The 57,671-nt window shown below is 57.3% G+C and carries 47 protein-coding genes and 3 pseudogenes (1 of these 50 running past the window's edge); 30 read left to right on the forward strand and 20 right to left on the reverse strand.

Annotated features, from left to right (window positions below):
- Positions 1-94: 94 nt before the first annotated feature.
- The 6 genes and pseudogenes from DIE22_RS30330 to DIE22_RS30355 all read right to left on the reverse strand — a co-directional run.
- Positions 95-1,135 (reverse strand): 3-oxoacyl-ACP synthase, encoded by a 1,041-nt coding sequence (locus DIE22_RS30330; protein WP_124606721.1) that lies wholly within the window; start codon positions 1,133-1,135, stop codon positions 95-97.
- On the reverse strand, positions 1,132-1,725 hold the full coding sequence (locus DIE22_RS30335) for a GNAT family N-acetyltransferase (protein ID WP_124606722.1): 594 nt from the start codon (positions 1,723-1,725) through the stop codon (positions 1,132-1,134). Before DIE22_RS30335 ends, DIE22_RS30330 begins: the two co-directional genes overlap by 4 nt.
- Complete coding sequence (locus tag DIE22_RS30340; RefSeq protein WP_124606723.1) at positions 1,722-2,831, reverse strand: acyl-CoA dehydrogenase family protein; 1,110 nt, start codon at positions 2,829-2,831, stop codon at positions 1,722-1,724. The genes DIE22_RS30335 and DIE22_RS30340 overlap by 4 nt, the downstream gene beginning before the upstream one ends.
- Positions 2,832-2,859: 28 nt before the next feature.
- Complete coding sequence (locus tag DIE22_RS30345) at positions 2,860-4,068, reverse strand: pyridoxal-dependent decarboxylase, exosortase A system-associated (RefSeq protein ID WP_124606724.1); 1,209 nt, start codon at positions 4,066-4,068, stop codon at positions 2,860-2,862.
- A pseudogene (locus DIE22_RS30350) lies at positions 4,065-4,520 on the reverse strand (AMP-binding enzyme); the annotation flags it as partial. The gene DIE22_RS30345 and the pseudogene DIE22_RS30350, both read right to left, overlap by 4 nt.
- Positions 4,514-5,053: pseudogene (locus DIE22_RS30355) on the reverse strand (type IV secretory system conjugative DNA transfer family protein); the annotation flags it as partial. The pseudogenes DIE22_RS30350 and DIE22_RS30355, both read right to left, overlap by 7 nt.
- Here DIE22_RS30355 and DIE22_RS30360 point away from each other — a divergent pair.
- The 3 genes from DIE22_RS30360 (at position 4,996) to DIE22_RS30370 (ending at position 7,094) form a co-directional block, all read left to right on the forward strand.
- A complete protein-coding gene (locus DIE22_RS30360; protein ID WP_221623908.1) occupies positions 4,996-5,421 on the forward strand; it encodes a hypothetical protein in 426 nt (141 codons plus the stop codon). The pseudogene DIE22_RS30355 and the gene DIE22_RS30360 overlap by 58 nt on opposite strands.
- Before the next feature lie 261 nt (positions 5,422-5,682).
- Entirely contained in the window at positions 5,683-6,264 is a 582-nt protein-coding gene (locus DIE22_RS30365) for a TIR domain-containing protein (RefSeq protein ID WP_124606725.1), read from the forward strand.
- Between the two features lie 176 nt (positions 6,265-6,440).
- A complete protein-coding gene (locus tag DIE22_RS30370; RefSeq protein WP_124606726.1) occupies positions 6,441-7,094 on the forward strand; it encodes a hypothetical protein in 654 nt (217 codons plus the stop codon).
- Between the two features lie 49 nt (positions 7,095-7,143).
- On the opposite strand, the gene DIE22_RS30375 is transcribed toward DIE22_RS30370, so the two are convergent.
- On the reverse strand, positions 7,144-7,773 hold the full coding sequence (locus DIE22_RS30375) for a hypothetical protein (RefSeq protein WP_260426797.1): 630 nt from the start codon (positions 7,771-7,773) through the stop codon (positions 7,144-7,146).
- 871 nt (positions 7,774-8,644) lie between these two features.
- Between DIE22_RS30375 and DIE22_RS30380 the strand changes: the two genes are divergently transcribed.
- The 9 genes from DIE22_RS30380 to DIE22_RS30415 all read left to right on the forward strand — a co-directional run bounded on the left by DIE22_RS30380 (position 8,645) and on the right by DIE22_RS30415 (position 17,456).
- On the forward strand, positions 8,645-9,919 hold the full coding sequence (locus DIE22_RS30380) for a tyrosine-type recombinase/integrase (protein ID WP_124606728.1): 1,275 nt from the start codon (positions 8,645-8,647) through the stop codon (positions 9,917-9,919).
- A gap of 565 nt (positions 9,920-10,484) precedes the next feature.
- A complete protein-coding gene (locus DIE22_RS30385) occupies positions 10,485-10,835 on the forward strand; it encodes a helix-turn-helix transcriptional regulator (RefSeq protein WP_124606729.1) in 351 nt (116 codons plus the stop codon).
- Between the two features lie 340 nt (positions 10,836-11,175).
- Positions 11,176-11,481, forward strand: a complete 306-nt coding sequence (locus DIE22_RS39355) for a hypothetical protein (protein WP_409410203.1) — start codon at positions 11,176-11,178, stop codon at positions 11,479-11,481.
- A 251-nt stretch (positions 11,482-11,732) separates the two neighbouring features.
- Positions 11,733-12,365, forward strand: a complete 633-nt coding sequence (locus DIE22_RS30390) for an FMN-dependent NADH-azoreductase (RefSeq protein WP_124606730.1) — start codon at positions 11,733-11,735, stop codon at positions 12,363-12,365.
- Positions 12,362-13,321, forward strand: coding sequence for a pirin family protein (locus tag DIE22_RS30395; RefSeq protein ID WP_124606731.1), 960 nt, complete (start codon positions 12,362-12,364; stop codon positions 13,319-13,321). Before DIE22_RS30390 ends, DIE22_RS30395 begins: the two co-directional genes overlap by 4 nt.
- Positions 13,318-14,196 carry a pirin family protein gene (locus DIE22_RS30400; protein ID WP_124606732.1) on the forward strand — a complete coding sequence of 293 codons (879 nt, stop codon included), beginning with the start codon at positions 13,318-13,320 and terminating at the stop codon, positions 14,194-14,196. The genes DIE22_RS30395 and DIE22_RS30400 overlap by 4 nt, the downstream gene beginning before the upstream one ends.
- Positions 14,197-14,449: 253 nt before the next feature.
- Positions 14,450-14,806 carry a hypothetical protein gene (locus tag DIE22_RS30405; RefSeq protein WP_124606733.1) on the forward strand — a complete coding sequence of 119 codons (357 nt, stop codon included), beginning with the start codon at positions 14,450-14,452 and terminating at the stop codon, positions 14,804-14,806.
- Positions 14,803-16,380 carry an alpha/beta hydrolase gene (locus DIE22_RS30410; protein ID WP_124606734.1) on the forward strand — a complete coding sequence of 526 codons (1,578 nt, stop codon included), beginning with the start codon at positions 14,803-14,805 and terminating at the stop codon, positions 16,378-16,380. The genes DIE22_RS30405 and DIE22_RS30410 overlap by 4 nt, the downstream gene beginning before the upstream one ends.
- Complete coding sequence (locus DIE22_RS30415) at positions 16,377-17,456, forward strand: alpha/beta hydrolase (RefSeq protein WP_185640716.1); 1,080 nt, start codon at positions 16,377-16,379, stop codon at positions 17,454-17,456. Before DIE22_RS30410 ends, DIE22_RS30415 begins: the two co-directional genes overlap by 4 nt.
- A gap of 454 nt (positions 17,457-17,910) precedes the next feature.
- Here the strand turns inward: DIE22_RS30415 and DIE22_RS30420 are convergent, their stop codons facing one another.
- The 10 genes from DIE22_RS30420 to DIE22_RS30465 all read right to left on the reverse strand — a co-directional run bounded on the left by DIE22_RS30420 (position 17,911) and on the right by DIE22_RS30465 (position 28,389).
- On the reverse strand, positions 17,911-18,597 hold the full coding sequence (locus DIE22_RS30420) for a TetR/AcrR family transcriptional regulator (protein ID WP_124606736.1): 687 nt from the start codon (positions 18,595-18,597) through the stop codon (positions 17,911-17,913).
- Between the two features lie 137 nt (positions 18,598-18,734).
- Positions 18,735-19,589, reverse strand: a complete 855-nt coding sequence (locus DIE22_RS30425) for an enoyl-CoA hydratase/isomerase family protein (protein WP_124606737.1) — start codon at positions 19,587-19,589, stop codon at positions 18,735-18,737.
- Between the two features lie 167 nt (positions 19,590-19,756).
- On the reverse strand, positions 19,757-21,004 hold the full coding sequence (locus tag DIE22_RS30430; RefSeq protein WP_124606738.1) for an acyl-CoA dehydrogenase family protein: 1,248 nt from the start codon (positions 21,002-21,004) through the stop codon (positions 19,757-19,759).
- Between the two features lie 13 nt (positions 21,005-21,017).
- The gene (locus tag DIE22_RS30435) at positions 21,018-22,058 is read right to left on the reverse strand and encodes a phosphotransferase family protein (protein WP_124606739.1); all 1,041 of its coding nucleotides are present in this window, start codon (positions 22,056-22,058) and stop codon (positions 21,018-21,020) included.
- Positions 22,059-22,167: 109 nt separating this feature from the next.
- Complete coding sequence (locus DIE22_RS30440) at positions 22,168-22,611, reverse strand: nuclear transport factor 2 family protein (RefSeq protein WP_185640717.1); 444 nt, start codon at positions 22,609-22,611, stop codon at positions 22,168-22,170.
- 10 nt (positions 22,612-22,621) lie between these two features.
- Positions 22,622-23,548, reverse strand: a complete 927-nt coding sequence (locus DIE22_RS30445) for a 3-keto-5-aminohexanoate cleavage protein (protein ID WP_124606741.1) — start codon at positions 23,546-23,548, stop codon at positions 22,622-22,624.
- Positions 23,549-23,552: 4 nt separating this feature from the next.
- Positions 23,553-24,566, reverse strand: a complete 1,014-nt coding sequence (locus DIE22_RS30450) for an NADP-dependent oxidoreductase (protein WP_124606742.1) — start codon at positions 24,564-24,566, stop codon at positions 23,553-23,555.
- Positions 24,563-25,576, reverse strand: coding sequence for a fumarylacetoacetate hydrolase family protein (locus DIE22_RS30455; RefSeq protein WP_124606743.1), 1,014 nt, complete (start codon positions 25,574-25,576; stop codon positions 24,563-24,565). The genes DIE22_RS30450 and DIE22_RS30455 overlap by 4 nt, the downstream gene beginning before the upstream one ends.
- Before the next feature lie 57 nt (positions 25,577-25,633).
- Positions 25,634-26,710 carry a VOC family protein gene (locus tag DIE22_RS30460; protein ID WP_185640718.1) on the reverse strand — a complete coding sequence of 359 codons (1,077 nt, stop codon included), beginning with the start codon at positions 26,708-26,710 and terminating at the stop codon, positions 25,634-25,636.
- Between the two features lie 2 nt (positions 26,711-26,712).
- Positions 26,713-28,389 carry an FAD-dependent monooxygenase gene (locus tag DIE22_RS30465; protein ID WP_260426798.1) on the reverse strand — a complete coding sequence of 559 codons (1,677 nt, stop codon included), beginning with the start codon at positions 28,387-28,389 and terminating at the stop codon, positions 26,713-26,715.
- Positions 28,390-29,272: 883 nt separating this feature from the next.
- Here DIE22_RS30465 and DIE22_RS30470 point away from each other — a divergent pair.
- The 11 genes from DIE22_RS30470 (at position 29,273) to DIE22_RS30520 (ending at position 43,315) form a co-directional block, all read left to right on the forward strand.
- Entirely contained in the window at positions 29,273-29,998 is a 726-nt protein-coding gene (locus DIE22_RS30470) for an SDR family NAD(P)-dependent oxidoreductase (protein ID WP_124606746.1), read from the forward strand.
- A gap of 100 nt (positions 29,999-30,098) precedes the next feature.
- On the forward strand, positions 30,099-31,322 hold the full coding sequence (locus DIE22_RS30475) for an MFS transporter (RefSeq protein ID WP_124606747.1): 1,224 nt from the start codon (positions 30,099-30,101) through the stop codon (positions 31,320-31,322).
- A gap of 81 nt (positions 31,323-31,403) precedes the next feature.
- Complete coding sequence (locus tag DIE22_RS30480; RefSeq protein ID WP_185640719.1) at positions 31,404-32,363, forward strand: WD40/YVTN/BNR-like repeat-containing protein; 960 nt, start codon at positions 31,404-31,406, stop codon at positions 32,361-32,363.
- 49 nt (positions 32,364-32,412) lie between these two features.
- Positions 32,413-34,842 (forward strand): efflux RND transporter permease subunit, encoded by a 2,430-nt coding sequence (locus DIE22_RS30485; protein ID WP_124606749.1) that lies wholly within the window; start codon positions 32,413-32,415, stop codon positions 34,840-34,842.
- 46 nt (positions 34,843-34,888) lie between these two features.
- Positions 34,889-36,442 (forward strand): DUF1302 domain-containing protein, encoded by a 1,554-nt coding sequence (locus tag DIE22_RS30490; protein WP_260426799.1) that lies wholly within the window; start codon positions 34,889-34,891, stop codon positions 36,440-36,442.
- 21 nt (positions 36,443-36,463) lie between these two features.
- Entirely contained in the window at positions 36,464-37,720 is a 1,257-nt protein-coding gene (locus DIE22_RS30495) for a DUF1329 domain-containing protein (protein ID WP_124606750.1), read from the forward strand.
- Positions 37,721-37,898: 178 nt separating this feature from the next.
- A complete protein-coding gene (locus DIE22_RS30500; RefSeq protein WP_124606751.1) occupies positions 37,899-38,606 on the forward strand; it encodes an SDR family NAD(P)-dependent oxidoreductase in 708 nt (235 codons plus the stop codon).
- A 40-nt stretch (positions 38,607-38,646) separates the two neighbouring features.
- Positions 38,647-40,398 carry an FAD-dependent oxidoreductase gene (locus DIE22_RS30505; protein WP_124606752.1) on the forward strand — a complete coding sequence of 584 codons (1,752 nt, stop codon included), beginning with the start codon at positions 38,647-38,649 and terminating at the stop codon, positions 40,396-40,398.
- 1 nt (position 40,399) lies between these two features.
- Positions 40,400-40,798 carry a hypothetical protein gene (locus DIE22_RS30510; RefSeq protein WP_124606753.1) on the forward strand — a complete coding sequence of 133 codons (399 nt, stop codon included), beginning with the start codon at positions 40,400-40,402 and terminating at the stop codon, positions 40,796-40,798.
- 322 nt (positions 40,799-41,120) lie between these two features.
- On the forward strand, positions 41,121-42,305 hold the full coding sequence (locus DIE22_RS30515; protein ID WP_124606754.1) for an acetyl-CoA C-acyltransferase family protein: 1,185 nt from the start codon (positions 41,121-41,123) through the stop codon (positions 42,303-42,305).
- A 158-nt stretch (positions 42,306-42,463) separates the two neighbouring features.
- Positions 42,464-43,315 (forward strand): 3-hydroxybutyryl-CoA dehydrogenase, encoded by an 852-nt coding sequence (locus DIE22_RS30520; RefSeq protein ID WP_124606755.1) that lies wholly within the window; start codon positions 42,464-42,466, stop codon positions 43,313-43,315.
- 360 nt (positions 43,316-43,675) lie between these two features.
- Here DIE22_RS30520 and DIE22_RS30525 read toward each other — a convergent pair whose 3' ends face one another.
- Both DIE22_RS30525 and DIE22_RS30530 read right to left on the reverse strand, forming a co-directional pair.
- Positions 43,676-47,074, reverse strand: coding sequence for an adenylate/guanylate cyclase domain-containing protein (locus DIE22_RS30525; RefSeq protein WP_124606756.1), 3,399 nt, complete (start codon positions 47,072-47,074; stop codon positions 43,676-43,678).
- A gap of 440 nt (positions 47,075-47,514) precedes the next feature.
- Complete coding sequence (locus tag DIE22_RS30530; protein ID WP_124606757.1) at positions 47,515-48,513, reverse strand: GlxA family transcriptional regulator; 999 nt, start codon at positions 48,511-48,513, stop codon at positions 47,515-47,517.
- Between the two features lie 463 nt (positions 48,514-48,976).
- On the opposite strand from DIE22_RS30530, the gene DIE22_RS30535 reads away from it, so the two are divergent.
- Positions 48,977-49,696 carry an NAD(P)H-dependent oxidoreductase gene (locus DIE22_RS30535; protein WP_124606758.1) on the forward strand — a complete coding sequence of 240 codons (720 nt, stop codon included), beginning with the start codon at positions 48,977-48,979 and terminating at the stop codon, positions 49,694-49,696.
- 238 nt (positions 49,697-49,934) lie between these two features.
- Here DIE22_RS30535 and DIE22_RS30540 read toward each other — a convergent pair.
- Positions 49,935-50,295, reverse strand: a pseudogene (locus tag DIE22_RS30540) (transposase); the annotation flags it as partial.
- Positions 50,296-50,943: 648 nt separating this feature from the next.
- On the opposite strand from DIE22_RS30540, the gene DIE22_RS30545 reads away from it, so the two are divergent.
- The 6 genes from DIE22_RS30545 to DIE22_RS30570 form a co-directional block, all read left to right on the forward strand.
- Complete coding sequence (locus DIE22_RS30545) at positions 50,944-52,506, forward strand: methyl-accepting chemotaxis protein (protein WP_124606759.1); 1,563 nt, start codon at positions 50,944-50,946, stop codon at positions 52,504-52,506.
- Positions 52,507-52,860: 354 nt separating this feature from the next.
- Entirely contained in the window at positions 52,861-53,304 is a 444-nt protein-coding gene (locus DIE22_RS39360) for a tyrosine-type recombinase/integrase (protein ID WP_409410202.1), read from the forward strand.
- A 457-nt stretch (positions 53,305-53,761) separates the two neighbouring features.
- Positions 53,762-54,697 carry a sugar ABC transporter substrate-binding protein gene (locus DIE22_RS30555; protein WP_124606761.1) on the forward strand — a complete coding sequence of 312 codons (936 nt, stop codon included), beginning with the start codon at positions 53,762-53,764 and terminating at the stop codon, positions 54,695-54,697.
- Between the two features lie 357 nt (positions 54,698-55,054).
- A complete protein-coding gene (locus DIE22_RS30560; RefSeq protein WP_124606762.1) occupies positions 55,055-56,059 on the forward strand; it encodes a sterol desaturase family protein in 1,005 nt (334 codons plus the stop codon).
- Positions 56,060-56,149: 90 nt separating this feature from the next.
- A complete protein-coding gene (locus DIE22_RS30565; RefSeq protein ID WP_124606763.1) occupies positions 56,150-56,461 on the forward strand; it encodes a MocE family 2Fe-2S type ferredoxin in 312 nt (103 codons plus the stop codon).
- Positions 56,462-56,548: 87 nt separating this feature from the next.
- On the forward strand, positions 56,549-57,671 hold the 5' portion of the coding sequence (locus tag DIE22_RS30570) for an NAD(P)/FAD-dependent oxidoreductase (RefSeq protein WP_124606764.1). Its footprint extends 83 nt past the window's final position; only the first 1,123 of its 1,206 coding nucleotides appear in the window; its start codon is at positions 56,549-56,551; the stop codon falls past the right edge of the window.

Genomic DNA, 57,671 nt, shown 5'->3' on the forward strand with positions numbered 1-57,671 from the left:
TCGGCGGACTGTTTCGTTCGTTGGCCCCAGCTGCGAACGTCATCGACCGGCTCAGGCAGGTAGTAAGCGGTATGGACGATTCCGATGGATACGCTCATGGTGGGTTGAGATATACGAGCGGCCTGCCATGTGATTCGAACAATGCGCAACCGACGAAGCCGCCTAGGCCGACGCCCCACGTCAGGATCCGCTCGCACACTGGCAGGTCGTGAGATTCGAGTACATTGGCGAGCTGCACGATAGGTTCGGCTGCGCCTAGATTGGCGCGACGGTGGTCGGAAAATTCAATCAGACGGCGACCGAGATGTCGGCAAATAGCTTCATCAAGTGGCGGATCTATTCCTGCTCCTACGACGGTGCCAACGTCGTTGGGTTGAAGCGCGTGTCGGAGCAGTATCGCGTCGATTGTCGATCGCAGCGCTCGAACCCAATCTGTGCGGATATCTTGGCTTGAGAGCGGGGCTGGTGTCGCGAGCCGGTGGAGGCGGCTGGCGCGAGCGTCGATCACCATCAGTCCGCAAGACGCCGGTTCGGAGCGCTCCACCAGGATGGCGCCGGCTGCATCGCCCTGCACGATTCCCCGGTCGGTCCATCGCGAAAACGGCGAACACCACTTTTCGGCAGCGACGATCAAGATCGTGTTGATTCCGCGTTCCGCAATCAACAGATCGCTGGCCAGCTGGAGCGCCGTGAACGTGGAGGCCCCTTGCTGTTGGGAGACAGAGAATGGGAAGCAAGGCGTGCCGATTACGGCACGCAAGCGTCCGGCGGTCGTTGTGGACACATGCTCGTTAAGGCTACTGTGGCAGAACATGGCAATATCGATTGGCGCTGCATCGGCTGGCCGCGCTGCACATATTGTCTGCGCCACTTTGGCGGCGAGCCCGGATAGATTGGTATCGCGCTCAACAGGCACACATCGAAATTCGTCCGCCGCTGTGTTGACTACACCGCTTCTGGTTGCAGCCGCTTTCTTTGTGGGGTGGGGAGCGTAATCTACTTGCCATGACGCGACCCAAGCGTGCCAACCGGACCGTATCGGAGCATCATGCGTCGGCTCGATTCCGCAATCACGATGCACAGCGACTGTGCGCGGCACATAGCTGGCAAGTGCCGTGATCACGGGCGTATTCATGGTGCACGTGGTAGCGCGAGGTCCTCGGGCAGCAGGTCATAAAGGAGCCGCCCGACGCGCGTGCCATCGACGAGATGACAGTCTCGTTGCAGTCCGATCAGACGAAAACCCAAGCGCGCGAGCAGACGTTGCGACGGAACATTGCAGTCGACAGCCCATGCTGTGATACACCGCAGACGATCACGGGCGAACGCTTCATGAAGGAGGTATGTCGCGGCGTTGTAAGCCATATTGATGCAGATTGGCCGCAACCGGTCGCGAAGGATCCAGAACGAGCCCGTAGCGAAGCGGTGCGTGACGTCACTGACGGCGACCATACCACTCGGCACTGTATAGCCAGTCGAACCGAATACGCGTATTCGATGCTGTCCGCTATGGACCATCGCTTGTACCGCCAATGCGGGCAAGGCTTGGCGACCGAGCCCGAAGTCGAACCACCGACTGATGGTCGGCTGGGCGAGCCAGGCGACGATGTCGTTGATGTCATTCGGCCCTGGTTCGCGTAACCAGCAGGTGGTGGAAGTTGCATGTGATGCAGCGTTGTCCATTGAGGGCTGAAGCGTGCCATCCGTAGGGGCGCAGCCATTCATACGTCGCCCTCCTCATTCGCGTCCCGCGGCTCCGAGAGCCAGTCGAGAGCTGTGTCGATCCGCAGCAGGAGTTGGGCAAACCAATTGCTGATCTGGAAGCGGGCTGCCGGCGGGAGGCCTTCAACATAACCGTGGCCGCCGCAAAGCTGCACGAATTCACGACTGACGTTGACCGACTCGGCCGCGACGTGTCGCAGTAACTGACGGATCAGCAAGACCGGCGGCGACGGGCGGGCTGCACTAACAGCTTGCAGAAAAAGACGGATGCCATGGGCGGCGATTAGCATGTCGGATAATCGCGCCGCGACGAGTTGATGGTTTGCCAACGGCTTTCGGAACGCTTGCCGAGTTGCCGCGTAATCGAACGCGAACCGGATGCTATGTTGCATGGCGCCCGTCAAGAGCGCAGCGAGATAGAGGCCGATTTCCGTCAGGTACGTTTGCGCGGGAGGAGCGCTATCGCTGTCGGCCCGTGCAATCACAGCGAGCGGCGTTTCGGCCGCGACCTCATCAGAATGCAATTGCTCCAACACGAGCGCGCCGAGCGTGGCGATGCCTGTCGATCTCGAAGATCGCTGATCACGGGAGCGCTCGGTGAGGAGGAGTCGCCGCTTGTCATCTATCCGCATGGTGAGGGTCGCCGCGCCGCCCAGTGGACCAAGTTGCCATATTGCCCCGTTGTCGATACCGGGCACGGACAGCGCGATCGCTGTCGTGCCGTCGAAGTACGCTTGAACAGGCCGAGCCAGAACCGAACCGAGCGCATTGTGCGTCCGGAGCACCATGAGCGCGGGTGCTGTCAGCGTTAGCTCCACCGCACGCTCAAGCGGCCCGGCGGCGAGCGCTTCAATAACAAGTGCCAGACCGCGACGATCGATTCCCAATCCGCCGTGTTCCTCGGGTAAAACCATTGTTCCAAGATCAAGTGTTGCGGCTGCGAGTCTGACGGTTTCTTGCCATGCTGCTGCACGGGGTGAACCCGCAAGCAAGGGCTCCAGTCGGTCGCGCGCGAAGCGTTGGCTCGCGATATAGAGGTTGCGTTGATCGTCGGTCAGTGTCCACGACGCTGGCGCCAGTCCCGGCGGGAAGGAATCAGGGGAGAACATCACAATCCTCCACAAAGAACGAGCTTGATCAGACGAGCATCTCGATCGCATCAGGGTGGCCAAGAAAGTCCCTGGGGCTGGCCGAGCGTCCATACGCACCCGATTGGAAGACAACCACAAAATCCCCGATCCGAGCTTCGGGAAGCAGCACGTCGTCGGCGATCCGGTCGAGCGGCGTGCACAGACATCCGACGATGTGGCAACGCTCCGTAGGGGCTTGAGTCTGGCGATTCCCGATCGTGACCGGAAAATTGCGGCGCAGGATCTGCCCGAAGTTCCCCGATGCCGCCAGATGGTGGTGCAGGCCGCCATCCGTGATCAGGAACGTTCTGTCTCGGGATATCTTGCGATCGATAACACGGCACACATAGATGCCGGCTTCCCCGACCAAATATCGTCCAAATTCCAGGACCGTGCGTGTGCCCGGTAAACGACCGCGGAATACGCCGAGCCAATCGTGCATGGCGTCGGCGACCGCAGCGAGGTCCAGCGGTGTTTCCCCCGCGAAATAGGGAATACCGAAACCGCCTCCGAAGTTCACGTATTGCGGCGCGACTGGCAGGCCGCCGGCCAATCTCACGACGAGATCCGCGCTTTTCCGTTGAGCCTCGATGACGGTCGGGGCGTGCAGACACTGGGATCCCCAAAAAATGTGAAAACCGGCCAACGTTGCTTCTCTAGTATCGAGCTCGCGCAGTAGCTCGGGCACCTGCTCCGTATCGAGTCCAAAAGGGGTGGCCCCGCCACCCATGCGCATGCCGCTGTGATCGACGTGAAAGTCCGGGTTGACTCGAATGGCGACCTTCGGCTGCACACCGAGCTCCCAGCCGAGTGCTGTCACGAGGTGCAACTGGGTGATCGATTCGAGGTGAATATTGACACCGCTTGCGACGGCACGACGCAAATCGTCGCGGCTCTTGCCTGGGCCGGCGAAGCCAATCAGTTCTGCTGGCATGCCCGCATTCAGCGCAAGTGCCATCTCGTTGGCTGATGCCACGTCGAACCCGTCCATCTGTGGCGCGAGGTGATGGATGACCGCGGGCATTGGGTTGGCCTTGATCGAGTAATGTAGGTCGATACCGGCTGGCAGCGTATCGCGCAGCGTGGACACCCGCTCGTCAAGTGTTGCGCGATCATAGACGAAGAATGGCGTGCGCCCTGCGCGGTCGGCCAGGCGATTGATCTCGACGCCGCCGACGGTGAGGACGCCGCTGTGCTCCCCAAACAGCCCGTTCATGACTGCCTCACATCGGAGGCGGCGTCAGGGCTCGAGAAGGCGGCGCGCAATACGGCCCGATCGAATTTCCCGTTGGGGTTGCGGGGAACTGTCTCGCGAACCACGATGCGATGCGGCACCATGTAGCGTGGCAGATGCTCCACACACCAGACCTGAAGCGTTTGAACATCGAAGCTCGTGGCTGCAGGTACGACCAACAAGACGATCGCTTCGCCAAGTTCATCGTCAGCGATGCCGAAGGCAACCGCTTCGGTGACAAGGCCACTGTCGTGAACGACTTCTTCGACCTCTTCAGGGCTGATGCGATAACCGGAGCTCTTGATTTGCGCGTCGTTGCGCGCGACGAAGTACAGAAATCCTTCTGCATCTCTCCGTACCAGATCGCCTGACCAGACCGCACGATCTCGTGCCGCGCCACCAGGTTTCAGTTCGGGCGAAGGTCGATAGCGCTGAAATGCGCCATGTTCAGGGCAGATACGGGCGGCGCGGGTACCACGCGGGAGGCGAACTCGGGATCGCGCCAATAGCAAATCTTGTCGGCCAAAATCGGCTTGGTGTTTTCGAGCAAGATGATTTCCTTATCTCGCTCCAGTTCCTTCAACTCCTGCGGCAACAGCAACGGCCGGCGCTGTTCGGATACGCTTTCGCTGGAGCCACCCCGGCCGCCAAAGAATGCATTGGGGCGGCTCACACTGCGCGACTGACCGGTGAACGTACCGAGCATTTCCGAGTATTCGTTCGCGTCCTTCTGCTCGCGCGGCGCATAGAGGATCTGCATTGCGTGGTTCGTGATGATGGTACGGGCGTCGGATCGCCCGTAAACGGATTCGAATTGTGCGATTGATTGCACGATCGACAGCACGCGCAGGTTGAAGCCCGGCAGCCGCGCCGACCTATTTTGATGATTCGCAATGGAATGGACCGATTGTGGCCGAAGCTTTTCTGGACGGCGGTGTTTGGGCAAACAATCCAATTCTGCCTGCACTGGCCGAATCCGTGCGACATCTGAAAATTCCGATGGACCGGATCGATGTTCTGAGTATCGGTACGTTGAGTAGCGAATCCGACTTCACAGACTCGTACGGAAAAGGGAAGTTGGGTTGGGCGTCGCACGGCGCAGACCTTTTCTTCGCCGCCCAGCAGCATGGCGCATTACTCCTGGCGGAGAGCTTTCTGGGGCCGACGCGCCATCTCCGGGTTAATCAGCAAACTCCGATGGAGATCAAACTCGATGATGCCGAGGCGATCGCCGAGATGGCAGCCAGAGGAAACGAAGCAGGCAAGGACTCGTTTGCATCCGTTCGATCCCGGTTTCTGGATGGCATGCATGCGCCCGACTGGAAAAGATACTGATCAGCCCGGATTGGACAAATCGTAGTGGCCGCTGTCATGTAATTTCGTTTTTGACATTTCAGAAAAAACAAGGAGCGACGGTTGGAAGCATGAAGCAGGTGCACGCAAAAAGGGCAGGAGTGTTTTCGGCAGTGTTGATGTAGATACGGGTGACTCCACGCCGCAGAGGGTGCGTTTTTATGATGCGGGGCGCCACCGAAGCCGACCATCTTCTGGTCTTCGTTGGTGGATATGTACGTTATCCAATCTGCGGGGAAATTCATGGCAAAGAGAGTATTTTTTAGCTTTCACTATCAAGATGTAATCGACTTTCGCGCGAACGTCGTCCGTAATCATTGGGTGGCAAAGGATGACCGGGAGGACGCAGGTTTCTTCGATGCGTCGATCTGGGAGGAGAGCAAGAAGAAGGGGGCCGCTTCGCTCAAAAAGTTGATTCATGACGGCCTCGAAAACACAACGAATACCTGCATACTAATCGGGTCGCAGACGTACGCTCGTCCTTGGGTTCGCTATGAAATCTTCTATAGCATCTGGCGTGGAAATCGCGTGTTTGGTGTACACATCAACCAAATTAAAGGGAAGGATGGGAAGATCAAGGCAAACGGGCCGAATCCGTTTGACTATCTTGCGCTGAAATATAGTGCAGACGGAAAGTCCGTCGAACCGATGGAGGCGAAAGATGGCAAGTGGATCCCGTTTGCGGAGTTTGGGGCATACAAGCTCAAACAGGTAGCGCCGGAGCGGCATTGGGGCAAGACCGTATCGCTGTCTTCTCTGGGCTACAAGACCTACTGCTGGTCAGCTGACAATGGCTACGACTCTTTTGCGAATTGGGTGAAGTAGTTGCCTCATAGACCAAGGCGGCAATCGTGCCGCTAAAATTGCGCGCTAGGCTCGCATCAGAAACTTCACTGAGTCGTTACTCGTGGACGAATGAAGGATCGAGCCTTCGAGTTTTCTACGCACCGAGGATTGTCAAGAGACTGAAACTTCGACGCCAACAATATAAAGAAGGGACTATGGACTCCGGAATCGTTTATGTCAAAAGCTACAAGGAAGGTTCAGATGTTGTGGATTTTGTCAAAGAGGTCTACAGACATCCAGAGTTCTCGCATTTTCTCGTCGCGAGGTTTGATGCGATCAACGCTCGCAATTACTTTCGTGAATATATTGTTGAGAACGGGATTTTCTCGTTGTTCAATTTTTCGCTGACTTGCGATGCGGTAATGCATGGTGGGATTCATGTAGATGAAATCGCGGATATCGTTCTTGAATTTGTAAAAAAACTAAATGGCGTAAAAGATCTTTTCATTATCGATCCCTATTTTTATTCGGATGATCCTGATTGCGTCGCGCTTTTTGGGAAAATGATGTCTGCGCTCTCTGAGCAGCTTAGCTCCGTGACATTCTTCACAAACGGTAGTAAGGCGAGCAAGAGATCGCCTATGCATTCGGTTCTGAAGGTTGTTGCGCCAAAAGTTTCGATCAAGGACGTTGTTACCGATGAATTCCATGATCGTTTTTGGATAGATGCGGCAAATAACGTTGGCATAGTTATGGGCACCTCCTTGAATGGGATCGGGAAAAAGATCGCGCTTATTGATCACCTATCAAAATTCGATGCAAGCGAGATCGTCAAGCTGGCATGCCAACTAATCAAGCCTGCTGAATAGCGCGGTCCGCTGCCTCGTCGGGCACGAACACACTCACTGCGCTTTAAGGTCAACCCAGTGGTTCCGTAAGATTCCGTACGTGGCCCATCACCTTTGCGGCAAGCTTAAAGAGGTTACGTCCCGAGATTTGATTCTGTTCGGCGAGTTCGAAGACGATGTCGTGCTTTTCAATATACCGGCTTCCGGGATCAGGGTATCGTCCGGCCCACGCGACAAAGTGAGTCAACAGTTCGAGAGTTGCCAGATCCTTCACATCGAGATCGACAATGAACGTTGCGAGCTTCTTCAGATCATGGGTTAGATACTTTCGCTCTGCTTCCGAATACGCCTCAACGCCTTCTTTAACGATGATCATTGCCTTCAGGCATATCTCCAGACTGTAGCCAACCAACATGAGAGCAACGGCACAATACTGACTGTCGCAAATGCCTCGCATTTCTGCTGGTAAGTTGTCGAAGGACGGCTCGGTTCGAATTAAAACGAGTGCGGCTTGCGACATAGCTTCTGCCTGTGTCAGCCATAACAGCGGATTCTTCAAGTCGTCACTGGTTGGCTGCTTTGAAGGATCAAGCTCGGCGCCATTTATGGACGCAATCATCGCCCAACGCATCCACCCCGAACGGCTGTAGCCTCCCGGATCTTGGAAAAACTGTTCCCTGCTCGGCAACATCGGATTCATCATTTCTCGTAGCGAATTGCTAATTCGTAGATAGACGAGAATTATAAGGTTTTGGCCTACGTGGCAGTTCGACATCGGACGGCAGTAGAGCGGACCTACTTCCTGCATTTGCTGACGGCTCCAACTTCGACCCGGTCATCGCGCAAGATCAATCCTATCAAGGCCGCCGTGGGGCCGACCACTGCTTTTGCGCGAGTATAGTCGGCGTCCTGTGTGGCGGGCTAGGGCAGAATGCGCCACCACTCCGAACCGGCAGCAGCGTTGCGCACGACGGTGTCGGCGGCAAGTCTAAGCCGGACATCGAGACCGAGACGATTGCTCGAACGGCCGTACTACCGTGGAAGCCGCGATAAAGGGTACGGAGGATCGAGGGGCAGTTATGGGGCGGCTACGGTAGACCGCATCGGGCCGCCGCCCGTGATCTCGTGTCCGAACCGCTAGTGGGTATGGGAGCGCGCCGCCACAGGCTTAACTTGGTGACTGCTTCCTCGCTGAGACAGGGCCTGCGAGCACCTTCGCTCCTTTTGTTGCCGGAAAGCAACGTTAATTTACCGAAGAGTTCCTATGTGATCCGGCGTAGGTTTCAGCGTAGGTTTCGCAACGAAGTACTGTCAGGAAAGGCTTCGTCACTACTTCGAAGAGAACGAATAGTCGAAATTTCGGCTTTGTCCGAGGTGGTCTGAATTGATCCGTTGATGTCTTTAAGCCATTGAATGTTAATGGAAATTCAGGGCTTCTCGTCGCCTTCGTCGTGGCATCAACGCTTGTCTCTGCTTAGCTAAACTTGCTGCGTCGGCGTAGGTTTCTGTGGCGTTGTACAGAAAACCTACGCCGCGTATGCTTCTCTCAGGAAAAACCTACGCTGCGGAAAGTGCGCTTGGATGCACGCGTCGCGGCCAGGCTGCCGAGCGGCGAGCACATGACCTTTGAGGGGTTTCCGGGACCCTGCCTGCAGGCTTCGATGAGTCGCAAGTCGTGGAAGTATCGCTACAAGTCGCCGGTCGATGGCCGTATGCGACAAGTCAAGCTCGGCGAGTGGCCCGCGATGGCGTTCGCCTCAGCCATCTCTGCGTGGGAAAAGAGCCGTGTCGAGCGCGATTCTGGCGCTGAGCTTTCCGCGCTGCGTCGAAAGCCGATCGAGGCGACTGCTCGTCCATCGCCGGCTACCTACACCGTCAGGGAGCTGTGCCGCGACTATCTGGAAGGGTATGTAGAAGTCAATCGTAAGGCCAAGGGGGCGGTCGAGGTCGCACGCATATTCAAGGCGATGCTGGGGCCTATTGCGAATGTGAGCGCGGTGACCATCACGCGCGCACAGGCGTTCGATTTCCTCGAGTCATATCGGTCGACGCCTGTACTCGCCTCGCGTCTTCGCATGGAACTGGGTGGCGCCTGGAATTATGCGCTTGATGCCGGGCGTCTTCCCGAAAACACTGCAAATCGGTGGAAGGATGTTCTACGAGGGCGATTGAAGAGCAAAGGGCGCAAGGTCGAGGGGAAGTACACCGGGACACAGAAACGAGTGCTCTCGGCAGAGGAACTGGGCACATTGATTCGGTGGTTACCGAACTTCAGTTTGACTGTGGCTGATGCGTTGACGCTCTATCTTTGGACCGGGACGAGGGGCGGCGAGATCGTCGCCATGGAGAGCTCCGAGGTGGCGGAGGAAGCCGACGGCCTCTGGTGGACTGTCCCGAAACACAGGACCAAGGGGATGCACAACGAGAGGGCAACTGATCTGCGCGTGCCGCTCATAGGTCGTGCTGAGGTCGTTGTTCGACGGCGCCTCGATCAGGTCAAGGGAACCTTGTTATTTCCTTCGTCGCGCGGAACCTCGATGGACCAGACAGTGGTCCAGCACGGCGTTTACTATCACCAACCATATTGCAAGATTGCGCCGAAACATGATCGACCGCGTTTGCCTGTCACGCACTGGTCAGCCCACGATCTTCGACGTACGACACGGACGCTGCTCGCAATGCTGGGGTGTCCAAATGAAATTGCCGAGGCAGTCCTCGGCCATGTACAGCCTGGAATCATCGGCGTCTACAACAGACATACCTATGACAGGGAGCGGCGCGAGTGGCTCACGCAGTTGTCGCATCGCTTGGAATCGATCGCTGTAACGTACCCCGCTAAGAAGTAGACCAGCGATTCCGATTGTAGTGGTTGGTGTTCGAGGATGGGGGGGCGGCTATCGCGCGCTTGGGTCGCGCCCCGACCTCGCGCACGAGCCATGTGACGCTGGGCCTTACATAGGGGCTGGTTTTCGCGCCCAAATTTCTGATGCTGATTTCAGGCAGTAACCTCTACGGTCGGCTAGCAACCGCGCTCGGCGACATTGCGTCAAGTAAGGCGCGAAACAATGTTCATCCGCTGACATGTCGCGCGAATAGGATTTCCATCGTCCCTGAATCGAAAAGAATCAACGCCTACGAGCAGAACTGAAAGGAATTTCGGCTCCGCCTCTTTTAGCAGAGGACTACAGCAGAACTTTGAGGAAATCCATCGTCCGGTGGAAGCACCGACAAACGGAATTTTGTTTCTCTGAGTGCATTTGCCGCGCGTGACATTACCCATTAAATTTGGATGTGCGTGGTCAAGCGTAAGCATGAAGGGCTTGCCGTACTCATCGATTCTCCTGTTGTCGCGTTGACAACGCCTCCGCGCAGACAAGGAATCAACGGCAACAGACGAAAGGTGAAGTCGCAATGAAGATCTGTTTCTCGCTGAAAGAAGTGGCAGAGGCACTTTCACTATCATCGGCGACGGTACAGAAGCTTGTACGTGAGAAGACCTTCCCTGAACCGCGACTGCTATCGGGCCGGAGGGTTGGGTGGCTCGTACGTGAAGTTCGGCAGTGGGCTGAGACTCGCCCGGTTGCCGACCTGCTGCCACCAGAGAATACGGGTGCTAGGAGGCGGCAGGTCTCGCGAGCCGATCGGGTGGCGCCCGTGCAAGATCGAATTTCCCCTGGTCGATCGGGTGGTTCGTGCACCATGGCTGCTGCTGATGATAGTGCGCGAGTGCTCGATACCGCGGAGCCGAATGACGGACGGTGAAGTAACTCGCTCGAAAGCGATAAACTGCGCCGACGAACTCACCTTGCTGTCGTGCAGCTTACTGCTTTACGAGTTGATCGGCGTCGATCCTTTTAGCTGTCCGCTGGATGTCCCCGTTCCGCCACTCGACTTCGACGCGGTTCCCGGCATCAAGAGTCACTACGAATTGCTCAGAGACATAGCGCGAAGTGACGGGATGACGGCGGCAAGTCATCGAGCGCGTGGCCATCGTGGCCGGCCATGGAGCCGTCGTCGATCCGCGGCAGGTCGCCGATGAATTTATCGACTGGTTCGAAGTGGGAATCGGGGCGGCGAGGCACCCCGCTGGAGCACAGGTTCGATTCCAAGGGGCGACCGCGCCGGGCGATTCGTTCCGCTCGCCAGCGGCTATGGCGCACCGGATGCGCTGCCCATCCGAGCGAACGCTGAGGTCTATGGTGCCGTGCTTCCCGCTCGTGTCACGGCCAGAATCGACCTTAGGATTGGCCGCGGTGCCTATTTCGTGCCCGCCGTCGGTTCTGTCATCGCCAACGGGGTTCGTATTGAGGCCTGCGAGGGGGCGGCCCTGCGCAATGAACCGACGATTGAGGTCGAGGCGCTGTGTGACGCCGAACCGGTTCTCGTTGTCGCTGAGATCACTTCGTGATTCGTCGGTCGGCAGGAACGAGCGGACAGTCTAGGCCCCTCATGCGGAGACCTGTCGGTCGCTCTTGATAGTTGTCGCAATAGGTTTCGGCGATCTTTCCGTCCTACGAGTCCGGCAGCCATAACGCCCTCTGACTTTGCGCCGACATAGCCGTTCCACTTTTCGCGACACAGATTGTCTGCCCACGAGTCTACCGCATTGCGAATCGCGGAGGCATCCTGAGCTTTGTTTGGAACCTGAGGGGAATTGGCATGGCCAATATTCTGGTCCTCAACAGCAGTATTCTTGGCGATAGGTCCGTTTCGAAGATTTTGGTTGAAGATGCCGTCCAGCGCCTTATGGAGGCGAACGCAGGGGCAACCGTCATTCATCGGGACTTGGGTGCGAAGCCAATTCCCCACCTCACTACGGCCAATGTAGCGGGCGTCAGGGGTGTTGCTGCGACCGACGATGAACTGGCGGCTCGCGCCCTGTCGGACGAACTGGTTGCCGAACTGCGGGCCGCCGACATCGTCGTGCTCGGGGCGCCGGTGTACAACTTCAGCATCCCAACCGGCCTGCGAGCTTGGTTCGACTATGTCCTTCGTGCGGAGGAGACGTTCAGCTATTCGGAAGCCGGTCCGCAGGGGCTGCTCATTGGCAAGCGGGTCATCGTCATCGAGTCGCGCGGTGGTCTTTACTCCGAAGGTTCTGCCCAGGCGATGGACTTCCAGAAGCCCTATTTGCGAACCCGGCTCGGATTCATCGGACTTTCCAGTGTCACCTTGGTACATGCCGAAAAGCTCGGGTTCGGTCCCGGAGCTCGCGAGGCTGCACTGTTGTCTGCTAAACAGGCGCTTGCGGAGGCCGCCTGCCCTTGTCGTGATGCAGAGGAGGGGCAATGACCATTGCGAGCGCTACACAGAATGGGGCGGTGGAGGATGTGCTCATTCCACCAGTCCGGGATCTCGGTGACGGTTTCAAGGTTCATCGCGCATTACCGTCTGCACGGCGCCGGATGGTCGGCCCATTCATTTTCCTCGATCACTTCGGACCGGTCGTATTCCGTGCCGGAAATGGCCCGAATATCCGACCTCATCCACATATTGGCTTGGCGACACTGAGTTATCTGCTCGAAGGCGAGATGATCCATCGAGACAGCACGGGAAGCGTACAAACGATCCGCCCCGGCGACGTGAATTGGATGACGGCGGGTAGCGGCATCGTCCATTCAGAGCGGTCCCCTGCGAAGTTCCAGATCCAGGATGGATCGATGTTTGGCCAGCAAATCTGGGTCGCTCTGCCCAAAGCCCTCGAAGAGATGCAGCCAGGTTTCTCCCATCATCCCCAAGGCACGCTGCCGAGGCTGGAGGCCGATGGCGTTTCGCTCACTGTCATCGCGGGCGAAGCTTTCGGCGAACGCTCGCCAGTGCCGGTCCATTCGGACCTGATGTATGTCGATGTCGTGCTCAGGCCCGGTGCGCGACTGCAGGTGCCAGCAAACTATGTCGAGCGCGCGCTGTTCGTCATCTCAGGTGAAATCGAAATGCCCGGTCAGGCCGGAACGTTCGGCGAAGCGCAGTTGGTGGTTTTCAGACCCGGCGCGGAGATCGTTCTGCAGGCCCGCGGCTGTGCCCATGTGATGCTGGTCGGGGGCGAGCCTCTGGGCGAACCGTGCCACGTCTACTGGAACTTCGTTTCGAGTTCCTTGGACCGGATCGAGCAGGCGAAGGAGGACTGGCGGCACGGTCGCTTCCCCGGAATCGAAGGCGAAACGGAGTTCATTCCGCTGCCGCCCGATCCGCCATGCGTCACCGATTCTGACGTCACGCGCCGTCGCCACTCAGGGAGTCAATCATGAGCAACTCGACGATGCAGGCAAGGACGGTTAGATCTGTGCATACCGCCTTCCACACCTTAGAAGGCGATGGCTTTGAAGTCCGCCGCGCCATCCCCGCGAAAGAGTTCGAGGCGGTCGGCCCCTTCATTTTTCTCGATCATTTCGGGCCGATCGACGTGAAACCGGGAGAGGCGAAGGGGGCGTCCGCCCATCCCCATGCCGGCATTGAAACGCTGACATTGCTGTTGGATGGCATTTCGTGGCACAAGGACAGTCTCGGTAATGTGAGCAGCATGCGGCCCGGCGAAGTGCAGTGGTTGCGTGCTGGCCGCGGAGTGATCCATGACGAAAGCCCCGACGACGAGATGCGCCGCAACGGTGGTTGGTTTCATGGCGTCCAGCTCTGGATCAACATACCAAAGGCCAGCAAGCATGACGATCCCAGCTATCGCCATGTCAAGGCGTCGGAAATTCCCGTGCTTGAAACCCCCAATGGCAATGGGCGCACGCGTCTGGTCGCCGGTCACCTGGATCAACACGTCGGCCCGATTGTCACGACTGGTGCGCCGTTTGTCGCACACACAACGCTCTTGCCAAGCGGTGCCGTCGCGCTGGCTCCGCGCGACGTTGACGAACTCGCAGTATACGTGTTGGTCGGATCAGCTTCCGTCTCTGGGCAGACCATCCAGGCGGGACAAATTGGCCGCCTTTCCCTCGGAAGTGAGGTTCAAATCAGCTCGAGAGGAGGAGCCGAGCTCATCGTCGTGGGTGGAGATCCGCTTGATGCGCCGATCTACCGATACGGGCCGTTCGTCATGAACTCGGCCGCCGATCTGGAACGTGCTATGCGCGACTATCAGTCGGGCCGTATGGGAACCCTACGTCCGACCAATTAGCGTGACGGCTTTCGTCGTCGACAGCAATCCAAGTGCGCCTCAGTTTTTGACGATATATGAAATGTCATCTCCATACGAACGTTCTTGCCGATCCGCTGCAGTCACCGTTGCCGGCATCGGTCTCGGACACGCTATCGCACCCGCGACTCGCTCGTGAGAAATCAGACGCTGAACAGGATGCATTCCGCCTCCAAATTGTCAGCGTGAGTTAGAGCCATCCAGCTAATGCAATTCTCAGAGGAAGCAGTTAGCCATGATTGAACTCGTCGACACGAACGATAGCCGTGCCTTTCGCAACAAAGCCAATATTCTTGGCTTTTATGATCTCGAGATCAATCAGAAGAAGGCGGAAGAATACGTGGCCAAGTTCGCCAGTCTAGCGTATATCCAACACTACCCGTTGATAGTAGACGGTCCCGTCGCTTTGGGACAGTTCTTCGGCCAGATCACCAGAGAACGCGCCCAGGCGCGCGTCGTGGTCCACAAGATAATCGCCTTGTGGGTCTATGTGGGGGCGCACATGAATTTTCTGAGTCTGTTCAACGATGATCCGGACGATGCGGGGATCGCGATGTCGATACATCCGATAACGCATGAGGCAATACTATGACCCCCGAAAGCCTGCAACGCCTTTTCGACAACTGGGCGCGCGGTTGGATGAAGCCCACCGCCGATACCTCACGTTCCAACCCGCTGGCCGACGACCCACGCTTTAAGGATCCGGCCTGGACCAATACACAATATGGCCAGTTGATGTTGCAGTGGTATCAGGTGGCTGACCAGGCGGCGCAGCAGATCGGCACCCTGGGAGAGCGCCTGCCGCCGCATCAGAAGCAGGTGTGGGACTTCTACATACAGTACGCTCTCGATGCCCTGTCGCCATCTAACTTTTTGCTGACCAATCCGCAGGCGCTGATCAAGGCAGTCGATACCAATGGCCAGAGTATGTTGACCGGTGCCACCCGAATGCTGGTCGACATACTACAGCGCAACGCACTGCCGGCCTCCACCGACACGCAGGCATTCGCTGTGGGCAAGAACCTGGCCACGACCGCAGGCGCGGTCGTGTTCCAGAACGAGATATTCCAACTGATTCAGTACCAGTCGTTGGCGGACCAGGTGTACGCGGCGCCGCTGCTGATTGTGCCGCCCTGCGTCAACAAGTTTTACGCCTTCGACCTGAACGATAAGAAGTCGTTCGTGAAGTACCTGCTCGAGCAAGGGCACAACGTATTCATCATATCGTGGCGCAACCCGCATGCGGGCCGGGCAAGTCACGGCTGGGAGGACTACGTTTACGATGGCGTGCACAAGGCCGTGGAGATTGCTTGCGAGATTGCCGCTGAGCCTCAACTGAACCTCCTCGCATGGTGTATCGGTGGGGCTCTGTCCGTATCGGCGCTAGCGGTGATGACCCCTCCCGAAAAGAAGCGCGTAGCCTCTGCTAGTTTCCTCACCACGCTGGTGGACTATTCTGATCACGGTGACGTGAGCATCTTCGTCGATGCGCCGCAGATCAGTGCCTTCGAATCGCGCGTCCGCCTGAAGGGTGTGATGTCGGGGCAGGACCTGGCCAAGGCCATGGCGATGCTGCACGCCAACGATTCGATCTGGCACTTCTGGGTCAACAACTATCTTTTGGGCGAGAAGATCCCGCCTTTCGACGTTCTGTACTGGAACAGTGACACCGCCAACGTGCCGGGCGACCTGTACCAGTACTACGTGGAGAACATGTACTTGCGCAATCAGCTACGCAAGCCGGGCGCCCTGAGCTTGCGTGGGCGCGGGGTGCACGTGGGAAGCATAGATATACCGTGCTGTGTTGTCTCTGCCACGGAGGACCACATAGTTCCCTGGCAGACCACGCTGCTCACACTGGATTTGGTGGGTGGGCCGTGCGAGTTCCTGTTGACAGAAGGAGGCCATGTGTCAGGCACGGTCATTAATCACCCGGCTAAGTCGCGCAAGAGCTATTGGTTTAACGGCCCGCGCACAAGCGACCCGGAGGCTTGGAAGGCAGGCGCCGAAAAGCGGCAGGGTAGCTGGTGGCCCGAATGGTGCGGCTGGGTGGCCAAGACCAGCGGCAGGCTGGTGCCCGCGCCGGCTCAGCCAGGCAGCACTGTCTGGCCGGCACTGGAGGCTGCGCCCGGTGCGTATGTACTGGAACAGGTACCGCAGAGTTGAGGGCCATCCTGATGCCATCCCCTAATGCAATTAATGCCCACCTGCGCACTGGTACTACCTCGAGCCTGCCGGTCATCGTCGCTACTGACCACCGTATTGCCAGCGGTGCGCTAGGCGTGCAATTGCATGTGCGCAACAAGCGTCTGGCGACGCTGCACAAGCCGCACCCGGACAAGGTGGTCGTGTTTGTGCACGGCGCCACCTTTCCGGGCAGCATGGCATTCGATCACCCTATGTTCGGCGGCGGATCCTGGCTTGACTACTTGGCGTTGCACGGCTTCGACACCTACTTATTCGATGTGCGCGGCTATGGCCGTTCGTCGCGCCCCGCTGCCAGCACCTTCCCCGTGCCGCGCAACCCGCCGTATGCCCGCACGCCCGAAGCCGGCGATGACCTTTCCGCGGTGGTCGAGTTCGTGCGCGCACGCACCAGCGGAGCGCGCGTCAACCTGATCGGCTGGTCCTGGGGTACCGCCCTCGGTGGCGGCTTTACTGCGGCACGCAACGAGGCGGTACGCCATCTTGTCTTGGTCGCGCCGCTTTGGATCATCCGCAATTCGCCGGGCATAGCACTCTCGCGCTGGATGATGTCCATGCTGCCGCCGCCACTACCCAACAACGCTGACTTCCTGGGCGACTTTCGAGCTATCTCAAAGAAAGAAGCACGCCAGCGCTGGGTACGTGGGCTGGACGAGACTACCGCCGAGCAGCTGATTCCGCAGGCCGAGTTCGATACCTGGTGGCAGGCGCTGTTCGAGATTCAGGGAAGGACAGGCGATTCGGCGCAGACAGTGCAGGCGCCCAATGGCGTGATGGCCGACCTGATCGACCACTGGGCGACTAGCCGAGCGACCTACGAGCCCGAGCACATCCGGGTGCCGACCCAACTACTGTTGGGCGAATGGGACATAGACACCCCGGCGTACATGGCGCAGGAGCTGTTCTCGCGGCTCAAGCACGCGCCATACAAGCGGCTGGAGATACTGGCACGTGGCACGCATTCCATGGCGTTGGAGTTGAACCGCTTTGACCTCTTCGACCGATGCCGCGAGTTCCTGGAAACACGCTTCGTTTGATTTCACCGCGAGCCGTGCGGCTGGCGTCGCTGCGTGGTGCTGATCCAGCGACGCCGGCTCAAGCCGCACCGACGCACAATGCGCATGAGGCGAGCGACCCGTTTGCGCGGTGGCGCGTCAATTTGTGTTGCCGCTTACCTTGTAGGGCTTTGCCGCACGTCGGTCACCATTCGGCTTCGCTGAAGCTCGAAGTTCAGTTGGCTTGAGCAAGCCTCAATTCGCTACCGATTCTGACAATCTCTGCTTCTCCTCGCTCCAATGCTTGGGCGCTCGTATGTACCGAGTAATGGCCGAGCCAAAGGTCATGCGGATGCTTGATGGCCACCCCCAAGATGAATTCGACGTCGCTGTGAGCCTCAAACTCCAAGTCGCTATCCGACTCTTCGAAGATTGCCAACTCTTCCGGGAGGTTTGCTTCGGATATGGTCAGAATGACGGGGCGAATCGATCTCGTCTATCGAAATACTGCTCTCTCGATTAACTTCCAGTAACGATTAACTGCCTTCGAATCGTCAAGCGAAAAACCTATCGTGGCGCTCATCTCGCCCTTTAGGGACGAAAGCACGGAAGTCATTCCGATCAGCATGTAATAGAGTAAATCCGGATCCACTTTGATGAGGGCGCCGTCAGCCTGTGCAGCACGGATTTGAGGCAAGATTCGGTCACGCGTCTTCAACAGTACATTTTGGACCAACCATTCAAGCCTAGGGCTATTTCCCTGGTTTTCGCGCAGCATGAAATGGTGAAAGGCGGTGTGTTCTATCGTGAACTTAAGGAAGGTTCGAAATTCCTCGCGTACACGGTCTGCAGGAGACATTTTGGAGTCGATCGGAATTGCGTTATTCCATTTGACTTCTATCTGTGCGAATGCGTCTTCGGCCACCGCGCGCCAGAGCGTGTCCTTGTTTCGAAAGTGGTAAGTAATAAGCGTATACTCAAGCCCTGCTCGCTCCCCAATACGACGCATGCTGGCCCCATCAAAACCGCGCTCAGCGAATTCATCTAATGCAGCGTCCATGATCGCCCGACGGGTCTCGATGGCGCGAGTCTGCTCGCGCCGACCTTCGTTATGGCGGCGACCGAGTGCCGGCGTTCGAGGTGACGACTCGGGTTGCTCTGCAGTATTCAGTGTGCGGCTCATGCAAATTCCAAAAGGGGCGGGCTGGAGATGTTCAGGATACACGCCGGCCGTCAGCGCCTGCAAGTATCTGCCGGATCGATGCGATCGCTTTCGTCAGGTTTCTACGTCATCAAACTGCAGATCCGACACGACCTCTCTTAGCCTTTCTTGCCACCCGACTGCTGAACGAACTTTGCAATTCTCTCTCCGAATTCCTTTGTTTGGGCACACCTGATGAACGCTTGCTTTTCCTGTTCCAGATACTCCTCCAGGCCATCATCCGAAATTCGGCGTACAAGTGATTTGATCTCCGTGACCCCAGCGGAAGGGTAATGTGCCAGTTTCTCGGCAGTCTCGAGGGTGGTGGGGCATAGCGATTGTGATTCACAAACACGCTGAACAAGGCCTAGTGATAGCGCATCTTCGGCCGTTAAGTAATCTTGGAGCAGCAGTACATCGATAGCCCGCGCAGCACCCAGACGGCGTGTAAGCTGGAACGAGAGTCCGCCATCGGTCGAAGTGCCCAGTTTCGGATATCCGGTAACGAAGCGAGCGGCACTTGAGGCAACGACCACATCACAGGCGAGTGCTAATGAGAACCCGGCGCCCGCAGCCGCACCATGTACGCTAGCAATTACGGGAACGGCAAGCCGCCGAATCGCGAGAATTGTTGCATGGTACGTGGTGATCAGTTCGTCCAGATATGCGTTATCTGATCGGTCGATGGCTGCAAAAATCTGAGCGAGATCACCACCTGCGGAGAATGCCTTGCCGGTAGCTCGCAATATGACGGTACGGTGCTCGTTGCGATCTGCGATTTCATCCAAGGCACGAAGCAACCCTTGACACATCGGTATGTCGATGGTGGTTACGTGCCCACCGTTATCCATCGTCACGATGGCGATGTCGTCGACTTCGGCTAGATCAACGTTGCTTGTCATATCAAATGGTCCAACACAAATCGAATTGATTAGGCTGGAAATGGCGATACCGTTAAGGAAGTATTGCGCCACGCCCAGGTCCACCTGGTTAGTGGATGAGCCGTTGCTCGTCCTTCGAACGAGCGACGGCAACGTCACAGAAAAGCTAGTGGACGATTTCCCGCAGTTGCTGTCCCGTCAATGCCGAGTCTTCCATGAACGAGCGCTGGATGACGTGAATCAGCAACTCGGTCTTTACCTCAGTGTGTGATGAGATAGGCGTTCGTTGAACCCGAATTGGCTTTGGCTCTCGCCAGCTCAGCGCGCGCTACCGTGCGAAGATGGACCTCGTCCGGGCCATCAATAAAGCGCATGGCGCGACCCCACGTCCAGAGAAATGACAGTGGGGTGTCGGGCGTGAGCCCCATCGCGCCGAATACCTGAATCGCGCGATCCACGACACGAGTCTGTAGCTGCGCGGCAACGAGCTTGATGCCAGACACATCGACATAGGCCGCCTGGTTACCGCGCTGATCAAGAACCCAAGCCGCTTTCAGAACCAGTAACCGGGCCTGATCGATCTCGAGTCGAGAATGAGCGATCCAGTCCTGAACGTTGGAGAATTCGTTGAGATACTTGCCGAACGCGCGTCGGTCATTGGCACGGTCGCACATCATTTCTAATGCGAGTTCGCATTGACCAAGTGTGCGCATGCAATGATGCACCCGTCCAGGGCCAAGTCGAGCTTGAGCCATCGCAAAGCCTTCGCCTTCCGTGCCAAGCAAATTGGTTGCAGGGACCCGCACGTCTCTAAAGACGACTTCACAATGGCCTTCCGGTGAAACGTGATGCATGATCGGAACATTGCGTACCACTTCGACGCCCGGCGTGTTCAGCGGCACGATGACCATCGAATGACGCTGATGCCTGGCGGTTTGCGGATCGCCGCTGGAATTGCCAAGGACGATGGCGAACTTGCAATTCGGGTGAGATGCTCCAGTGACGAACCACTTGCGGCCATTGATGACGTAGTCGTCACCATCGCGTCGAATGGTCGTGCGGATATTCGTTGCATCTGACGAAGCCACGTCGGGCTCCGTCATGGCAAAGCTGGATCGGATTCGTCCATCGAGCAGCGGGACGAGCCATTGTTCGACCTGTTCGGGCGTCGCGAACAAGTGCAGGAGTTCCATATTCCCCGTGTCCGGCGCATTGCAGTTGAATACTTCCGGCGCCCAGGGGATCCGACCCATGATCTCGGCCAGCGGTGCGTATTCGAGGTTGGTCAAACGCGTCCCGGGCTCGTTGTCGCGCAGCGCGGGCAGGAAGAGGTTCCACAGACCGAGTTCCCTGGCTTCTGCCTTTAATGCGTCGACGATGTCGAGAGGGTAGGCGCCGCCGTCGGCGACGCGATTCCAGCTTGCGTTGGCCGGGAGCACTCGCTGCTCGATGAAGCTTTTCAGCTTATCCTGCAGAGCCTGAATCTTCGAAGAATATTGGAAGTCCATGAATCTTTCCTGATCAGAGGGGGCCGGGGATGACGCCGTCGAGTGCTTCCAGGCCGCGATGGGCCATAGCGCGGCCGAGCAGGCCCACTTCGACCGCGTTATCCGCGATCGCGATTCCACTCTTGGCGCGTGCAGCGATACCTTCAAATATGACCGCCCAGCGAAGGAAGGCCAGTGCGAAGTGGAATGGCGCAAGGTCAGTCCGCCGACCGGCGGCGCGGTAGTAGTGGTCGAGATATTCCGCTTCACCGGGAATCCCGAGGGCCGTGAGATCGAGCCCACGTATTCCGCCATACTCGCTCGGGAGCGTGCGCCAAGTGCAAGCGTTGAAAGCAGCGTCCGCGAGGGGGTGCCCAAGCGTCGACAGTTCCCAGTCCAATACGGCGATGACTTTGGGCTCGACGGGGTGGAACATCAGATTGCCTAGCCGGAAGTCGCCGTGACAGATCGTAACCTCGTCGTCTTCCGGAATATTGTCTTGCAACCACGACAGCAGTCGGTCGATGTCCGCATTCTCGCGGGTTTTTGACATTGCCCACTGTTTCGACCACCGATTGATTTGCCGCTCGAAATAGTTTCCTGGCCGGCCATAGTCCGAAAGACCAATGGAGGCCCAGTCGACCTTATGCAGTTGTGCCAGAGTGTCTGCCATGGACAAATAGATTGCGCGTCTCTCCTCGGGCTGCATGCCAGGCAAGTGACACGCTGAGAAAATTCGACCATCGAGCCGCTCCATCAGATAGAAGGGCGTACCGACGACGTCATTTTCAGCGTGAAAGAGGACCGTCCTGGGGACTGGGACATTTGTGCCAGAGAGTGCGTTGAGTATGCGGTACTCCCGGTCCACGGCATGTGCCGACGGAAGAACCTCTCCACCAGGCTTCTTTCGAAGCACCATTCGCCGATTAGCGAACGAGACGAAAAACGTGGGATTTGATTGTCCCCCTCCGACACGTTCCAATGTCATCGGGCCTTCCAGCCCCGCGATTTCTTTCCGGAGAAAGGCGTCGAGACGTGAAACATCAAACTCGACAAAGGGTTCGGCGGTTTGCATGCGTGTTTAGCTTAAAGCGTCGGAACATTCTCAACATGAAGACCGGCGGCACGCTGAGCGCGCGCACGCCGGACACTGTTGCTGAGTGGCGATATCGTGGTGTGCACAATTACCACGTGCGATTGGTGCCCCAGAGGAAGCGATCGGAATCGTGCCCGGCATAGTCGGGATCGAGATAGATATGCATCCGCTCGATCAGACCGTCATCGCGAAACTCAAAGACACTGCAGTAACGACCTCCCGACGTCTTGCCGCCCGACCACCGCGTCCCATCGCCATATTCGCCGTCGGTTGTCCCTTCAACCACGATGAAGTCGGGCCCTTCGAAGAATTTCATGGCGTCGATGTCGTGAGAGATCGATTTCAGCGTCCCGAGAAGCTTGGTTGCGAGCTCAGTGAACTCGGCTTTTCCTCGGCCCACGCCAAACTTTGGAAAATAGAACTGAAAGTCCTCGGTGAACAGATCGAATAGGTCTGCTCGTCCAGTGTCACCGCGAATGAAGTATTCTTTGACAGCTGTGACGTTCCTTGAGTCTTGATGGGCATTCGACATGTTGACTACCTCAGAATTTGACGTTGTCGGAGCCTTTGAGGGCCAGGATCGTGCGCGCTTCGTCCGGTGTCGCAATCTCGAGTGAAAGCGGCTCGAGAATCGAACGGATAAGCCGAACTTGCTCCGCATTCGAGGTCGCGAGCTTGCCCTTGCCAGCGTAAAGCGAATCTTCAAGACCTACGCGCACGTTTGAACCGTTGATTGCGCCCATCGTGATGAACGGCATTTGATGCTTGCCGCTCGCCATGACGGACCAGCGATAGTCATTTCCGAATAGCTTGTCGGCAAGTCGTTTGGCATGAAGCAAGTTCTCGGTATCGGCACCCTGACCACCGAGGATGCCGAAGATCGATTGAACGAACAGGGGAGGAGCCACCAGCTTGCGATCGAGGAAGTGCGCGAGCGTGTAGAGGTGACTGATGTCGTAGCACTCGAACTCGAACTTGGTTCCGTGACCCTTGCCAAGTCGCTCGACGATGTTCTCGATGTCGGCAAACGTGTTACGGAAGATCCAGTCACGGGATGCCTCCAGGTAGGGACGTTCCCAGTCGTATTTGAACTCTTGATAGCGCCCAAGCATCGGGTACATGCCGAAATTCATCGAGCCCATGTTGAGGGAGCAAAGTTCCGGCGATGCGAGTTCCGCAGCCGCGATTCGGTCCTCGAGGGACATCCCCTGACCGCCGCCAGTGGTGATGTTCACGACTGCGTTGGTGCCTTCCTTGATGCGCGGAAGAAAGCGCATGAAGACTTCCGGATCCGGAGTGGGTTTCCCGTTCAGCGGATCACGCGCGTGCAGGTGCAACACCGAGGCACCCGCTTCGGCCGCGTCGATAGCCTGTGCTGCGATTTCCTCGGGCGTAACAGGCAGGTGCGGACTCATGGTCGGCGTGTGCACTGCACCTGTTACTGCGCAACTAATAATGACTTTCGACATGGTCTTATCCTTTCGATGCAGGAAGGCGAATCAGCAGCTTTCCCTGGTTCTCGCCCGCATAGAGGCGGGAGATCGCACTGGGCGCCTGCTCGATCCCCTCCAAGATATCCTCGCGATAATGCAGTCGGCGTTCCTTGATCCAGCGCCCTAGTTGCGCAACGGCCTCTGGATAACGGTCAGCGTAGTCGAGTGCAATGAAGCCTCGCACCATTGCACGTTTGACAAGCAGATGCCGTTCGTTGCGAGGTCCGGAGGGCCAGGGATCCCAGCTTGAAATCGACGCGGTGCCGCATATCGCAATGCGCGCGCCCACCGAGATATTTCGCATCACCGCGTCACTGATCGGGCCGGCGGTATTGTCGAAATAGACGTCCACGCCGTCCGGGCATGCGCGTGCGATTGCGGCAGAGAGGTTGGATTCATGCTTGTAATCCAGCACGTCGTCGTAGCCGAATTCGTCGATGCACAGCTTGCACTTCTCGGGCCCTCCGGCAATGCCGACCACACGGCAACCAAGAGTTTTCGCTATTTGGCCGACGCATGATCCGACCGCGCCGGCAGCAGTCGACACCACGACGGTTTCCCCTGGCTTGGGGAAGCATTCCATCAAGCCAAAATAAGCGGCATATCCATTGATCCCGAGCACACCAAGGAAGAGGGAGAGAGGGAAGTCGCGGTCGCTGATCCGCAAAAGGACAGATGTTGGGGCAACGGCTGCATATTCCTGCCAGCCGAACAGCCCCATTACCCGATCGCCGGGCGAGAATGCTTCGGTGCGTGATTCCACTACTTCGCCCACCGCAAACGCACGCATCACATCGCCAATCTCAATGCGATCGGCATATCCGTTGGCATCACTCAACCAACCACGCATGGCAGGGTCGACGGACAAGTAAAGGTTGCGAACTAGAATCTGGCCTTCAGCGAGGTATGGGATTGGCGTTGAATCCAATTCGAAGTGTTCGGCCTGAGGTATACCTTGCGGCCGCCCCTTCAGGATCACACGGCGGTTTATCATGCTACCGAGCCTCCGTTTGAGCCGTCGTCCACGATCGTGCTAAATTGCCCGCCCAAATCGAGGTTGCTATGCAGGTCGCGCATCGTGGAAGTCAGCGTTTCGCCGGGCTGCAGAAAATCTGCGAGCGTCTTCATCTCGGAAACCATCTCGGCTCGACGGCTTGGGTCATCAAGCAAGAGTGTCTTGAGTGCCTCGATCAATTTTGGGGTGCCTTGGGCGATGACGCCTCCTGGTGTGCCGGTCAGGATCAAGTCGCCTGACTTCAGGTCCATCATTGCGGCGATCTGTGTGAGTGTCTCGGCAGGTTTGTAGATCAGTTGCGAACTGATGGCACGCTGTCGCTCAACGTCACGGTAGACCAGCGAAATCTCCAGGTTCATGAGGGCAGTGGCGACTTCGTCAGGCGCCAACAGGTAAAGTAGCGGCCCCGTCGGACAGAAAGTCCGGAAACTTTTTCCCTGGTACCACTGCATGAACGACGCACCAAACATGACGTCTCGCGCGGACACGTCGTTGCAGAGCACCACGCCTGCGACGTATTCGCCGACGTTCGTGTTATCCACAACGGTGCCGGCGGTCAATTGCGAGCGCAACACAACGCCGATTTCCACCTCGTAGTCGAGGAGCTCGACGCCCTTCGGCCGAACGATTTCGTCGTACGGGCCGCAGAGCGAAGTGCTTGCCTTTGCGAACAGGAGATTCTGTTTGCGCTCATGATGTCCCGCTTCAGCGGCGTGAGTTGCGTAGTTCAGCCCCTGGCAAACAATTGTTGCGTCGCTGGTCACCGGACTTTGCAATTGCGCCGCGGTGATGTTTACGACGTCTCCATTGTCGATGCGGTCCAGATTCCGACCATACATGGCAATAATGGTATCGGTCGTGGCGTTTCGCGCAACGGGAAGATCGATGATGTCGATGACATCGTCGGGCGATGTCGGCGGAGCTGACACGAGCTTGGCCCACCGGGATGCACCGTCGTCGTCGCGATATCGAAGGATTAGAACGGCCATTTCAGCTACCTCTTCGCTTGATTTGTTTGTTGAGCAAAATTAATGGGCGGCGTGACTTCACCGCAACCACGGGCGGGGCTGCTCCAGCAGCGCTTCGATTAACATCCTGACCTTGTGCGGTGCACCCTCGGGAACGATCTCGCTCGGCCGCATCGTGTCGGGGAGGTCGTGACCCCACATCCACAAACCGCCCCTGTTGAGCGGGTGATAACCTGTCGGATATTGATCCGTCATTACGTCGCCATCCGCATAGTGTTCCCACTCGTCACCCACAGAGTCTTTCCAATAATCAAAGACTTGGCTGCCGAGCTTGTGCCTGCCGATACCCCAATGTGGAGTCCATCCTCGAGCGCGCAGAAACTGATGCCCTTGGCCGACCGATTCGATATCGAAGGTCTCGGTAGAGATATGCAGCATTGCCGGCGCGGGTCCCTCGAGAATCGCGAGGCTGTGGTGATCGCTAGGTTCTGCGCCGCGATTGAACCGAAAGAATCCAAGCACAGGGCTTCCGTCCGAAAGCGAATTCACGTCCGTCGGGATGTAACCGAAGTGCCGCATGTACCATCGGGCGGTTTCATCGAAGTTTGGCGTCTGGAGGACGACATGGCCAATTCGGAAGACCGGGGCAGGCTGCAGGGGCGTGCGAACGGTCGCATTGACGCGTCGCTTTTCCATCGGCGTATTGGTCGCCATCAGATCCGCGCGCGTCTCCATTGGTTCGACGGCAGTGAATCCGTGAATTAAATCCACGCGCCGTCCGTCCGGATCGGTCAAACGAACACGCATGCCGCCACCCGGACCGTCGCATGACTCGATATCGACACCTTCCGCGTCGGCCAGAATCCGGAGATCGTCAGCGCTCCTGGCTGTGAGCGCGAATCCGACGAATGCATCGCGGTCGGAAGGAATAACCTCGACGCAATACGGAAACGTACCGTAGCCTCGGAAGTACCGCGTTGCGCCCTGTTCTCCGTTGCAGGGCACGAAGCCAAAGTCCTCGAGGAACCGACCCATCTCCTCCACGTTGCTTCGTTCGAAGATGACATGAGCTACAGCGTCGGCACGAACGATGGGCGCTGGACGTTCGACCGGCCGAAAGTGCGTGTTTTCGTGTGAATAAGCATGGTCTTCCATAATCACGCTCCGCGAACTCGATCGATGACGGCGTACGGGTTCGACGGCATGGCATCGCCACGCCATGCAACGTGCTGGTCGGGCCGCACCAGTACAAGGTCGCACTCGTAGATGTTTCGTGCGTGGTCGTCACGGATGTCCACCACAGTAAGAGGAACGCCACGTTCCCGAGCGGCTTCGATCATCGGTTCGACGTTTGTGTCGTTGAATCGAAGCAATGTGAACCACTGTCCGAAGAGATCGAAAATCGCGCGACCATCCTGAAGGAACAGGTGCGGAGCTCGAACGCCAGGCCATGTGCTGGGCACGTACTTGAGAGGATTCCATTCCGGCTCGTTATCCTCGCCGCAAATAATGGGCGAGTCGCGATACCGGAACCCAAGCTCGATGCCAATCGACTCGTTTTCCGCGTTGCCGAGTTCCTCGATGAGCTTCGCGTATGCCTCGCGCACTACAGCGCCTTCCTGGTTGTCTTCGTGGATCTTCGGATCATAGGCTTCGGCAATACGGAAGCGGATATCCATATGCGAGCCGGACGCCTCGAGATTGCGAGCGCCGACCGGACGTCGTTCAGCCTCGATGCTCTCGAGCAGTTTCGGCCCCCCCCAGCCTTGGAGTACCGCGGCGAACTTCCAGCCGAGATCCACCGCATCGCAAATGCCGGTGTTCATGCCGTAACCGCCGGTCGGAATGTATTGATGGACAGCGTCGCCTGCCATCCAGACCCTGTTTCGGCCGTAGCCGGTCGAAAGCACGAGGTGCGGGGACCAGGGATTGGCTTGGAGCACCTCCAACGGGAACTCGGTACCGATAGACTGATATACGAGTTCCTTGGGATCGACGGACGCCGCTTCTACACCATCCGGAAGGACGCAATGCAGAGTGAAAATTTCCTTGTCGTCTTGCGCAATCAGCGTGCCGCCAACAGGCGATTGGTAGTGCCAAGCAATGCCGAAACGCTGAAGAAGGTCCTTTGCCGGTGAGCGGAAATGGACCATGTAGAATCGGGCAATCGAGAATTTTCCTTCCCACGAGAAGCCCAGCGATTCCCGAACGACGCTGCCGCCACCGTCGCAGCCGGCAAGCAATGTGCAGCGTACCTCTTCAGTTCGGCCCGTTGCGATTTCACGCAACGTTGCAGTCACGCCATCCGCATCTTGAACGAAGCTTTGCATCCCCCAGCCGAAGCGAAGCTCGACCAACGGCGACTCCTTCAAAACTTCGCACAGGGTCGGTTCGAGAACAACCTGACTGAGGCGCATGTTCGGCTCTAGCGGTTGGGAGCCGTCATTTTGGTTGCGAATGCGCTCACGCCAGGTATGCACGTCGGGGTAGTTGAATCGAGCCAATTCCCACTCGTTGAGCCGAGTCACCCACGAAACGTCCATGCAGTTCTGGGGTGGCACCGCGACGCCGCGAATACGGTCAGCGACACCGAGACGACGGAAGTGCTCCATGCTGCGGCCGTTGGTGACATCCATCTTCGGGTGTCGCGTAGTGCCAGGATTTCTTTCCACCACGAGTGCCTTGACGCCTCGCGATTGAAGCTCCAAAGCCGTAGCGAGCCCGACCGGGCCCGCACCCACTACGAGTACAGGTACGTTGACCAAGATCCATCTCCTTCCATGTTCGAGCCCTGGTGGGCACTTCTGTTTGGTACAGCAGACTGATGTGGGCACGTTAGCACGTCTTTTTGCAAAATACTACGAGTGTGGAGGTTTGTAGGCTGGGTGAATGACGTGACTACCTCCGCGAGTTCGACCAAAAGACGGGAGAGTTTGGCGTTGCAGTTGGGTTCATCTGTGCCGATAGCTTGCTGCAGTAAGGGAGACAGGGTTGTGCGATGCGGAATCGAAAGACGTTCCGCTCGCGGCTCGACCCATTGATTCGACAGTTAGGGATATTCCCGGATGTCGCCCGCCGTGTCTCTTGCCAAACGGTGGGGCTGACACTCGGATCGTTTCTCGCAAACGGGGGCAAGCACACCGGCGACGTTTTGGGGCTCGAGAAAATCGAGCATCGCCGGATGGTCGAGGACCCGGCGAGCCGGACGTCGACCAATCGAGTCGATCGCAGCGTATGCGACATGGAGCGCGCGCGGATTCGACAACGGTCGCAGCATCGTGGCTGCTGCCGCATCCATTGATCGTTTACTTTGTTGTATTGCGACGAACATGGTGCGATGCCATAAGACCAGCAAGTGAATCGCAACGAGCGTGGGTGACCAACTGAGGTTTTCATCGCGCTGCTCTTCCCTTGTGGCCCGACAAGCTGACTGACGTCTCTCCATCCGGCCAACCTTCGTCGCGACGTAGGGACACTCCCAATAAACTCCACGAACGACAAAATTTATATTGAGTCCATGGATGCGCCACGACTGGTTCGAAGCAGTTCCGAACAGAGCGACAGAAGAGACGAACCCGGAAGGCTCGGACCGATGCGGCCCGCGAACCATTGGGTGAGCCGTTGTGGTCTGAAGTAAGCAGGCTACGGGCGTACCGGTGCGAAATTCAGACGCTCAGAATGGTTGGGCGGACACGTAATTCGGCAATGGAGGAGTTCATGGTCGATATGCACGGCAAGGTCGTCGTCATTACTGGAGCGGCGAGCGGACAAGGTGCTGCTGAGGCAAAGTTGTTCGCTGAACACGGTGCGAACGTCGTGATTACGGACATCAATGCGAAGGGCGCGAGCGTCGCCGAACGATTCGGTAGGTTGGCCCATTTTGTGCGGCACGATGTAAGTAAGGAATCCTCATGGATAGAGGTCAGGAGGCAAGCGCTTGATCGATTCAAGAAGATCGACGTGTTGATCAACAACGCGGGCGTATACCAACCGGCGACGTTGCTGGATACGGACATGGCCATCTGGGATCACCACTACCGTATCAATCAACTCGGCGTATTTCTTGGAATGCGCACCATGGCGGAAGCGATGACGGCTTTCGGCGGTGCAATCGTGAACGTGTCTTCGAACGCCGGGCTCAATAACGTACCCGGAATCTTCGCCTACGCCAGTAGCAAGTGGGCGGTACGCGGTATGACGAAGCTGGCAGCTTCCGAACTCGCACCACTCGGTATTCGAGTCAATTCCATTCATCCAGGTGTCATCGATACGCCGATGATCGGGAAGAACGACCCTGAGCGATCAAAGTTCTACGAGGACATGATCCCCATGCGCCGGCTGGGCAAGCCGGAAGAGGTGGCGCGGCTCGCACTATTTCTTGCATCCGACGCGTCGTCTTACATCACCGGCGCCGAGGTTACGGTTGACGGTGGGATTGGCTGAGGCGAGGAATCGAGGCGTTGAGTTGGTTGATGCTGCGTCGTCAGACATGTAGGAAGTCGACGGCCCCTACGGTAGTAACTGATGAAGTCAATTTCACGCAATGACTAACCAGATCGCAACTCCTGAACGGTCCGCTGAGAGTCGCAACCCGAACGAAGTAAGTGGTTATGACCGCCCGGCAGCGTTGGCCGCGATGATTTTGATGACCAATCTCGGCGCCGTGACGATGCTGTTGACGCCGGCATTGGTTGGAGGCTACATCGGCAGCGGATGGATTGGACAGGCTGAAGCATCGACCTTGACCGCCACCGAGTTGACTGGCATGAGTGTCGCTGTGGTCTTGACATCGCTCGTGCTCTCTCGAATCGACCGTAGGCTATTCTTGGCAACGGGCCTGCTGTTTACTGCACTTGGACATTTTTCTAGCGCGCTTGCAACGGCATATCCTCTCCTGCTGGCGAGTCGTGCTGTCGCTGGCATTGGAGTCGGTATCACGTACGCAATCGCGGTAGCGGCCGTGTCCAGGACGCGCGCACCGGATCGAAGCTTCGGCTTGGCAATTACCGCAAACCAACTGACTGTCACACTGATCTTGTGGATTTTGTCTTGGCGATCATTGGGCCAAGGATACAGCGGCGCAATGTATGTATTGCTTGTGTTCACCGTACTCACAGGTTTAGGCGGTTGGTGGTTTCCACGCAGCAGCTCAGAGCCGGCATCGCTTGCCGTGAATGCACGCATGAAGCCTTCTTCTTCGAGGCTCGCCAGCATCATCGGATTAACAGGTATGTTCCTGTTTCTCATTGGAATCGGCGGTGTCTGGCCGTTTGTCGGCGAGATCGCGCGCGCCCACGGCATTGGATCGGATGCAGTCGGCTACGCCCTCGCGGCATCTGGATTCGGCGGTATTGGTGGTGGGTTGCTGGTATCGCTGATCGGACTTCGGTTCGGCCGAACCTTGCCCATTATCGTCGGTACATTGGGATTGGCCACAGCAATGCTTGTGCTGAATGCCGTTTCGGATCGGATCGGTCTGAGTGTCTGTGCGATTTCATTCATGGCATTCTGGATTTTTTGCGTTCCATATTACCTTGGTGTTTTGTCTACGGCCGATTCGGATGGTCGATTAGCGGTGTTGAGCAGTGCAGCGATGCCGTTTGGATTGGCAGCCGGTCAAGCGATTTCAAATGCATTGATCGCGGGAAGAAGTAATTCAGTGCAAGTTATGGTGTCGTCGTTGTTCCTTCTGATGGCACTTGCGATGACGTTGATGAGTGCGAGCATGGTACGGAAAGTTGCAGGGAAGAGGATGTCGGGTATTTAAGATCGACCGGAAAGTGGTCGTGTTGTAGCGGGAACCCATTGAAGGGTCGTGCCTTCATGACAGATATGAGGAATGCAAATCATGTTGCGAGCAATTCGAGCAACGCTGTCGGTCCTTCCACTGCTCATCATTGGTGGATTGCTCTACGCCGCAGTTTTCGTTAAGCCGAACGTCAGTGCAAGCACGGTCGTTCCACCGCCAATCGCGCGGGGGGAGTACATGTACGGAGTTGCCAGCTTGAAGGATGGTGCGATTCTCGGCGTGGGAAGTGGTGGAAAGATATGGCGGATTTCGCCGGGCGAGCAAACGATTATGAGTGAGAAGTCGCCCACCAGTGCCGCATTGCAAGACATCGCGACCTGGAACGATGGCGCGGCTGTGGCAGTTGGAGACGGCGGGACGGTTCTCGTGAGCCAGGACCAAGGCAAATCCTGGTCGACAGTTAAGGTGACGCTTTCCTCCGTTGCCAACAAGCTCGTGAGAGTGAGGGCCATCGAGGACGGTAGTGCATGGGCTGTGGGTGAGATGGGCGCAGCGCTGAAGTCGACTGACCATGGCGCGACCTGGAATCGCGTTACCAGCGAAGAGGACAAGTCGTGGAACGACGTTTTCGTGGTCGGAAACAAGGTGTGGTTGGTCGGCGAGTTTGGTCGAATCAGCTCGTCGTCAGATGGAGGGGCAACCTGGTCCAACGTTGCCAGTCCGGTCAAAAACAGTCTCATGGCAGTGGCGTTTCGCGATGACATGCATGGGGTTGCTGTCGGCGTGGATGGAACCGTGCTGAGTACTACCGATGGTGGTGTCGCATGGGCCGTGGCGCCACGCGTGGTCACAAGCCACTTGTTCGACGTTACTTGGGATGGAAAGGAATGGTTGGCTGTGGGTGATATGGGTGTCCTGCTCATTGGCGACGCTTCTGGAGCGCATTGGCGGGAATCACGCGTGACGCCCGATAACCGGCAATGGCACACCAAAATTGTCAGAGATGGCGACCGATACGTTGCGTCCGGTGGTTCCGTGGACGTTGTTGGAGCGTTATGACACCCGCTGGCAAGGCGGTGGTCAGAGGGCCAAAAAATAGGAGACGGTTGTGAAGGACGCGATCTTTAACGTATTGCAACGCTTCGTCGAGTTCTGTATTCGACGGCGCATCTGGGTGGTCGCTATATTGGGCGTGGCGACGGCGACTATGGGCGTGGCGGCATTCCATGTATCGATCAAGACGGATCTGGACGATCTGCTGCCGCGTACTCATGCGTATATTCAAGTACACGAGCGTTTCAAGCAGAGCTTTGGTGGATCGAACATTGTCAGCATCATGTTGGAGGTGAAGGACGGAGACATCTTCAATCCGAAGACGCTGGCGAAAATACAAAAGGTTACGCAGGACCTGCAGCGCGTTGACGGCGCGAATCAGTTTCAAATCATGTCTCTTGCCTCAAAGAAGGCGAAGGACATCCGTGGGTCGACAGACGGCATTGAATTTGTGCCACTGATGTGGCCTGACATCCCGCAATCCGATCGTGACGTTGCAACACTACGGAAGTCGGTGATGAACAACCCGCTGGTCTACGGCGCGTATGTCTCGCGTGACTTGAAGGCGGCATTGATCACCGTTGACTTCTACGACCAGTTGGTCAACTACGAGACGGTCTTCCAGCAAATCAATGCGATTGCAGATAGCGTACGAGGAGACGGAGTCGTCGTGCGGGTCACCGGTGCGCCGATCCTGTTCGGATGGGTGAATCACTATCTGCCGGAGACGTTGCTCATCTTCCTCCTGACTGTCGGGATGCTGATCCTGCTGCTGTTTGTGACGGCGCGTACGTGGCGCGGTACCGTTCTGCCATTGCTCGCTGGCGTGGTAAGCGCGACGTGGGCGCTTGGGGCGGCAACATTGCTTGGATTCAACGTCGATCCGCTCGTCATCGTGGTTGCGTTTCTTATCACGGCCCGGTCCATTTCACACTCGGTTCAGCTTGTCACGCGATTTGACGACGAGATTGTCAGTGGCGCTGATAATGCAAAGGCGGCGGCAAGGGCAAGCATGCTTGCATTGTTCAAGCCCGGCATGCTCGGTGTCGTGGCCGACGCTGGCTGCATGATCGTGGTGCTACTGACGCCGATCGCGCTGATGCAGAAGGTCGCGATTATCGGAACGGTATGGGTGTTGACCATCGCTCTGAGCGCGGTCGTGCTCACTCCGGTGCTACTCTCGTGGATCAAGAATCCAAAGAGCTACGCACATCCGTTCGATGTATCGCCGATTCTTCAGAAGATCCTGGATGTTTGCATCCGCATTGTCACGTCGAAGTGGCGCTATACGGTACTCGCTGGCGCCACCATCGTATTCATTGGCTCGGGTATCTACGCGTTCAACCTGACTGTGGGTGATGCCAATCCGGGGTCTCCGATTCTTTGGCAGAAGTCGATCTATAACACGGACGCAGAAGCCATCAACCGAGAGTTTCCGGGTGCGGATCGCATGTTCGTGGTGTTCGCCGGTAATCAGCCTGGGGCGATGAAGGATCCAAACGTTCTACGCAACATGAGCGATTTCCAGAAATTCATGGGTGCTCAACCGGAAGTCGGCGCAAGCCTCTCGTTGGCCGATGTCATTCCCGTGGTAAATCGAACACTTCACGAAAGCAACCCTCGCTATCTGACGTTCGGGAAAAACAAGGAAGAGAACGCTGAGTTAGCCTATATGTTGCAGAGCGGATCGGAACCCGGAGACATGGACCGTCTCGTGGATCCGAAATATCAGAATGGCTCGGTTACGCTCTTTTTCCATGATCATCAGGGGTCGACGATTCGTACTGCGATTGCCCGGATCAAGGAATTCATGCGGTCGCATCATATCGAGCAGGGTGAGTTCAAGTTGGCTGGCGGCATGGTCGGCGTACTCGCCGCCATCAATGAAGTACTCCTGTCTGGCCAGGTCGAAAGCATCGCATTTGCTCTTCTGGTGCTGGTTGCATGCTGCGCCGTCGCGTACCGGTCGATGATGGCAGGCATCTTTTTCATGGTGCCGGTTGTGCTCGCCAATACATTGACCTTCACTTTCATGGCATTGAAGGGAATCGGGATGAATATCAATACCGTTCCGGTGGCTGCGCTGGGTATCGGACTTGGTGTCGATTATGCGTTCTATATCGTCGATGGAATCAAGGAAGATCTCCATCACCATGGTCATAACGATCTAGTGCGGGCGATCACGCGCTCGATCAACACTGCCGGACGGGGCGTTCTCATTACGGCTTCCACGTTGATCATCAGCGTGGTTCTCTGGAGCTTCTCGTCGCTGCGTTTCCAGGCAGAAATGGCGACCCTGATGGCTATCTGGCTGGCAATCTCTGCAGGTAGTGCTTTATTCATTATGCCTGCCATGGTGTATGTGTTTCGTCCAAAATTCGTGATTGGGGGGATTTCGAAGACGAGGCGTGGCGACGACGCGAGGAAGTCGGGCTGCATGGATGGAAAGGGGACGGGGTGCGACGGCGTCCCTACGAACAACTAATCCGATTGTACGATCATAGGCTTGGTATCTATCTGGAGACGTAGATATGAATACGAAATCAATCAAGAATGCAAATAAAAATAGAATTCGCATTCTGGCTGCAATCATTGCATCGGGGTGTGCGGGGCAAGCCCTTGCAGCAGACCCGATCGAGGAAGCGGTTGAGAAATCCGCGAACGACAACTACTTCAAGATGGGCGGATTCGTCAGAAGCTGGGTGTCGATGAACTTGCAAGATCACCCGGAGACCGGGGGCGGAAAAGGTCAGCTTTCCATGGCTCGAGGATCCTTGGAGTTGAACATGGATGCCAAGACCGGGCCGTTTCGATGGACGGTAGTCGGTCGAGCCGATCGGGAAGTGTTGACGCATTACGAGAGGGAACTTCAAAACCTCGCTCGAACAAATACGCCGGGCGGGCCGGGTAGCAGCATGCTCAGTCAATACAATCAAACGCAGCTTCGAGAGTATTTCGTCGACTTTGACATTGGTGAACATGCACATTTCCGCGTTGGCAAGCAGGAGGTGGCATGGGGGGAGACGGATTTCTTCCATCCGACCGACCTGATCAACGGATTCGACTATCGGTGGCGGTCGTTTCTTGAGCGTGACAACGATGAACTGCGAAAGCCGCTGATCATGGTGAACGGGAATTTCGACGTCCCGGCACTGAATGGCTCTCTGCAATTGCTGGTGCGGCCGGGCATCGATCAGCTCGCGGACATCGGTAATACATACGAGCTATCGGGTGGGCGCTGGGCCGGGCAGCCGTTCAAGGGCATCGACTTTTTGGCGCCGGGTTCGCTAACGGTCAATTATCGGCATCGGAACGGCAATGCAACCGATGTGACCGGTGGAGCGCGGTGGACCGGGCTGGCGGGCTCCGTCAATTATGCAGTGTCGTATTTGAATACTTACCGGCCCGATCCGATCGTAAACTCCGCCTTCGTGCCTTGGGGAGAAAAGCCCAAGGGCACGCTTGGTGATTTCATTTTCCCGAAAATTAATGTGTTCGGGGCAAGCGTCAGCACCGAGGTGCCGGCGATTGATTCCGTGGTGGCCGCGGAAGTCGCGTATCAGAAGAACGTGCCGTTCAACGTGGGTAGCAATTTCGCGAACGGCGCTCTGCCGGGATTTGGTGGTGTTATCACGAAGGACGTCGTTGTCTCGTCGTTGCGAATCGACAAGCAGTTTCGCCTGATGCAGTTGCTGGGGACGAGCGAAGCCACTTTGGCATCCCTTCAGATTTTTGACACATGGATTCGAAATCTCAACAATTCCGATGACATTGTGTATGCGGCTGGATATGGAAAAAAGGCGAAACGTCATACTACTACATTAACAGGATTCTTCACGCTGAACTATATGAACAGCCGTCTGAATCCGGGATTTGCGGCTGGGATGGATATTTCAAACGGTGATGCTTTCGTCATTCCGAGTATTGAATACAAGGTAGGTAACCATTGGCGGTTTTTGGCTGAGGCCGACATTTTCTTTCCGCACCATCAGAAACACCCTGGAGAAATTGAGTACTCTACTGGCCCGCTCGGTGGCCTGGCCAACAACGATCAGTTGATGCTTCGCGCTACATACCAGTTCTAATGAAATAATTGGAGACATGTTATGAAAACTTTCGATAAACTCGTTTGTCACTCTGTTTTTCTTTCATCGTTGGTTGTCGGGGCGGGGGCATGGGCCGCCGAACTTCCCGCCGGCACTGTGATTGAAAAGTCGAATATCGACACTGTGAAGAGTGATACGTTCGACGGGCATCCGATTTCGAGCCTGCTTACCGAAAAGGTGGCGTGGCAAATCCGGAACTGGAACCTCAAGATCACGCTTGATCACGCTAAACCTATTCCGGCCGAGCCGCGACTGGTTGAGGCGACGAAGAAGTATTCGGGGCAGGTGAAGTTCGATCCGAAGACAAAGGAGGTCACGGGTTACGTGGCGGGTGTTCCATTCCCGGACATTGAAACCAGCGACCCGGATGCCGGCTATAAGATGATGTGGAACTTCTACTATGCGCCGCGGGAAGGGGACACCGTGTACAACGACGTCTTTGCGTTGGCGGTCAACGGTAACAGTGGCCTGGAAACGAAGCAGGCGTGGATTTATCAGCGCTACTACTTCAAGAACAGATTGCTCGACAAGCAACCCGTCGCCGGCGACGGCACGATTGCCGCCAAAACGTATGACCTCGCGCAGTATCCGGAGGATGTAAAGGGTATCGGGACGTTCGCTGTCCGCCTGGATTCCCCGTCGTACGAAGAAACGTGGGCCTATCTGAAGTCGGCCCGGCGCACGCGCCGCCTGTCCGGCGGTGCATGGATGGATCCGGTCGGAGGACTGGATTTTCTTGGCGACGACAACAACGTATTTAACGCTCGCCCGAGCTGGTACAAGGGCTTCAAGGTGACCGGCAAGCGCTGGATTCTCGCGGTCACGGATGGGAACAAGAACAATCACGTCGAGTCCAGGTCCGGAACCGCGGACGAATTTCCGACTTACGACCTCAAAAATGCGCCCTACTGGAATCCTATCGAAAAGTGGCAGCCGCGCGAAGTATATGTCGTCGAGGCAACGCCGCCGGACCAGCACCCGTATAGCAAACGCGTTATGTACCTTGATGTCGATACGTTCCGTCCGTATTACTCGGAGAACTACGACAAAAAGGGCGAGTTCTGGAAGTTCGTGATTTCCGAAATGCGGGCTGGTGTTTCCGAGGGCGGCCAGCACGTGCTGCTGTATACGGGTGTCGAAGCAATCGACTTCAAGGCACGTCACGCAACTGTTGCGCCGATCGTCAGTCGCGCAGATCCGCGCGGGATCACCGACAGCCATTGGTCGCTGAGTGGTCTCGAGCAGCTGGCGAAGTAAGCGTCGGATCAGCGTATGCGGGAAATGTTGGTACCGGCGCCACCACGGACGGCGCGCGGTGCCAACGCGAATCGGTTGGCGCGCAGGTCGTGATTTGAACTCGACCATGAGCGAGCAGTAACTGGCTATTTCCGGGATGAGTATGGAACGTATGGCGTCTAGTTGCGGAGAGTTGGACATGAAAGATGAGTTGAAAGGGAAAGTCATTGTCGTGACGGGAGCATTCGGCAACCTAGGCATGGTGACGGCCATTACTCTCACCAAATATGGTGCAACCGTGGCGCTGGTTGACTCCAACCAAGCGCCTGCGGGACAAATTCCGGGAGCGCTGAGCGATGCACTTGTTTTGGGTGAAGTGGATCTCAGTTCTTATGATCTAGCGCATTCGGCGATGTCGACGGTCTCTGCGCGATACGGAGAGATTTACGGCGTGGTCAACGTCGCTGGAGCGTTTCGCTGGTCGACTGTGGAGGGGGATGAGGTCGACGCGTGGGATAACCTCTTCAACGCGAATTTGAAGACTGCCTTGATGACGTCGAAAGCCGTATTGCCGTATCTGCGTGATCGCGACGGCGGGCGGATCGTAAACATCGGTGCAGCCGCCGCGGCGAAGGGAGTTGTAGGAATGGGCCCTTATGCTGCGAGCAAGTCTGCGGTTGCCCGCCTCACCGAAGCGCTTGCCGATGAATTAAAGGACCGTAGTATTACGGTCAATGCGATATTGCCAAGCGTTATCGATACGCCAATTAATCGCGAAATAATGCCCGATGCGGACTTCCAGCGCTGGGTGACGCCAGACGCTGTCGCCGAAGTTATCGCGTTTCTGATGTCGCGTCGATCAGCCGCAATCACCGGTGCATTGATTCCGGTGTCAGGGCGCATGTGAGGAGCGTGGCGGAACTCCAACTTTCGAGGCGATACAAACTATGGATGAGAAGAAGAGAGATCGGACTGAGCTCCCGCGTCGAGCCTTTCTAGGTCGCGCTGCGGCCGCAGGCGTTGGTGCTGTGTTTGCCGTGCAGGCGAAGGCTGAGAATGCATCGGTTGGCGGTCGAAATTGGACTCATACGGCGGACGTGATTGTAGTTGGGTCGGGCGCTGCGGCGTTGTCTGCGGCAATTGCCGCGACGAAGGCGGGTGCCAGCGTGATCGTTCTCGAAAAGGCGCCGGTTGCCGGAGGCACGACGAGCAAGTCGGACGGGGCATACTGGATACCGAATAATCATCACCTTCGGGCCCAGAAACTTGCTGATCCCAAAAGCGAGGCAATGCGATACATGGTTCGGGGCTCGTACCCTACTCTTTACCGTGAAGAACAGCCTCGGTTTGGGGTCGGTGCGCACGAGTATGAGCTGATTGAGGCCTATTACGATAATGCTGCTTCGATTGTCGAAGACCTCGAGAATTCCGGCGTCATTCGTTCGACGATGTTTGATCTCCCGGACTACCAGGACCATGAACCGGACGGAACCAGCAAGTTGACTCATGGCCGCATCCTGGTTCCATTGAAGCCGGATGGCGGAATTGGGCAAGGTCGAGAACTAATTCGACAAATGCGCGCATGGTTGGATGCACATAAGGTTGTGTTTCTTTTCCGCCATGCTGTAAATGGCATTGAGCGTAATACATTGGGGCAAGTGATTGGTGTGGCCGTGACCAGGCCGGATGGGACAATCTTTGTTCGAGCAAAAAAAGGCGTGGTATTCGGCAGCGGCGGATTTACCCACAATCCGGATCTGATGTTGAATTTTCAACCGGGGCCGAGCTGGGGCGGATGTGCCGTACCAACCAATCAAGGCGATCTCGTCAAGATTGGGGTGCGAAACGGGGCAAAGATTGGCAACATGGTCAACGCGTGGCGTGCCGAGCTGCTCTTGGAAAGCGCAATGGAGTCGGCAAGCGTTCCGCGCGACATTTGGCAACCTCCGGGCGACAGTATGATACTGGTCAACAAGCACGGCAGGCGCGTCGTTGACGAGAAGCGAAATTACCACGAACGCACACGAGCGCACTTCGTTTGGGATGCGGTGGAATCCGAGTATCCCAACAAGCTTCTGTATATGATTTATGATAAACGGACGGCTGAACTGTTTGCCGGAAATTATCCATTGCCGGGTCCGGGGCAAAACGAAAGCTATGTGATTCAGGCGCCATCTCTAGCTGCGCTTGGAGATGCAATCCAGGCTCGCCTTGATTCGTTGCGGGAAAAAATCGGGCGTGAAAAAATGGCAGAAAATTTTTCGAAAAACCTTGGTGCGCAGATCGCTCTCTATAACGATGACGCCAAGCGAGGTGTGGACACCGAGTTCCAGCGAGGCAAGTACCCGTACGACGGTATTTGGCACACGCAAATTAATTCGAAACCGCGTACCGATACGAATTGGAAACCGGCTAGTCCGAATCCAACGGTATTTCCTATCGATACCAGGGGACCGTTTTTTGCGATCATCCTAGGAGCAGGAACGCTTGACACAAACGGTGGACCCGTTATCGACACCTACGCAAGGATTCTCGATGTTGACGGAAAGCCGATTCCGGGACTCTACGGCGCGGGCAATTGCATTGCATCTCCGGCGGCCTCGGCGTACTGGGGGGCCGGGGGAACAATTGGTCCGGCAATGACATTTGGGACCTTGGCAGGAAGGCATGCAGCGCTCGAAACGGTAAAGGATGCATAAAGTGACGTTCAAATTGAAGTGCGCCGCCAGGGCGTTTTTTATCTGCCTGTTTTTTATGTTCGATGAAACGCATGTGGGCGCTCAAAGCTTTAAAAAGGATGTGCAACCCATCCTTGATGCGAACTGCGTTTCCTGTCACCAGACGGGAAGTGCTCCACAGAATCTTGTTCTCGAGAGCGGCGCATCTTATCGCGCCATCGTCAATCATTCGAGCACCGAAGCCCATCAGATGTTGGTCGCTCCCGGTGCGCCAAAGTCGAGCTATCTGTTGGCCAAGATTTCGGGATCGCAAGCCGAGTTGGGCGGAAAGGGCGAGCGTATGCCTATAGGCGGAGTTCTCCAATCGGAGGATATCGAGGCAATCCGGGCATGGATCGCCGCAGGCGCACCGGATAACTGAGCGATGCCGCTGCAGCGATGTTCCGGAACGTCGGAGCGACCAGCGCGGGCGGAATCCGGATGAGGTCCGAACTCGACAATGTAGGTCGGTTTCGTGCAATCGTGGTTGCGACATTGGGCGCGCAGTTGCGCATGGTCGGCAATTATGGCGTCTGCGGCCCACATGAGGGGATGCTGTAACCCGGTAAGCCGTATGAAGGGCGCTTGTCGAGGCGCCTTTCTGCTCCGGTGACGACTCTCATTGGTTGACGTGAGTCCCGTGTTGTCAACGCTGTACTTTCTTTGGGCCAGGCGAGAAACCTGGGTGAAAAAGGATTCGAGCGATGAGTAATCGAGAAGTGGTTGTGGTTGGCGCAGCGCGTACTGCCATTGGAACGTTCGGTGGTTCACTGAAGGACGCGCCGATGACGGTACTTGGCGCGACAGTCGTCCGTGCAGCGCTGGATCGTTCGGGCGTGCCGCCTGCGTCAATCGGGCATGTCGTGATGGGTAATGTCATCCCGACCGAACCGAAGGATGCCTATTTGAGTCGTGTTTCAGCCATGGACGCGGGCATTCCGAAAGAAGTCCCGGCATTCAATGTCAATCGACTTTGTGGCTCGGGTCTCCAGGCGATAATTAATGCGGCGCAGTCAATTATGCTCGGCGACGCCGATTTTGCTGTGGGCGGCGGCGCCGAATCGATGAGCAGGGGGCCGTTCATTACGCCAGCCGCTCGTTGGGGAGTGCGCATGGGCGACACGCAGATGGTCGATTACATGACGGGAATCCTCCACGATCCGTGGAGGCGCATCCATATGGGTGTGACGGCGGAGAACGTTGCTGAGCGCTACAGCATCTCGCGTGCGGAGCAAGATGAACTGGCAATGACGAGCCAAATGCGTGCAGCGAAAGCGATCGACGAGGGTCGCTTCGCGAGCCAGATCGTTCCAGTGGAGATCAAGACCCGCCAAGGAATCGTCCAGTTCGATATTGACGAACACGTTCGCAAGGACGTCACGGCCGACATGCTGGCAAAGATGAAGCCGGTTTTCAAGGAAGGGGGCTCGGTTACACCCGGAAATGCATCGGGCATCAATGACGGGGCGGCCGCCGTCGTGTTGGCTGAGGCCGGAAAAGCGGCCGCATTGGGTCTCGTGCCCCTGGCCCGCCTTGTTGGTTACGCCCATGCGGGCGTAGAGCCTGAGTATATGGGCCTTGGCCCCATTCCTGCCACGCGACTGGTGATGCAGCGCACAGGATTGAAGGTGGAGGATATGGATGTCATCGAGTCGAACGAAGCCTTTGCTGCTCAAGCCTGCGCCGTGTCAAAGGAACTGGGTTTCGATCCGGCCAAGGTGAATCCCAATGGTTCCGGGATATCCCTCGGGCATCCTGTCGGTGCGACGGGCGCAATCATTTCGGTTAAAGCGATCTACGAACTCCACCGGACGGGGGGGCGGTATGCACTGGTGACAATGTGTATCGGCGGTGGGCAGGGCATTGCAGCGATTTATGAGCGTATCTGATGTCTTGTACCGCTACGTCACGAGAGAATCACCAGAAGTCCGGCATTGAATCGTCACCCCGTGACGGATGCCGCGTTCGGCGCTTCGCTGATTTCCATCAGCACTTTGAGCGTCGCCATTAACCAAGGCGGCCGTGGAAGATTTGAAAGGGAACGTGTATGGGCATCAATAAAGTCGCCGTCATCGGTGCAGGAACTATGGGCAATGGAATCGCTCAAGTATGTGCCGCGGCGGGTTTTAACGTCGTGGTCGTGGATGTGTCGGACGAGGCGCTGCAGCGTGGCGCGGCTGCTATATCCGACAGCCTCGATCGCCTGGTGAAAAAGCACAAGCTGACGGTTTCCGACAAGCAGGAGATATTGGGGCGCGTCAGCACGACCACTCGTTACTCGGCTCTTTCCGACGTGGACCTGGTGATCGAGGCCGCGACCGAAAACGAAACGCTCAAAATTCGAATAATCAAGGAGATCGATGCCATCGTCGGCGCAAATGCAATCATTGCTACGAATACGTCCTCTATCTCGATCACCAAACTAGCAGCGTCCACCGCACGTCCGGAAAGATTTATCGGAATGCACTTCTTCAATCCAGTGCCGCTGATGGAGTTGGTGGAGCTGATTCGAGGATTTCAGACATTGGATGAAACCCAGATGCGTGTCGAGGCATTCGTCAAGGCAATTGGAAAGACTGCGATCGTTGCGAAGAACAGTCCCGGTTTTGCGGTTAACCGCATTCTCTGCCCAATGATCAACGAGGCAGTATTCGCCTTGCAGGAAGGCTTGGCTACTGCTGAGGACATTGATAATGGCATGAAGCTTGGGGCAAATCATCCAATTGGTCCTCTTGCGCTCGCCGACCTGATTGGCTTGGATACGATGCTCGCGGTTATGGATGTTTTTTACAGAAACTTTAATGATCAAAAATATCGACCGGCCCCGCTTCTTAGGGAAATGGTGGATGCTGGATTTCTCGGTAGAAAGAGTGGGCGAGGTTTCTATCGATACAATTAAAATGGAAAATTGCCGACTCTCGATAAAATGCAATATGCGTCCTTTATTGGCGATAGCATCAAAATGTATCTTGATGGCGATTCACAATTGGGGAAAGCTGCGGCTGGCATCGCGGCTTTACTTGCCCCTGTAGAACTGGTGGTCGAGTGCAACCACTAGCAGTTGGCAATCGGCATACGTAAACGTCGGCGATGGTGGATCGTAAGCTGCGACTGGCACGGATGTGGCTCGTCGAAGTGCGCATGGGCGCGATTGGTAATTTCCGGCGTCGCCGTAGAACTACTACTCGTATCCGCTGTCGGGTCTGGGGAAAGGGTATTCGCGACGACGCGTCAGCAAAATGGACGTATGCAGAATTTTTTAGCGCAGGTCATCGAGCAACATCTTCGCCTCTCGTAAGTCAGCGCAGTCGAAACCTTCGGTGAATGCACTATAGACTCCGTACAGCCGCTCACGGGCCGCCTTCATCTTGCCTTGCGTTTGCCACAGGCGGGCGAGGCTCAAAGTTGCGCGGAGCTCAAGAGACTTAGCGCGTTGACGACTAGCGACTGCGATCGCTTGTAGAAAACATTCTTCCGCTTCTCGCTGAACTTCGGATTGGGAGCTCCCAGGCTGATCGATGAGCAGTTCGCCCTTGAGACGATGCAACTCTGCTTCGCAATAGCGCTCCCCGGTCTTGTCTACCGTAGCGAGTGCCTCAGCCAGCACGCTCAGGCCGGCCGGCGTTTGTCCCGCGTGCCCATAGGCTGTGGCGAGCAAGGCCAGGAAGCGCGATCGCGCCAACTCTGCGCCGGTTGTTTGGTAGGCGGCCAGGCCCTTGTTAATAAGGGCTATCCCCGGCTCGATGTCTCCCTGTTCAGCCAAGGCCCAGCCCCGAAGGATGGTTGCATAAGCCAACCAGAATGGGAACGCCTGTTCGGTGGATAGCGTGATGGCGGCCTCGGCGCACTCTTGGGTTAGCCGAGCTTCGCACCGAAACTGATGCAAGTCGGCCGCCGTGTTCAGGATAAGCGCCAAGCTGGACGGATGTGACATCTTCCGAGCCAAGGCAAAGGCTTCCTGACTTCGCTTACTCGCCTGATCGGGATAGCCCAGGAACCACAGGCTCCAGCCTGAAATGCTCAGGCCAATCATGTAAGGATCGACCCCGTAGACAAAGGCGTGCTCGCGATGTTGCTCGGGATCATAGAGCGCAAGTGCCTGCTCCAGGTGCGCATGTGCAGCGGTAAAGTCACCTTGAAAGTAGCGGTTCATGCCGATTGCGCTATGCGCTTCCACGAGCAAACCCGGATCTTGCGCGTTCTGCGCCAGGCGAAGCATCCGCTCACTTAGTTCTTGCGCCTTGACGTGCTCTGCACGTAAGTCGTAATAAACTCGCAGCCCCAGTTGTGCCGGGAAAACCTCTGCCACTTCACCCACCTGTTCGCATAACGCCAGCGCGCGGGTATAGGCGTCCTTCACCTGTGAAGAGGCAGGGCCTCGAGCAGCCATCAACGTCGGACCCAGCGCAAGTTGTATAGTAAGCTCCCGGCGAGCACGTTCGGGTGTGTCGGGCATGCACCCCAGCAGCTCGAGTGCCGCCCCGAGGTGCTGGGCTGCCTCGAAATTGGCCGAACGCAGTAGCGCCTGTTGTCCTGCATACTGCAGATACTCCACGGCCTTCAGAACGTTGCCGCTTTGGCTGTAATGGCGCGCCAGCTCGTTGCAATAGTCATTGAGCCTGGCAGGGTAGAGTGCCTCAATGGCCTGCGCCGTGCGTTCGTGCAGTACGCTGCGCTGTTCCGTGAGCAGCGACTTGCCGGCGACCTCCTGTGTGAGGGCGTGCTTGAATGTGTACTCAACCTCCGGAAACGCCGGCCGCTCATAGATGAATTCGGCCGCCTGCAAGCTCGAGAGCAGGCGGCGCAATTCGTCTTCGGGCAGCCCAGCCTGGTCGCTGCAGACTTGTTTAAGCAGACTCCATGGGAATTCTTTGCCGATCACGGCGAGGGTTTGCAGCAACGCTTTCTCGGCGGTGCCGAGCCGGTCGATGCGAGCCGCAAGCACACCCTGTACAGTCGTTGGAATATGCAGAGCGTTTGGGGTTTGCTCGATGCGGTAACGGCCGGGCTCGCCGAGCAGCGCTCCCTCCTCGACCAGGGTTTGGACAACCTCTTCCATGAAAAAAGGGTTGCCATCTGTCTTCTCCAGGATGAGAAGTTTTAGCGGTTGTAGTGCGGGGTCGTCGCCGAGCAGCGCAGAGAGCAGTCCTTGAGCCTCGGTCTCACCCAACGAGTCGAGCCGTAGCTGCGTGTAGTAGCTCTTCGGTATCCACTCAGGTTGATACTCTGGCCGGTAGTTAACGAGTAGGAGTATTCTTTCATTGGCCACCCGGCTGGCGAAATATGCAAGGAAGGCTTCGGTTTCGCTGTCCAGCCATTGCAGGTCTTCGAACAGCAGTTCGATCGGTTGATTGAGGCTTTCGCGTACGAGTAATCGCGTGATCGCCTCGAACGTGCGAGTGCGCCGCGCTTGTACGTCCATGTCCGCCAACCCCGAGCTCGGGTCGCTAACGCCAAAAATGGCAAGCAAGTAAGGTAAGAAGTCCTCGAGACTGCGCTCGAGTGTCAATAACTTCCCAGTGATCTTTTCCCTGCACTGCCGCTCGTCGTCCTGAACGGTGATCGTGAAATAGTGTCGCAAGAGCTCGATCAGCGGGAGGTAGGGGAAAGCCTTTCCGTGCGAGACAGAAAAGGCCTCGAGCACCAGGTGGCCGCGCTGCGAGCGCTCTTTGAACTCAAGAAAAAGCCGCGATTTACCGACGCCTGCTTCGCCCGCGACTCCGACGATCTGTCCTTGCCCTGCCGTAGTTTGCTCCAGTGCATGGTGCAACGCTTGAAGTTCGCTATCGCGGCCAACGAACGGGGCCAGACCACGTCGCGTGGCCACCTGCAGGCGGGTACGCAATGGACCTAGCCCAAGCACTGCGTATACTGCGAGTGGCTTGGGTACCCCTTTGACTTGGGCCGCCCCCAGAGCCTTGAAATCGAAATACCCTTGTGTGAGCTTATAAGTTGAATCGCTCACGAGGATTGAGGCTGGCGCAGCCATCGTCTCTATCCGCGAGGCGATATGGATTGTCTGCCCCACCGGGTCATAATCGGCGCGTAGGTCGTCCGTGCGGACAGATCGCACCACTACTTCGCCGGTGTGTACGCCAACCCGGATATGGAGCGAAACGCCCTGTGCCAATCGGATCTGGTCACTGTGGCGGTGCATCGCCTCCAGCATGCGTAGCGCCGCGTAAAGCGCCCGTTGCGGATGGTCTTCGTGAGCGATGGGGGCGCCAAACAACGCCAGAATGCCGTCACCCAGGGATTTCGCCACATAACCTTCATAGTGGTGTACTGCTTCCATCATTATCGCGACGACAGGTGCAATCAGTTTGTCAGCTTCTTCCGGATCAAGATCGTGGATCAATGCTGTCGAGCCCGCCATGTCAGCGAACAGCGCCGTGATTGTCTTGCGTTCGCCCGCCGCTTCGAATGCGGCTCGTTCGGCGAGGATCCTCTCGGCCAAATGCGGCGGGGTGTACTGGATAGGGACGACGGGAACGGCTTGAGGAGCGAAGCCTACCGGTGCGCCGCATTCGCTGCAGAATTTGGCGCTAGGCGCCAGCTTGTAGCCGCAACGCGAGCACTCGCGGGCCAGCCTCGCGCCGCACCCCTTGCAGAATTTGGCGCTGACGGGATTCTCGAACCCGCAGTTGGAGCAGCGCATTCACATCCCCCATTTTCTTCGGGTGCGCACCTTGATAATTAGACGCCTCCTATGCGCACGCAGCAAGCGCTCGACAGGTATCGCCCATCAAGGATTTCCTCATACTTATTTTGCTTGGCCATCTGATCGCGCAGATCTCAGGCTGCGTCTGTATATCACTGACCGCAACGATCATCTGGTCGGAGAATTTTTTTGAGTTATATCTCTTGGTTTGAATGTTCAGGCCATGACTCTTCTCGTCGATCACACAGGCCCACACGATCCGTGCTCGCTATTTCAACGCTCGTGCTGTGAGTCGATCGCGCTCGTTCCGCTTTACACAAGTTGTGCCTTCGGTCGTCCGCTTATCGCCGCCTCGTCGTATTCATGCATTTACCACACAACTACAGGCCGCAACTTATTCAATGAAATTCCAACGTTCAACACCAAGTCAACCAAGCTTATTCTTCTGCGGGCGGATGGCGGCGAAAGCGACCGCGATAGGCCCCTGGGCTGAGCCCTACTTTTTCCTTGAACAGTCGGGAAAACGAACTTGCGTCGATGTAGCCTACCTTGGCAGCAATTGCCTCGACGTTGAGGTCGCCTGCCTCAAGTAGACCACGTGCCGCTTCGATTCGCAGGCTTTGCAAGTAACGCAGAGGCGCTTGATCCAGTGCGGCCTGAAATCGACGAATAAGCGTTCGCTCGCCAACGCCAAGTTCGCTCGCCATCTCCGACATCCGGACCTCTTTCGTCATGTGCTTCTGCAGCCAGTGCTGAGCGCGGTGGACCAGGGAGTCAGCGTGAGCTTTATCGGCAAGCAGCGGTAAAAAGGGGGTTTGCTTGGTCTGGCTGACATCGATGAGCATTGTTTTCGCGACTTGTGACGCGATCGTTGGTCCTGATAGGCGCTCGACGATGCGAACAGTCTGCAGCAGATATGACGATTGGGCGCCGGCACAAATCAGCCGGTCGGCTTCGGTGATAACCGGTTCGAGCTGGAGATTGACCCGAGGGAACTTACTGCGGAACTGCTCGGCAAGCCACCACGTTGTCGTAGCAGGTCGCCCGTCCAGCAGGCCGGTTTCGGCGAGAACAAAGGTGCCCGTGCAGTTCGCCGCAAGACAGGCGCCGGAATTCCACTGCGTAACGAGCCAGTCGCATGCAGTGGATTGGCTCGCCAATAGCTTGTCAAACGCTTTGCTGCTCGCATAGTGCGCGCTGGGAACGAAGACAAGGTCGAACTTCTCCCGCGGGCGAATCGACAGCGTGTTCACCTCGAGTCCATTGCTCGTTCTGACAGGCTGACCCGTTGGCGATACGAATCGCCATTCGTATTGTGAAGTCGCATCACCCAGCTGTCGCCGCAAGTGCGAATTCGCGATCTGAAGTATGTCGGCAAACCCTCCCAGACTAGAGGCATAGCAATCGTCATACGCTAGGATGGCAGCGCGGTGCATGTCCGATTTCACACAATATATGTCAATTTAGACAATGTACACGAACGCGACGCGGTCGGAAACTTGACTCGTCCGAAGGTCATCGCCCAGCGTGCCCCACATGTGGCGATCTCGTGCCGCTTCACCGCAGCCAGAAGGAGAAGGAGCCCGATGAAATCCAGTCTTGTCGAAGGACGGTACTCTCGCGAGATCGAGCATCGTCGACCTGCACGCCAGCACGGGAGATACGGAAGGATCAGGGTGTTGATCGCAAGCGATTTACGCCCCGATGGCCTTCCGAGTGAGAAGGCGAATCTGACCGGGAGTCAGAGTGGGTTGCGCCAAGTTGTTTTTGTCCGTCATTTCACGGTGCTGGCGAGATGAAGGGCCTCTATTGCGGGTATTTCGCGGCAGGAATTGCCGTCGCTGCGATAGCAGCAGTGCTGGCCTATATCGCAATTTTTTAGACTGAAAAGCTACCCTAATGAAAGTGCTAATCGTTCACGCTCACCCGGAGCCGAAGTCGTTCTGTTCCGCCCTGAAGACTATCGCAGCAGAAGTGTTCGAGGCGCACGGGCATGAGGTGCAAGTCTCGGACCTCTATGCAATGCGCTTCAACCCGGTTGCATCGGCCGATGATTTCGGGAGCCGATCCAATTCCGACTACTGCGTCTATGCACTCGAGCAGCGTCACGGGGTTTCCACCGGGACGATTAGCCCGGATATCCAGAATGAGCTGGACAAGCTCATGAAATGCGATCTTCTCGTATTGAATTTTCCTCTGTTCTGGTTTTCGACGCCGGCAATCCTGAAAGGCTGGCTTGACCGGGTTCTCGTTTCCGGAACCGTGTACGGTGGCACGCACTTTTATGACCGAGGTGGCCTTCGGGGAAAGCGCGCAATCGTCAGCTTGACGTTGGGCGGGCAGCCACACATGTTCGGCAACGATGGCGTGCACGGCCCACTTGACGGGATGCTGAGGCATCTCTTGCAGGGAACGCTGGGCTATACGGGACTCGACGTATTGGCGCCCTTCGTCGCTTGGCATGTACCTTATGTTACGACCGAGGAGCGATTGGACTACTTGAAGGCGTGGCGTGAGCGCCTTCCGTCACTCGATAATGAGGTTCCCCTCGCGTTCCCGAGTCTCAATGACTTTGACGAGTACCTGCATCCAATGAGCAAGCAACCCATTCCGTTGTGAAAAGAGTGTAGCGCTCGAAACTTGCCAATTTCGCGAGTGTTCTTGCCAAGGTGAGGCAGGGGTTCGCTGCAAATCTGTCAAACATCAGTTTTCCGAACTGCTTGGGTTTTGGATCCGTGGTTACTTGACGGAGGCATCGTGTATGTACCACGGCAAGTGTCACGGATTGGCGCAATGAGGCCACCTGGAATGGTCCCGAAACGCGATATCGAAGGATCTCCAGAATGCATTTTTTTGTTCACCGCGGGATTTCGTGGAACGCAGCACGGATCTTGAGGAGGAAGTATTCCTCCTCGCGATACCCGTAAGCCCGGCGCTTGACGACAGGCCTTTTGCGCCCAAGCGGGCTTCCGATAGAACCGGAGCAGCTTGAGTTCGTCGCGTAACACGTAGACGCATAACAGCGATTGATTGACCGCAAGCAGTTCCTTCAGGTGCACGGCCTGATCTGGCTTGAGATTATGGCGGTTGCGCAGCAACAGCCGCCAGCTGGACTTCAGAACTTTCCGGGCAGGCTTGAGATGTCGGAGTTGATTGGCCTGATTCACCCGCACCCGATCGATCACCTCGCGGCCATACTTGGCCTCCACGTGGTACAGATGTCCGTCATTCGCGCGATCGCGGTCAACAGTTCGGTGCCGCCGAGTTCGTGGGCCGATATGCCGAGCGCCAGCAACGTCGCATCGCCGATTTCGAAATGAAACGCGAGCTAAGCAGCCCCGCTGCTTCCGGATCGACGCTTCAACGCCGCATGACGGAAAGAGCGATGAAGCGTGCGACATCTGTATTTGGTTGATGCTATGGCATCTAAATCCGGATATGACATTGGATTGTAGTAGCTAAGTTCAGGTGTCCGCATTTCGACCCGCCGTAAGCTGACTGAACGCTGGCAATCCAGCGTCGGAGGCTTCGATGGCTGCGGCGGAACGGATCCCTGGATCAAAAAACAGGACCCTCATGCTTCTTACTCTCATCATTTCGAGTTGGTCGTCCACGGGCTCAGGTAGTGCGAACAGACTCTCGATGGCGATACATCCGGGCTCGGGTTGTGGCGACGTGGCTCGGCACGTCCGTAAGCGCGTCTAGTCGCAAACCGTGCGCAATCGGAAACGCGTTTAGATTATTGTGGTTAACACGAACGTTGCCTAAAGATTGGTGCGGAACTGTCGCTAACTGAGTGACGCCGTCGCAACGAAAGCGGCTTCCCACTAGCATTTGCCAAAACTCAACTATCGAGACTGGTCAGGATGAGCAAAATTCGTTCGACTGTTGGCCGCGTCCGGCGGCTGTATTCTTCCCTGATGAAGCGCTACCCTGACGGTTTTTCGCTAGACATCTCGAGTCAAGTCAACGTTGGCGAACACGCGACACCGTTGCTGATGAGCGGCACGCGGCGAGTTACTTGCGATCACGCGCCACTTGACGAATGGAGCAAACAGACGCACGGCGGTATGGCTTCAATCTTTGTGCGCGCTAACAACGATTTCGTTCGTGTGGCAACCAATATAACGAATGCGTCCGGACAGCGGGCGGTTGGTGTAGTGATGGACCGCTCACATCCAGCTTACGGATTGAATCGCAAGGGACAAGCCTTTTACGGCTATGCATCGGTGGCGGGCCACAAGTATATTGTCGACTACCAGCCGATCCTCGATAGCGACGGCCAGACGATCGGTAGTCTCGCCGTCGGCTTCAATATCAGCAACGTCCGTATGCTGACCCTTGCCGAGAAGTTCGGAATCGGAACGGCGGGCAGCGTGGCGGTAGTCCTTGTCGCGCGGGATTTGATTTCGGCGGCAATCAGTTCCGCAGATCCGACGGGGAGGGCCCAGTTGCTGGCGAGCCTCGGCATATCGGTATTTCTCGGCCTCGTGGCATATGCGGCGGTCGAGCGATTTGCGAGTCGTTCGCTGCGTGAAGCCGCGGAGGCCGCGCGACGATTAGCGCGTGGCGATCTCTCTACGCAGACGTCGGTTAGACGCGGCGACGAGATCGGTGGAATCCTCGATGCACAGAACGGCATTAATGTTGGCCTTTCGACTCTGATCGGTCGTGTACGCGAATCGACCGGTGGCCTGACAGCGGTCGCTGACGAAATCGCCACTGGCAACGTCGATCTCTCTTCTCGGACCGAGGCACAGGCCGGCTCGTTGGAGCAAACGGCAGCTGCTATGGACGAACTTACTTCGACTGTACGGAACAATGCCGAAAATGCTCGTGAGGCCCAGGCTTCAGCGCAGTCGACCGTCCGGACCGCAGTCGATGGCGCAAAGCTAATGGACCGGGCGGTCCTCAACATGGCTGGAATCCGGGAGGCGTCGCATCGGATGTCGGATATTGTGGGAACAATTGAGGGAATTGCGTTCCAGACGAATATTCTTGCATTGAATGCTGCGGTTGAGGCCGCTCGAGCCGGGGCCGAAGGGCGGGGTTTCGCGGTGGTCGCGCAGGAAGTGCGTACACTGGCGCAGCGCAGTGCGAATGCAGCTCGCGAGATCAAGGAACTGATCGGTGAAGCAGTAGGAAAGATCGACGCTGGCGGGCAGCTTGTCGATCAGGCCGGCCAAAATATGTCGCGGGTCGTTGATTCGATTCATAACGTGGCGGGCCTGATGGCGGAGATCAGCAGTGCCAGCGACGAGCAAAGTACCGGAATTGAGGAAGTCAATCGAGCGGTCGGGCACATGGACGAAATGACTCAGCGGAATGCGGCACTAGTCGAAGAGGCCGCTGCGGCGGCAACCAGTATGCGGCAGCAGACTAGCGTGCTTGAAGACGCGGTGAAGGCGTTCAAGCTCGCGACCGCGTGAACGTCCGATTGGAGGCTAACCGTGTACATGTTCGACGCGACGAACCGGCTGATTCATCTGCACTTTACAGCGACCGAATCGACCTTCTGATGCTACGAGGGACAGCCCGCGTAGGCCCCCAGAAGCAAAACCGTTGATCGGGACCGTTTACCGGAAGGGGCATGCAAATGGATGCACCTGAGGGTACCCTACAAGGCACACCGCGATCACCTGCAGGCCGTTTGTCGCCTTTGAATTGCGCGAAATGAACTGGGAGCGGTCACTCGGTGATGGTGTACTTGCTTCTGCCGCTCTCCTTGATCGTACTCCCAGTGTTTCAAAGCCGATGATTTCGCCGGTTTTACAGGTAGCGGAGTGCTTGCGAGGTCCGGCGTCGGCGAAGCGCTCATGACGCGATGGACTGATCTTGACTTCAAGACACGCACGCGGAGGACTCCTCCAAAGGAGCATACGAAGTCGAGCGCGGCGATTGCGATTCATCTGTCCGATTTCGTCCTTGCGCAGTGCGCGGCACTGCAGATTGTGCGCGCGAGATTGCCCGAAGGTGAGTCGCGTCGAGAATTCGTATTCCCGTCGCAACGAGGCAAGATTGTGCACGTCACCATTCATACAACCTGCAAGGCGATCCGCGGCCGGCAATGCGGGAAAGGTGCATCGACCGAAGGTCGCACGACGGCAACGGATGCGCTTATTGTCTCGGGCGGTCAATGGAAATGCCATGATCTGCGCAGGACGTGCGGGACGATAATGCCCTCGCTCGGCGACGGTACGGGAAACGTGGCTTCCTGTTCGCGCTGAAATCTGTGCATACAACGGTGGAGCACGATTGGTGCGAGACCGCGCGGCGCGGTTCGCCAAAATCGCTGTACGCGAACTGGCCGCATAGCAGTGCGACGCATCAGCAGATGCGCCGGTGATCGTGGCAGCGCGTGGGGGCTGCTGCTGTCATGGCAGGTCATGAAGGCCGCTTGTCGTGGTGAGCAAGGCGGAAATCCGGCGGGAGAATCGAAGAAATGACATTGAAATATCATTTTGCTTCGACCGCCTGATTCAAATTGATAGATTTCCGATGTCTCGTGATTACGGTCCGTTGATTGACGGGCCGCCGTTCCCTACAGTTTCGATCACGCATGGCCGAGCCAGTGCCAGCGGAGCGGCGAAAGGACTCATGCGTCCTGCTCGACGGAGATCATTGGCCGCGCGGCAGCGTCACGTCAGGTCCGTCGTTCGATACAGACAAATGATGGAGACATTGATGAAGCGTATGTTGAAAATTGCCGGCGCACTCGCTGTCGCTTGCGTGACCGCGAACGCGACCCCGGCGGCCGCGACCACGATCGGTGTTACGATGAACCGGTTCAATGACACGTTTGCCGCACTCTTGCGCAACAGCATGAAGCAGGAGGGCGCATCCAAGGGCGTCAACGTCGTGTTCGAGGACGCGCAGCAAGACATCGGCCGCCAGATTTCTCAGGTCCAGAACTTCATCGCACAAAAGGCGGACGCCATCGTCGTTGCGCTGGTCGATACGCAGGTCAGCCCGAAGATCACGAAGATGGTGACCTCGGCCGGCATTCCGCTCGTCTACGTGAACCTGATGCCGTCGGACCGGATGCTCCCGGAAAAGGTCGCGTTCGTCGGCTCGAAGGAAGCCGATGCGGGCCGGCTCGAGATGCAGGAGATCTGCCGTCTGCTCGGTGGCAAGGGGAACGTCGTGATCCTGATGGGCGACCTCGCGCACCAGGCGACACGCGAGCGCACGCAGAGTGCGGAGGACGTGACGTCCGCGCCGGCCTGCAGGGGGATCAAGGTGGTCGGCAAGCAGAGTGCGCAATGGTCGCGCACCGCCGCGCAGGACCTGACGACGAACTGGCTCAGCAGCGGCACGCAGTTCAGTGCAGTCGTCGCGAACAACGACGAGATGGCATTGGGTGCGATCCAGGCGCTCAAGGCTGCGAGGCGGCTGAACGGCACGGCGGTCGCAGGCGTCGACGCCACCCAGGATGCGCTGACGGCGATGAAAGCCGGTGACTTGAAGGTCACCGTCTTCCAGGACGCGGCCGGGCAAGGGCACGGTGCGATCGACACCGCGTTGAGGCTCGTGCATGGCGAAAAGGTGCCGTCGATCAATTACCTGCCGTTTCAGCTGGTCACGCCTGCCAATCTGAAGGATTTCGTCGGACGCAACTGAGCCGCGCGATCGCGTTGGTCGTGCGGCAATGGCCGTGTCGGCTTCGTGGGCGCCGCCGATCAAACTGTACGCCGGGTTCCATACCCGGCTTTTTCGTTTGGACATCGACATCTCGCCATTGGCACACATGCGCGATTTCCATCGCGCTTGGCCATATCGGTCGGGCCTTTACGAGGCGTCCATGGCGGCAATGGCACAAATGCATCATGCATTGCATTTTGTCGCGACATGAAATGATCCAAAGCGGTGTCGAAATGAAGATTCCTGATTCGGAAAGCGAGGTGCATGGCTCAACATGACGTTCATTCGCCAACACGATGCCCTCGCATTCGAGGACGATCACCCGAGAGGAATGTTATGGATGACTTGCAATTCGGCACACGCAACCGGCGTGGCGACTGGGCACCGAATCAACATCTCGAACTCGCGCCGTTCTGGACTCGGCCGCTGAGTCTTCGCAAGATCGTCGGCTGGACGATCGGTTACGTATGGCCATGGAATGCAATCGCGATCACCACGACGGTGCTCTGGTGGCATTTCATCGTGCCCGACATGGCGACGCTGAAGACGATCGGCGGGGGGGGGGTACTCAAACTGCTGGTGGCGAACTGGATCGGCGTCTTCCTGTTTTTCGGCTATTTCGAACTCCGCTATTACCGGTTGCGCGTGCAGGAACGCCGGTTCAAATACAACGGCAGGTTTCCAGCCGAGCAGCCGTCGGACGTGTTCTGGTTCCGCAGCCAGAACATCGACAACTTCATGCGCAGTTTCTTCGTATCGGTGCCGATCGGCACCGCGATCGAGGCCGGCTTGCTCTGGGCATTCGCGAATGGGCTCACGCCGATGGTCGAATGGCGCGAGCATCCGGCCTATCTCGTTGCGCTGACGTTGCTTGCGCCGATCGTGCACGAGGTGCACTTCTATTTCGTTCATCGCGCGATTCACTGGGGGCCACTGTACAAGTGGGTGCACTCGGTCCATCACAACTCGGTCAATCCTTCGCCGTGGTCGTCGCTGTCCATGCATCCGGTCGAGTCCATCGTGTACTTCGGTGTCGCGTTGTGGGTGCTGGCGCTGCCGTCGCATCCGTTCCTGGCGATCTACTTTTTTCATCTCGCCGGCTTTGGTGCGGTGGTCGGGCATATCGGCTTCGACAGGCTCGAAATGGCCGACGGCATCGCGCCGAAGAGTCATGCATACGCGCACTACCTGCACCACAAATTCTTCGAAGTGAATTACTGCGACAACGGGGCGTTCCCGCTCGACAAATGGTTCGGGTCCTGGCACGACGGGTCGCCGGAGGGCGATCGCCTGATGCAGGAACGCTTCAACCGGAAGAAGGAGCGGGTCAACGCAACCTGAGTCCGGGCGGTGCGACGAACGCTGCTATCAACCCATGACCCGATGCCGCGGTTAGGGCCCGGCGCGATTGAGAAGACAAGGAGGATCACCATGGCTCAGTGGATCAACGCCTGCTCGGCGGACGATATCGACAACGAAGGCGTCGTCCGGTTCGACCATTCCGGGCGTACGTTCGCGATTTTTCGGAGCCCCGCCGACGAGTATTTCTGTACGGACGGACTCTGCTCGCACGAAGCCGTGCATTTGGCCGACGGACTCGTGATGGACTATGTGATCGAATGCCCGAAGCACAGCGGCGAATTCGACTATCGGTCCGGCGAAGCCGTGCGGGCACCGGCGTGCCGGAACCTGAAGGTCTATTCGACCCGCGTCGAAGACGGCCGCGTGTTCATTGAGGTGTGAGATGCACGAGGCTGCACGCTCGCATTTTCTGCTGCATTCGGCTGCGGCCGCGATCGACGCACGACACACGCACCTGCGGAGGCCCGCATGACTGCAATGGTCATCATTGGCGCAGGGGAATGCGGGACGCGCGCCGCGTTCGAACTTCGCGAACAGGGTTGGCAAGGCGCTATCGTGCTGATTGGCGCGGAGCCGGGAATGCCGTATGAACGACCGCCGTTGTCCAAGCCCACGAGCGATGGCGTCTGTCATCGACCGGTATGCGACGACACGGAATTTCGTGCCGCGGGGATCGAGTATCTCGGCGGCCTCGATGTCGAGGTACTCGATCGGGCGCATCGATGCGTGCGGCTTGCCGACGGTCGTAGCGTCGCGTACGGGAAGGTGTTGCTCGCGACCGGCGCACGACCGCGGCCCTTGCCTTGCCCGGGCGGCGATCGTGCATTGACGTTCCGCACGTTGCCCGATGCCGAGACGCTATACCGTCGGACCGTGAACGCGCGTCACGTCGCGGTAATCGGCGCCGGGCTGATCGGCATGGAGCTGGCGGCGACCATGCGGGCGACGGGAATCGACGTCACCGTGATCGAGGCGGGGCCTCGCCCGTTGGGCCGCGCGGTGCCGGAAGCGCTTGCGGCGCGCCTTTACGCTCGCCATTGCGACGCGGGCGTCCGCTTCCTGTTCAATGCCAACGTGTCGTCGATTCCTGGCGATGGCGTTGTACTGTCCGACGGAAAGGCGGTCGATGCGGATGTCGTCGTGGCGGCTATCGGCGTGTTGCCCGAAACGTTGCTGGCCGAGCGCGCCGGGCTTGCCGTGAATAACGGCATTGTCGTCGACGCAACGCTCGCGACTTCGGACCCGGACATATTCGCTGCCGGCGACTGCGCGCGCGTGCCTTCGCGATACGCGAACGGCATTCCGCTTCGGCTGGAGAGTTGGCGTAACGCTCGGGAGCAGGGTGTGCACGCGGCGAGAACCATGTTGGGTGACGACGCGGGGTTCGATGCGGTGCCGTGGTTCTGGTCGGATCAGTACGACCTCGGCCTGCAGGTCGTGGGCATTCCGGTTCCCGATCAGCGCAACATCGTTCGCCGACTTTCGAGCGATGCCGAACTGCTGTTTCAGCTCGCGGACGACGGCAGTGTTCGCTGCGCGAGCGGGCTGGGTGTCGGGAACCGCGTCGCCCGCGACATCAAGCTCGCTGAAT

This window comes from Burkholderia sp. Bp9142 (genome assembly GCF_003853415.1).
In the GTDB taxonomy this organism is placed as follows: Bacteria; Pseudomonadota; Gammaproteobacteria; order Burkholderiales; family Burkholderiaceae; genus Burkholderia.

Bases quoted from the DNA above. Each gene is read 5' to 3' on its own strand.
- DIE22_RS30545 (WP_124606759.1), top strand. From the start codon at position 50,944: ATGAGCAAAATTCGTTCGACTGTTGGCCGCGTCCGGCGGCTGTATTCT.
- DIE22_RS30400 (WP_124606732.1), top strand. From the start codon at position 13,318: ATGAGCAACTCGACGATGCAGGCAAGGACGGTTAGATCTGTGCATACC.
- DIE22_RS30455 (WP_124606743.1), bottom strand. From the start codon at position 25,576: ATGGCCGTTCTAATCCTTCGATATCGCGACGACGACGGTGCATCCCGG.
- DIE22_RS30420 (WP_124606736.1), bottom strand. From the start codon at position 18,597: ATGAGCCGCACACTGAATACTGCAGAGCAACCCGAGTCGTCACCTCGA.
- DIE22_RS30535 (WP_124606758.1), top strand. From the start codon at position 48,977: ATGAAAGTGCTAATCGTTCACGCTCACCCGGAGCCGAAGTCGTTCTGT.
- DIE22_RS30475 (WP_124606747.1), top strand. From the start codon at position 30,099: ATGACTAACCAGATCGCAACTCCTGAACGGTCCGCTGAGAGTCGCAAC.
- DIE22_RS30565 (WP_124606763.1), top strand. From the start codon at position 56,150: ATGGCTCAGTGGATCAACGCCTGCTCGGCGGACGATATCGACAACGAA.
- DIE22_RS30330 (WP_124606721.1), bottom strand. From the start codon at position 1,135: ATGAATACGCCCGTGATCACGGCACTTGCCAGCTATGTGCCGCGCACA.
- DIE22_RS30385 (WP_124606729.1), top strand. From the start codon at position 10,485: ATGAAGATCTGTTTCTCGCTGAAAGAAGTGGCAGAGGCACTTTCACTA.
- DIE22_RS30365 (WP_124606725.1), top strand. From the start codon at position 5,683: ATGGCAAAGAGAGTATTTTTTAGCTTTCACTATCAAGATGTAATCGAC.
- DIE22_RS30530 (WP_124606757.1), bottom strand. From the start codon at position 48,513: ATGCACCGCGCTGCCATCCTAGCGTATGACGATTGCTATGCCTCTAGT.
- DIE22_RS30505 (WP_124606752.1), top strand. From the start codon at position 38,647: ATGGATGAGAAGAAGAGAGATCGGACTGAGCTCCCGCGTCGAGCCTTT.
- DIE22_RS30370 (WP_124606726.1), top strand. From the start codon at position 6,441: ATGGACTCCGGAATCGTTTATGTCAAAAGCTACAAGGAAGGTTCAGAT.
- DIE22_RS30525 (WP_124606756.1), bottom strand. From the start codon at position 47,074: ATGCGCTGCTCCAACTGCGGGTTCGAGAATCCCGTCAGCGCCAAATTC.
- DIE22_RS30395 (WP_124606731.1), top strand. From the start codon at position 12,362: ATGACCATTGCGAGCGCTACACAGAATGGGGCGGTGGAGGATGTGCTC.
- DIE22_RS30480 (WP_185640719.1), top strand. From the start codon at position 31,404: ATGTTGCGAGCAATTCGAGCAACGCTGTCGGTCCTTCCACTGCTCATC.
- DIE22_RS30460 (WP_185640718.1), bottom strand. From the start codon at position 26,710: ATGGAAGACCATGCTTATTCACACGAAAACACGCACTTTCGGCCGGTC.
- DIE22_RS30500 (WP_124606751.1), top strand. From the start codon at position 37,899: ATGAAAGATGAGTTGAAAGGGAAAGTCATTGTCGTGACGGGAGCATTC.
- DIE22_RS30390 (WP_124606730.1), top strand. From the start codon at position 11,733: ATGGCCAATATTCTGGTCCTCAACAGCAGTATTCTTGGCGATAGGTCC.
- DIE22_RS30375 (WP_260426797.1), bottom strand. From the start codon at position 7,773: ATGAATCCGATGTTGCCGAGCAGGGAACAGTTTTTCCAAGATCCGGGA.
- DIE22_RS30555 (WP_124606761.1), top strand. From the start codon at position 53,762: ATGAAGCGTATGTTGAAAATTGCCGGCGCACTCGCTGTCGCTTGCGTG.
- DIE22_RS30345 (WP_124606724.1), bottom strand. From the start codon at position 4,068: ATGAACGGGCTGTTTGGGGAGCACAGCGGCGTCCTCACCGTCGGCGGC.
- DIE22_RS30520 (WP_124606755.1), top strand. From the start codon at position 42,464: ATGGGCATCAATAAAGTCGCCGTCATCGGTGCAGGAACTATGGGCAAT.
- DIE22_RS30450 (WP_124606742.1), bottom strand. From the start codon at position 24,566: ATGATAAACCGCCGTGTGATCCTGAAGGGGCGGCCGCAAGGTATACCT.
- DIE22_RS30435 (WP_124606739.1), bottom strand. From the start codon at position 22,058: ATGCAAACCGCCGAACCCTTTGTCGAGTTTGATGTTTCACGTCTCGAC.
- DIE22_RS30405 (WP_124606733.1), top strand. From the start codon at position 14,450: ATGATTGAACTCGTCGACACGAACGATAGCCGTGCCTTTCGCAACAAA.
- DIE22_RS30515 (WP_124606754.1), top strand. From the start codon at position 41,121: ATGAGTAATCGAGAAGTGGTTGTGGTTGGCGCAGCGCGTACTGCCATT.
- DIE22_RS30340 (WP_124606723.1), bottom strand. From the start codon at position 2,831: ATGTTCTCCCCTGATTCCTTCCCGCCGGGACTGGCGCCAGCGTCGTGG.
- DIE22_RS30495 (WP_124606750.1), top strand. From the start codon at position 36,464: ATGAAAACTTTCGATAAACTCGTTTGTCACTCTGTTTTTCTTTCATCG.
- DIE22_RS30440 (WP_185640717.1), bottom strand. From the start codon at position 22,611: ATGTCGAATGCCCATCAAGACTCAAGGAACGTCACAGCTGTCAAAGAA.
- DIE22_RS30445 (WP_124606741.1), bottom strand. From the start codon at position 23,548: ATGTCGAAAGTCATTATTAGTTGCGCAGTAACAGGTGCAGTGCACACG.
- DIE22_RS30430 (WP_124606738.1), bottom strand. From the start codon at position 21,004: ATGGACTTCCAATATTCTTCGAAGATTCAGGCTCTGCAGGATAAGCTG.
- DIE22_RS30335 (WP_124606722.1), bottom strand. From the start codon at position 1,725: ATGAATGGCTGCGCCCCTACGGATGGCACGCTTCAGCCCTCAATGGAC.
- DIE22_RS30560 (WP_124606762.1), top strand. From the start codon at position 55,055: ATGGATGACTTGCAATTCGGCACACGCAACCGGCGTGGCGACTGGGCA.
- DIE22_RS30490 (WP_260426799.1), top strand. From the start codon at position 34,889: ATGAATACGAAATCAATCAAGAATGCAAATAAAAATAGAATTCGCATT.
- DIE22_RS30470 (WP_124606746.1), top strand. From the start codon at position 29,273: ATGGTCGATATGCACGGCAAGGTCGTCGTCATTACTGGAGCGGCGAGC.
- DIE22_RS30410 (WP_124606734.1), top strand. From the start codon at position 14,803: ATGACCCCCGAAAGCCTGCAACGCCTTTTCGACAACTGGGCGCGCGGT.